Below are 57,462 nucleotides of genomic sequence, written 5' to 3' on the forward strand. Positions count from 1 at the left end.
GCTGACCCGGCGGCGTGTGTGCCGTTGTTCCGTGTCAGTGGAGGCGCATTATAGGGAGTTATTCCGACGTGACAAGAATAAAATACAAAAAACTTTTCGTTCGCTCACTTTTCAAACTTAACGCTTATTTATGTCGCGAATCGCCCGTTAAATGTGCGATTTCCCGCGCAAAACTGGCCACCTGCGACCAGTCGGTATAAACCACTTCTTTACGCGTATCGGTTTCACCCCCCGTCATCTTCATAATCAGGCGGATCATAAAGCGGTCATACCAGCGGTAGCGAGGGTAACGCAGCGCGCCGGCAAAGACGGCGCACAGGTCTGGCTGCCACGGCGAGCTGAGTAAAAACTTGCGCGTGTAGCTGTTGGTCTGCGGCGTACGCTTCTCAGCTTTACGTGCGACCAGGTTGACCGAGTAAAACGCACCAGGCAATTTGTTGAGCACCGCCGTGTGCTTTTTCACAAAGCGATCCAGCGCCGGATGGAAATGCCCGTAACGAATTGACGCGCCAATTACCACGCGATCGTACTCCTGCCAGGCAATCTGCTCCGCACGGTTCAGGTTCACCACATCAGAGTAAATACCCAGCTCTTTTAATTCCGATGCCAGATACGCGGCAATCTCGCGCGTTTGCCCGTCTCGCGTAGAGAAAAGAATCAATGTTTTCATCAACGGCTCCTTACTCGCGCCAGAATGTAGGGGTGAACAGCACCAGCAGCGTAAAGACCTCAAGACGACCAAACAGCATATTGGCGATGAGGATCCATTTCGCGACCGGGTTCATGCTGGCAAAGTTATCTGCCACAACGCCCAGGCCGGGCCCGAGGTTATTCAATGTTGCTACGACGGACGCAAAGGCGGAGAAATCATCCACCCCCGTCGCGATAATCGCCAGCATACTGACGATAAAGACCAACGCATACGCCGAGAAGAATCCCCACACCGCTTCGAGGATACGTTCCGGCAGCGCGCGGTTCCCGAGTTTGATGCTGTAAACCGCGTTCGGGTGGACCAGGCGCTTCAGCTCACGGTTCCCCTGCTTAAACAGCAGCAGAATACGAATTACCTTCAGGCCGCCGCCCGTAGAACCCGCACAGCCCCCGATAAATGCCGAGCATAAAAGCAGCACCGGCAGGAACAGCGGCCAGCGCGCGATGCTGTCCGTGGTAAACCCGGCGGTCGTCGCCATCGATACCACCTGGAAGAACGCCTGATTTAGCGTGGTCAGCGCGGAGTTGTAAACATCATGGAACCACAGCACCAGGGTACAGATGATCACCAGCGTAAGCTGGACGCCAATGAACATGCGGAACTCAGGGTCACGCCAGTACACTTTCAGGCTGCGCCCGCTCAGTAAAGAGAAGTGCAGGCCATAGTTACAGCCTGAAATCAGCAGGAAAATGGCAATAATGGTGTTAATCGTAGGGCTGTCGAAGTAGCCGACGCTGGCGTCGTGAGTGGAGAACCCACCGATCGCGATCGTCGCAAAGCTGTGTCCGATGGCGTCGAAAGCGGGCATCCCGGCGAACCATAGCGCCAGCGCACAGGCCACCGTCAGTAATACATAGATAAGCCAGAGGGTTTTCGCCGTCTCGGCAATACGCGGGCGCATTTTGTTATCTTTCAGCGGCCCGGGCATTTCGGCGCGATAAAGCTGCATGCCGCCAACGCCCAGAATAGGAAGAATAGCCACGGCCAGGACGATGATCCCCATCCCCCCGAACCACTGCAGCATCTGACGATAAAAGAGAATGGCGTGCGGGAGTGAATCCAGCCCCACCAGCGTCGTCGCCCCGGTGGTTGTTAAACCGGAGAAGGATTCAAAAAAGGCATCCGTGATGCTCAGGTTAGGCTGTTCAGAGAAGATGAAGGGCAGCGAACCGACGCTCCCCAGCACCGTCCAGAACAGAACCACAATCAGAAATCCTTCGCGAGATTTCAGCTCACCTTTCTGACGACGGTTTGGCCACCACAGCAGCGAGCCGATCGCCAGCGCGACAAAGAAGGTCTGGGTAAATGCCCGCCCCGCGCCGTCCCGGTAGATAAGCGCCACCAGTCCCGGGAGAATCATCGTCCCGGAAAAGAGTATGACCAGCAGTCCAACGATTCGGGTTATGGCACGAAAATGCATCTCTGCCGCTTCCTTTGGTATTCAAAAAAGTGAGGTGGGGATTATTCTTCAATCGGCAGCAATTGCAACGAACCACGACTAAAATCAGCCAGTTTTGCTGAAAAAGCAGCCAGCTCCGCCTGCGGAAGCGCCACGCGTAATTGCACCATTGCCTGATATTCACTGTGCGCGATGACGCCGTTAAACTGTTTGAGCAGCGTTTCAATGCCCGATAGCTGAGCGTAATCGCACAACAAAGTATATTCGGTGAGCGGCGTTTTGCGGGTAGTTGTGAGCATATTCAGTGCCTGCTGAACTCCGCCGCCATACGCTTTTACCAGCCCACCCGTGCCTAACAGGATGCCGCCGTAGTAGCGCACCACCACGGCGGTAATTTCACCCACGCCGCTGCCCATCAGCTGCGAAAGCATGGGTTTACCGGCCGTGCCCGCCGGTTCACCGTCGTCGGAAAACCCCAGCTGTTGCGAATCGTCTGGCGGTCCTGCCACCCACGCCACACAGTGGTGACGCGCGTCAGGATGCTCAGCCCGAACGGATTCGACAAACGCCTTTGCCGCCTCTACGCCGTCGGTATGCGCCAGCAGCGTAATAAAGCGGCTTTTCTTGATTTCCTCAACAAAGGTGACCGGTTCAGCCGGTATCAGCCAGCTTTCCATCAGGCCAGCTTCAGGTCTCGCGTCATATTCTCGATACCGTTTTCGTGAACCACCACGTTATCTTCGATGCGAATACCGCCAAACGGCTTCAGCGCATCAATTTTTTCCCAGTTGAAGTGTTTGCTGAACTGGCCTTCACGCCACGGCGCCAGCAGGGATTCGATAAAGTAGATCCCCGGTTCAATCGTCAACACCATACGCGGCTCCAGAATACGGGTGCAGCGCAGGTAAGGATATTTAGACGGTGCCGCTAGGTGCGTCCCGGTATCATCCTGCATAAAGCCCGCAACGTCGTGAACCTGCAGGCCCAGCGGGTGGCCGATACCGTGCGGCATGAATGGCCCGGTCAGATCGTTCTCGACCATCGCTTCTTCGCTCATGTCTTTCACAATCTGATGTTTACGCAGCAGTTTTGCGATGCGCTGATGGAACTGGATGTGGTAATCCACATAGCTGGTTCCGGCCTTCATGGTGGCAATCAGCGCCAGCTGTTCATCGTTCACGTCTTTAATCAGCTGCGCGAAATCGGTATCCGCATTCGCCGCCCAGGTACGGGTCAGGTCGGCCGCGTAACCGTTGTACTCGGCGCCTGCGTCAAGCAGGAAGCTGCGCATCTCCGACGGAACGTGGTGATCCAGTTTGGTGTAGTGAAGCACGGACGCGTGCTCATTCAGCGCGACGATATTGCTGTACGGCACGTCGGTATCACGGTGGCCTGTCGCGGTCAGATAGGCCTGGTTGATATCGAACTCGCTCATGCCGGACTGGAACGCTTCATGCGCCGCACGGTGACCGTTCACCGCCGTTTTTTGCGCTTCACGCATGCAGTAAAGTTCGTAGTCGGTTTTATACGCGCGGTAATAGTGCAGGTAATCCAGCACCCCTTTCGGATTGAGTTTGTCTGCCGGAATATCCAGACCCAGCGCGCGCTCCGGAACAGGGCCAATGTAGCCGATGTTGCCACGCGCCGCAGGCAGCTGGCTGCCAATGCCGTCCGCTTTCGGCAGTGCAATCACATCAATCTCTTCCGTCCAGAAAGAGGTCGGCAGCGGCTCTACGTTGTGCCAGTAATCGACCGGCAGGTAGAACCACAGTTTCGGCTTGTTCACGCCATCCACCAGCAGCCAGCAATTTGGAACCTGAGTCACCGGCACCCAGGCTTTAAACTGCGGGTTCACCTTAAACGGATAAGCGTGGTCATCCAGAAAGGTATTCATCAGCTCGCCGGAGTGGATCAGCAGCGCATCCAGCTTAAAGCGGGCCAGTACATCGCGGGTACGTTCCTGTAGGGTAACGATATGATTTTTATAAAGCGAAGCCAGTGAGTCCATCATTCTTCCTTTCGTTTTTTTGACCTCAAGTCATCGCATCTTAGCACACCTCACTCCGGCTGCGTGATTTCCACCGACCGTGATCAATGCAGCATTTTCTTAATGAGTAATTTGCATTTTATTAACATAAATCCCACACTCCGATTCATCTGGTATGACCAGATCCAATTGCTGGATTCAGGAGACTGACATGCTCTACAAAGGCGACACCCTGTACCTCAACTGGCTGGAAGATGGCATTGCCGAACTGGTGTTCGATGCTCCCGGCTCAGTGAACAAGCTTGATACCGCGACGGTGGCCAGTCTTGGCCAGGCGCTGGATGTTCTTGAAAAACAACCTGAATTAAAAGGGCTGCTGCTGCGTTCGAACAAAGCGGCCTTTATTGTCGGTGCCGATATCACCGAGTTTCTTTCGCTGTTCCTGGTCCCGGAAGAACAGCTGAGCCAGTGGCTGCACTTTGCCAACAGCGTCTTTAATCGTCTGGAAGATCTGCCTGTCCCGACCATTTCCGCCGTTAACGGCTACGCGCTGGGCGGCGGCTGCGAATGCGTACTCGCGACCGACTACCGTCTGGCAACGCCGGACCTGCGCATCGGCCTGCCGGAAACCAGGCTGGGCATCATGCCGGGCTTTGGCGGCTCCGTGCGTATGCCGCGCATGCTGGGTGCCGACAGCGCGCTGGAGATCATTGCCGCAGGTAAAGATGTCGGCGCAGAACAGGCGCAGAAAATCGGCCTGGTCGACGGCGTCGTGAAGCCAGAGAAACTGGTTGAAGGCGCACTCGCCATTCTGCGTCAGGCCATTAACGGCGATCTCGACTGGAAAGCCAAACGCCAGCCGAAGCTGGAACCGTTAAAACTCAGCAAGATTGAAGCCACCATGAGCTTCACCATCGCCAAAGGCATGGTGATGCAGACGGCGGGTAAACACTACCCGGCGCCGATCACGGCGGTGAAAACCATTGAAGCGGCTGCTCGTCTCGGACGCGATGAAGCGCTGAAGCTCGAAAATCAGAGCTTTGTCCCGCTGGCGCACACCAATGAAGCCCGCGCGCTGGTCGGTATCTTCCTCAACGATCAGTTCGTGAAGGGTAAAGCCAAACAGCTGACTAAAAACGTTGAGACGCCAAAACATGCGGCGGTACTTGGTGCGGGCATTATGGGTGGCGGCATCGCTTACCAGTCGGCCTGGAAAGGCGTGCCGGTAGTGATGAAAGACATCAGCGAGAAATCCCTGACGCTGGGCATGACCGAAGCGGCCAAGCTGCTGAATAAACAGCTGGAGCGCGGAAAAATTGACGGGCTGAAGCTTGCAGGCGTGATCTCCACCATTCAGCCTGTGCTGGAATACAGCGGTTTCGACCGTGTGGACGTGGTGGTCGAAGCCGTCGTCGAGAACCCGAAAGTCAAAAAAGCGGTGCTGGCAGAAACGGAAGATAAAGTTCGTCCTGAGACCGTGCTGGCCTCTAACACCTCCACCATTCCAATCAGCGAACTGGCGAGCGTGTTGAAGCGTCCGGAAAACTTCTGCGGGATGCACTTCTTCAACCCGGTACACCGTATGCCGCTGGTCGAAGTGATCCGCGGGGAAAAAACCTCTGACGAAACCATCGCTAAAGTGGTGGCATGGGCCAGCAAGATGGGCAAAACGCCGATCGTTGTTAACGACTGCCCGGGCTTCTTCGTCAACCGCGTGCTGTTCCCTTACTTCGCCGGTTTCAGCCAGCTGCTGCGCGACGGTGCAGACTTCCGCAAAATCGACAAAGTGATGGAAAAACAGTTCGGCTGGCCGATGGGCCCGGCGTATCTGCTGGACGTGGTCGGCATTGATACCGCTCACCACGCTCAGGCGGTGATGGCGGCAGGCTTCCCGCAGCGTATGCAGAAAGATTATCGCGACGCCATTGACGCTCTGTTCGACGCTAACCGCTTCGGCCAGAAAAACGGCCTGGGCTTCTGGCGCTATAAAGAAGACAGCAAAGGCAAACCGAAGAAAGAAGAAGATGCCGTGGTGGACGGCCTGCTGGCCGATGTAAGCCAGCCGAAACGCGACTTCACCGACGATGAGATCATCGCCCGCATGATGATCCCGATGATCAACGAAGTGGTGCGTTGCCTTGAAGAAGGCATCATCGCCAGCCCGGCAGAAGCCGATATGGCGCTGGTGTACGGCCTGGGCTTCCCTCCGTTCCACGGCGGCGCGTTCCGCTGGTTGGACACGCTCGGCAGCGCCCGCTATCTCGATATGGCTCAGCAGTATCAGCACCTCGGCCCGCTTTATGAGGTGCCGGAAGGGCTGCGTAACAAAGCGCGCCATAACGAACCCTACTATCCGGCAGTTGAGCCAGCCCGTCCGGTTGGCGAGCTGAAAACGGCTTAAGGAGTCACAATGGAAAAGGTTGTCATTGTTGATGCGATTCGCACCCCGATGGGCCGTTCAAAAGGCGGTGCATTCCGTAACGTGCGTGCGGAAGACCTCTCCGCGCATCTGATGCGTAGCCTGCTGGCGCGTAACCCGGCGCTGGATCCTGCTGCGCTGGACGATATCTACTGGGGCTGCGTGCAGCAGACTCTGGAGCAAGGTTTCAACATCGCCCGTAACGCGTCGCTGCTGGCGGAGATCCCGCATTCGGTTCCGGCCGTCACCGTCAACCGCCTGTGCGGTTCGTCAATGCAGGCGCTGCACGACGCGGCGCGGATGATCATGACCGGTGATGCGCAGGCCTGCCTGGTGGGCGGCGTTGAGCACATGGGGCACGTGCCGATGAGCCACGGGGTCGATTTTCATCCTGGCATGAGCCGTAACGTGGCGAAAGCCGCGGGGATGATGGGTCTGACCGCCGAGATGCTCTCTCGTCTGCACGGCATTAGCCGTGAAATGCAGGATGCCTTTGCCGCGCGCTCTCACGCTCGCGCATGGGCGGCGACGCAGTCCGGTGCCTTTAAGAATGAGATCATCCCGACCGGCGGCCACGACGCAGACGGCGTACTGAAGCAGTTCAGCTACGACGAAGTCATCCGCCCGGAAACCACCGTAGAAGCGCTTTCTACCCTGCGCCCTGCGTTTGATCCGGTCACCGGTACGGTAACGGCAGGTACTTCGTCGGCGCTGTCAGACGGTGCCGCCGCGATGCTGGTGATGAGCGAAAGTCGCGCCCGCGAGCTGGGCTTAACGCCTCGCGCACGGGTACGTTCGATGGCGGTCGTGGGCTGCGATCCTTCAATCATGGGCTACGGCCCGGTTCCGGCCTCGAAGCTGGCGCTGAAAAAAGCGGGATTAACCGCCAGCGACATCGACCTGTTTGAAATGAACGAAGCGTTCGCCGCGCAGATCCTGCCGTGCATTAAAGATCTGGGGCTGATGGAGCAGATCGACGAGAAGATTAACCTCAACGGCGGCGCGATCGCCCTCGGCCACCCGCTGGGCTGCTCCGGGGCGCGTATCAGCACGACGCTTATCAACCTGATGGAACGCAAAGATGCCCAGTTTGGTCTGGCAACGATGTGTATCGGGCTGGGTCAGGGTATCGCGACGGTGTTTGAGAGAGTGTAAATCAGGAAAAGTATCTCAAAGCCAATGGCGTCAGAACAAGGCGGCAAGCGAGCGAATCCCGATGAGCTTACTCAAGTAAGTGATTCGGGTGAACGAGCGCAGCCAACGCAGTTATGGCGTCATTGGCGAAGAGAGACAGTTTAGTTGCCGTTCTTCCCGCCTGTCAGGGGCGGGTTTTTTATTTAAATGAAGGCAAACGCATCGCCAAACAGGCGGTCTTCACGCGCGTCACGTTCGTTGCAGAACAGGTCGCGGGCAATTTTCGCCATCTCAAAACGGCCAGCGATATAGATATCGTGCCCTGCCAGCGTGCCGTGATCCTGCAGCACCGCCGTCAGCACCGTCCCGCTGCGACCACGCCAGCCCTCTTCCGGCTGCTCAACCACCGGCTCAATGCGCAGGTTAGGATGGGTTACGCTCAGCGCTTCCAGCTCAGACAGGTCGTACAGATGTTTCTCTTCGCGGCCACCCCAGTAAATGGTGATGTCACGGTCTGGATTACGCGCCAGGGCGGTCAACAGAATAGAGCGCACATAAGAGAAGCCCGTACCGCCAGCGATCAGGATCAGCGGACGGTCTTCGTCATCGCGCAGCCACGCATCGCCGTGCGGAATATCCACCACGATTTCACGTTCCTTCAGGATCCGATCCATCACCGCCATCGCATACAGGTTAAGCTCTGACGCACCAATATGAAGCTCAATAAATTCCTGCTCCGCTGGCGTTGAGGCCATAGAGAAAGGACGCTTATCACGCTCATCCATCACAACCATCAGGTACTGACCCGCGCGGAAAGAGAATGGCGCTTCTGGCACTAAACGGACGCGATATACGGTGTCGGTGATGGCATCTACCGAGGTCACTTTACAGCTTAAGGTTGTCATTCGCTCTCTCTGTCGGGAAGTCTATAGGGCTTAACGGTCAGCTCAGGGTTTACCGTTATTCATTATGGCCAGCTCGTCCCAGATCGCGTCAATTCGCGCGGTCACTGCAGGATCTTTTTTGATCGGGCGACCCCATTCACGGTCGGTTTCGCCAGGCCATTTATTTGTGGCATCCAGTCCCATCTTTGAGCCAAGGCCGGAAACCGGCGAGGCAAAATCCAGGTAATCTATCGGCGTATTTTCGACTAACACCGTATCGCGCGCCGGGTCCATTCGCGTGGTAATGGCCCAGATTACGTCATTCCAGTCGCGGGCGTTAACGTCATCATCGCAGACAATAACAAATTTGGTATACATAAACTGGCGCAGGAAAGACCATACGCCCATCATCACGCGTTTAGCGTGACCAGGATACTGCTTCTTCATCGTGACCACCGCCATGCGATACGAGCATCCTTCAGGCGGCAGATAAAAATCAACAATTTCCGGGAACTGCTTTTGCAGGATCGGCACAAACACTTCATTCAGCGCCACGCCCAGCACCGCCGGTTCATCCGGTGGACGTCCGGTATACGTGGAGTGATAAATCGCATCTTCACGCTGCGTAATGTGCGTCACGGTAAACACCGGGAAGTTATCCACTTCGTTGTAATAGCCGGTGTGGTCGCCGTAAGGGCCTTCTGGCGCCATTTCACCCTGCTCGAGGTAACCTTCCAGCACAATTTCCGCACTGGCAGGAACTTCGAGATCGTTAGAGATACACTTCACGACTTCGGTTTTCGTTCCGCGCAGCAGGCCTGCAAATGCATATTCAGAGAGCGTATCCGGCACCGGCGTGACGGCTCCCAGAATGGTGGCCGGATCGGCGCCTAAGGCGACAGACACCGGGAAACGCTCCCCCGGATGTGCAGCGCACCACTCCTGGAAATCCAGCGCGCCGCCGCGATGCGACAGCCAGCGCATGATGAGTTTATTCTTGCCAATCAACTGCTGGCGGTAAATACCGAGGTTTTGCCGCTCTTTGTGCGGGCCGCGTGTAACGGTCAGCCCCCAGGTGATCAGCGGAGCGGCATCTTCAGGCCAGCACTGCATGATAGGGATTTTAGTCAGATCTACCGCATCGCCTTCGAGCACTTTCTGCTGGCAAGGCGCGCCGCGCAGGCGTTTGGTGGGCATGTTCAGCACCTGCTTAAACTGCGGCAGCTTGTCGAACAGATCGCGGAAGCCTTTCGGTGGCTCCGGCTCTTTCAGAAACGCCAGCAGTTTACCGACTTCACGCAGCGCAGAGACGTCTTCCTGCCCCATTCCCAGTGCAACACGACGCGGTGTACCAAACAGGTTGCACAGCACCGGCATGGAGTAACCTTTCGGATTTTCAAACAGTAATGCGGGGCCACCGGCACGCAGGGTGCGGTCAGCAATTTCTGTCATCTCCAGATAAGGATCGACAGGAAGTGTAATACGTTTGAGTTCACCCTGCTTTTCCAGCAGCGTCAGGAAGTCGCGGAGATCGTGGTATTTCATGCAGTTAATCATGGCCTCTCTGTAAGCGCTTCATTATACGGCGTAAGCCTGCTTGATGCTGTAATTTTGTTAAATAAGCGTGAACTTATGCGTTCTGTTCCATTTTCCCCCATTATAATCAACTTAGCGATCCCGCCAGGGTTTTGATATGCTTGCGCCCCGAACTAAGGGAAAGAGTGATTATGCAGGCCTGGTATTTACTGTATTGCAAACGCGGGCAACTTCAGCGCGCGCAGGAACATCTTGAACGTCAGTCTGTAAATTGCCTGACACCCGTGATCACGCTTGAAAAAATGCAGCGCGGGAAGCGCACAACCGTCAGTGAGCCGTTGTTCCCGAACTACCTGTTTGTGGAGTTCGACCCGGAAGTCATCCACACCACCACCATCAGCGCAACGCGCGGCGTCAGCCACTTCGTTCGTTTTGGTGCCCACCCGGCAACGGTTCCGTCGACGGTCATTCATCAGCTGTCAATTTATCAACAACCTGAAGGGATCACCGACCCCGAAACCCCTTACAGCGGCGATAGCGTCGTGATTACCGAAGGCGCTTTCGAAGGCCTGCAGGCGATTTTTGCCGAGCCGGACGGGGAAGCGCGCTCTATGCTGTTGCTCAATCTGCTGAACAAGCAGGTGCTGCAGAGCGTTAAAAACACCGACTTCCGCAAGCTTTAAACGTTTATCCCGAACAGATTACGCACGTTGTCATCCGTCTGCGCCGAAAGCCAGTGCGGATCCTCTCCGCGCCACTTCGCGACGCTCTCAACAATGTGCCCCAGATACGCGGGCTCATTTCGCCGCGATGCCGGTTTGGGTTTCATGTCGCGCGGTAGCAGATAAGGCGCATCGGTTTCGAGGAGCAGCCGGTCAGCCGGGATTACCGGCAATAGCTCACGAAGTTCAAGCCCGCGACGCTCATCGCACACCCAGCCGGTAATACCCAGATAAAGCCCTCGCGCCAGGCAATCCAGCGCTTCCTGCCGTGAACCGGTGAAACAGTGCAATACCGCGCCGGGTAGTTTCTCCAGCCACGGATCCAGAAGAGCCAGGAAACGCTCATGCGCGTCGCGGCAGTGCATAAATACGGGCATTCCAAGCTCTGCCGCCAGCGCAAGCTGGGCAGTAAACGCCTTTTCCTGCTCTTCAGGCGTGGAAAAGTTACGGTTGAAATCGAGACCGCATTCGCCGATCGCCACAACGTCTGGCGTCTTCGCCAGCCTGTACAGGATGTCGCCACTTTCCGCGGTCCACTGGCTGCTGTCGTGAGGATGCACGCCAGCAGTAGACCAACAGCGATCGTAGCGTTGCGCCAGCTGCTGCGCCTGCTCGCTCTCATGCAGGTTGGTGCCCGTCAGCAGCAGTCCTTTCACCCCGGCGGCAAAAGCACGCGCAACCACCTCATCACGATCTTTCGCAAACTGCGAGCTGGTCAGGTTGAGTCCGATATCAAACATGCAAATCCCCATATAACAACCGCCCTGACGGGCGGCTGGTTTTACTCTTCAGTGGTCTTGTCGGACGTATCGTCTTCGTCATCCGCTCGACGTCCTTTACCCACGTAGAAACGCGAGAAGAAAACGCCGACCTCAAACAGACAGTACATCGGTATGGCCAGCAGCGTCTGCGAGAACACATCCGGCGGTGTCAGCAGCATGCCAACAACAAATGCGCCCACAAGGATATACGGACGCTTCTTACGCAGGTCATCCGGGGTCGTTACTCCTACCCAGCAGAGCAGCACAATGGCCACCGGCACTTCGAATGCCACGCCAAACGCCATAAACAGCGCCATCACAAAGCTGAGGTAGCTGGCGATATCCGTCGACACCTGGACCCCTTCCGGCGCAGTATGCGTCAGGAAGCCGAAGGCCAGCGGGAAGACAACGAAATAGGCAAACGCCATGCCGATATAGAACAGCAGCGAGCTGGACACCAGCAGCGGGATAACCAGCTTGCGTTCATGCTTATACAGCGCGGGCGCCACAAACGCCCACACCTGATAAAGAATGACCGGTGCAGAAGCAATCAACGACACCCAGAAGGTCAGCTTGATGGGGGTAAAGAACGGCGAAGCAACGTCTGTTGCAATCATCGTTGCGCCCAGCGGCATCTGCTTGATCAGCGGTGCAGAGACCACCTGATAGATATCGTTGGCAAAATAGACCAGGCACAGGAATATGAGTAAAACCGCAATAATGCAGTTTAACAGGCGCTTACGCAGCTCAATGAGGTGCGTAATCAGCGGTTGAGTATCATCTACTGCCATGTTTACGCTTTATCACTCGACGAGGGGGATGATTCGGAAACGGACGCAGCGGGCTTCACTTCCGCCGTTTTTGCTACCGGCTCTTCCGGCTGCGCCTGTTTTTTCACTTCGGTTTCCTGAGGCGTCTGTTCTGGCGCGGCAGCCTGATGTTCAGCGCTGGCAGGTGTTACGCCCTCGCGCTGCTCCTCGCTGCCCTTCACCACCGGGTTATGGATGGTGTTCGCTTCATCGCTCGCTTTTTCAGGATCGTTAACGCTATAGGAGCGCTTCATCGATTCCGCCGCTTCGCGCAGCTCATCCATTGACGCTTTCAGTTCCGGCGTCAGGTTATCCATGCTCGCCTTCTCGACCTTTTTCAGGCTTTCCTGAAATTCCTGCAGCTTAAGCTCCTGCGCCAGTTCATTCTGAACGGTCGATGCCAGCGATCTCAGCGCACGAACCCAGCCCGCAACGGTTTTCACTGCCACCGGCAGACGCTGCGGCCCCAGCACAATCAGGCCAATCACAAAGACCAGCAGGAGCTCACTAAAACCAATGTCGAACACGACTTACACCTGCTCTTTATCGTGGCGTTTAGCGTCTTCCTTTTTGGCTTCTTCTTGCTTGTCGGCGATGGATTTAGCAGTAAAGTCAGCGTCCTGGCTGGTTTTATCCTGCTTGCTCTCATCATCGCTCATCGCTTTCTTGAAGCCTTTGATAGACGCGCCCAGATCGGAACCAATAGAACCGAGCTTTTTGGTGCCAAACAGCAGCACGACGATGACGGCAATGATCAACAATTGCCAGATACTGATACCACCCATACATGTTCCTCAGGGATAGATGATTAAAGAGTCAGGTCGCATTATACGTATGCAACCCGTCGATAGCGACGCACGCTCAGTGCGTTTTTCGCCAGCCTGCTAGCCAGACTACCACTCCGCCAGCCATCAGCCAGGCGGGCATCATCTGCCAGTCCGGACGGTTGATCAGCAGCAGCGTACCGCTCAGCAGCAGCGTTGCGCCAATCCCAAAGAGATAGCGTGACTGCCCCTGGCGAACGCGGCTGGACTGAAGTTCGCGGGCGATTTTATCCATGCTGTGCTGAAGGTTCTTGCTCTGACGCAAACTGTCATAAACCAGTTCAGGAATTTCAGGCATTTTTTCTATCCAGAACGGGCCTTTCTCTTTCAGCGAGCGCACCAGCGCCGGAATGCCTACCTGATCCTTAATCCAGGATTCAAGGAAAGGTTTCGCGGTCTTCCACAAGTCTAACTGAGGATAGAGCTGTCGGCCTACACCCTCAACGTAAAGTAATGTTTTCTGGAGTAAAACTAGCTGTGGCTGAACTTCCATATTAAAGCGGCGAGCCGTGTTGAACAGGTTTAACAGCACATGCCCGAAGGAAATTTCCGCCAGCGGTTTTTCAAAAATAGGTTCACAAACGGTCCGGATCGCGAACTCGAACTCTTCGACGTTGGTGTCCGGCGGCACCCAGCCGGAATCGACGTGCAGCTCGGCCACCTTACGGTAGTCGCGGTTGAAGAACGCGATGAAGTTCTCAGCCAGATACCGTTTATCTTCCTTGTTCAGCGACCCCACAATCCCGCAGTCGATACCGATATACTTCGGATCCTCAGGATGCTCGTAGCTTACGAAGATATTGCCCGGATGCATGTCCGCATGGAAAAAGCTGTCGCGGAACACCTGGGTAAAGAAGACCTGTACGCCACGTTCAGCCAGGAGCTTCATGTTCGTTCCCTGTTTCTCCAGGGCCACCACATCCGAAACCGGAATACCGTAGATACGCTCCATCACCATCATATTCTGGCTGCAGTAGTCAGAATAGACTTCAGGTACATAGAGCATCGGGCTGTTTTCAAAGTTGCGACGCAGCTGAATGGCGTTTGCCGATTCGCGCAGCAGGTTAAGCTCATCAATCAGCGTTTTTTCATATTCCCGCACCACTTCCAGTGGACGAAGGCGACGCCCGTCCGGCAGCAAGCGTGGCACCCAGCGCGCCAGCCGATAAATCAGCTTCATGTCCGCTTTGATGACTGGCAGGATGTCCGGACGAATGACTTTAATAACGACTTCTTTGCCGTTTTCTTTCAGACGCGCGGTGTGCACCTGCGCGATAGAGGCCGATGCCAGTGGCTTAATATCGAAATCGTCAAACCAGGTCTCGACGGGGACATTTCCCATCGCCTCTTCAATTTGCTTTTTCGCGCGCGCGCCGTCAAACGGTGCAACGCGATCCTGCAGCATCGCGAGCTCATCGGCAATCAGAGGCGGGAAGAGATCGCGGCGAGTCGACAGCATCTGCCCGAATTTAATCCAAACCGGGCCGAGCTCCTGCAGCGCCAGGCGCAGACGCTCACCCAGCGGTTGACCTTTATGGCGATTGGGCATCCAGAAGAGCATCCGCCGCCAGATACGAAGCGGCAGCGTGATACGCATTTTGGGGATAAGCTCGTCGAGCCCGTAGCTCAAAAAGGTGCGAATAATAAAATAGAGGCGCCGAATTTCACCAGGCGTCATTTGCCCTCCAGTTTTTCCAGCCGTTTGGTTAACGCATCAACTGCACGTTCAACAGCAGCGGTCTCTTCCGCAAACCATGCAACTTCCAGTGGCCCGGGCGCCATTCGCCACTCCTCAGTCAGCACTTCCGCCGCATAGCGTTGCTGGCGCTGAAGGCTTTTACGCACAAAGGAGGCGCCACCATGAAGGACTTTCCCGATACCTTCGGCGGCAATGTCGCCGATAAAAGGCGCGAGCAGCTCCGCCGGATCGAACTCCGCCAGATCGGTGAGCGCAACGAAGTTCTGCACGACCTGAATGTCGCCCTCCACTTCCAGCTCACCGCTGCGGATAAGCGCCGTTAACTGCTGGCGATCACGCAGTTTTGGCAGCACGCTCATGTGCGTGATGACCGAGCAGTCGGCCTCACCTTCCCACGCCCCCAGAACGTCAAGCTGACGTTCGCTGAATACCAGCACAAGCGGCGTCGATAACTCTTTTAAAACAATGCGTAATACCTTCCCGTTAAGCCGCTGACGTGCAGCTTTCAGCGCCGGGGCGCGATACAGAAAAGCGTTCAGTACATTCTCGACGCCTGCGGAGACTAAGGGTTTAAAGGGCACGGGACACCTCCACTCAGAATTTGTAACCGCGATGCAGCGCGACGACACCGGCCGTCAGGTTGAAATATTCAACGTTCTCAAATTCCGCGTCCTGCATCATGGCTTTTAATGTGTCCTGATCCGGGTGCATACGGATAGACTCCGCCAGATAGCGGTAGCTTTCAGCGTCGTTAGCCACCAGCTCACCAATACGCGGCAGCACGTGGAAGGAATAGGCGTCGTAGGCTTTGCTCAGCGGCTCAATGATCGGTTTAGAGAACTCGAGCACCAGCAGACGTCCACCCGGCTTCAGCACGCGGTACATAGAGCGCAGCGCTTTTTCTTTATCGGTCACGTTACGCAGACCGAAAGAGATCGTGATGCAGTCAAAGGTATTGTCCGGGAATGGCAGCGCTTCGGCGTTTGCCTGCACATACTCCACATTCCCCACCACGCCGATGTTACGCAGCTTTTCGCGTCCCATTTTCAGCATGGAGTCATTAATATCGGCGAGAACTACGCGACCGGTTTCGCCCACCAGACGGGAGAATTTGGCGGTTAAATCGCCCGTGCCGCCGGCTAAATCCAGCACCGTTTGTCCACGACGTACGCCGCTGCAGTCAATGGTGAAGCGCTTCCACAAGCGATGAATGCCGAACGACATCAGGTCATTCATCACATCGTACTTCGCCGCCACGGAATGAAATACGTGGGCCACCATGTCAGCTTTCTGCGCTTTGGCGACAGTCTGAAAGCCAAAGTGCGTTGTGTCTTGTGAATCGTCAGCCATCTCAGAGCCTGCTTATCAGTAAAATGTTCGTGAAGTGTAACAGATTGGGCGCGTTTGCCCTACGTTTCAACCACCGTGAATGAAACGCGCAGGAGTCTCGTCTGGTGACAAATCCGCCGCTAACGTGGTGTCTTCACTGTTTGTCTTTTGTTCGTTCGCACCTTCTCGCAGGCGAAATTCGTCGTCCTGGGCGGTGGCCTGTTCGACCAATTCCGGATTAATCTCGCGTTTAACCTCAACCCCCAGGCTGCGGAATGATTCAGCCTGTGCCAGCAGATTGCCGCGTCCGGAGGCGAGTTTTTTCATCGCCTGGCGGTAGTTATCCTGCGCACGATCCAGGCTCTGCCCGACTGAAGACATGTCGTCCACGAAGAGGCGCATTTTGTCGTACAGCTTGCTGGCACGATCGGCAATCTGCTGCGCGTTGCGGCTCTGGTGCTCATAGCGCCACAGGTTCGCAATGGTGCGTAACGCCACCAGCAGCGTGGTGGGGCTGACCAGCATAATGTTATTTTTGAGCGCTTCGGTGATAAGTTCAGGCTGTCTGTCGAGTGCCAGCAGGAACGCGGGTTCTACCGGGATGAACATCAGAACATAGTCCAGCGAGCGCAAACCCGGCAGCTGCTGGTAGTCTTTTCTGCCAAGCAGGCGAATATGATTACGTACGGAGGCAATGTGCTCCTGCAGCGCAGACTCGCGGGTGTAGTCATCGTCCGCATTAAAGTAGCGTTCATACGCCACCAGCGTCATTTTGGCGTCAATCACCACATCTTTACCCTGCGGCAGCCGCACGATGACATCCGGCTGCATACGCGAGCGGGCATCGTTTTCGATACTCACCTGCGTTTCGTACTCGTATCCTTCGCGCAGACCAGAGGCCTCAAGCACGCGGGTCAGCACCACTTCTCCCCAGTTGCCCTGGGTTTTGTTATCCCCTTTCAGCGCGCGGGTCAGGTTGACCGCTTCCTGCGCCATTTGCGCATTCAGCTGCTGAAGATTGCGAATCTCATGCGCCAGCGTGTGTCGCTCGCGGGCTTCCTGACCAAAGCTGTCCTGCACCTGACGGCGAAAACCGTCCAGCTGTTCGCGCAGCGGCGTCAGCAGGCTGTTCAGGCTCTGGCGGTTCTGTTCGTCAACGCGGCGGTTGCTGTGCTCAAAAATTCGGTTGGCGAGGTTCTCAAACTGTTCGCTGAGGCGCTGCTCGCTGTTGATCATCTGGCGGATTTTGTCTTCCGCATGCAGCTGGGTGGATTCAAGGCGGGTAGTGACTTCGCGGAGATCGGCCTCCAGCGAGGTGTTAATGTCTCGCAGGTTACGCAGCTCGTTGTTGAGCAGTTCGCACTCGTCGCGCCAGTGTTCGCTCAAAGCAAGCTGCTGTTTTGTCGCGCTTAAATCGGCGACCATCTCTTCTCGCTCGGCCAGCTGGTCGGCCTTCTGCTGTGCATGCTGGTAGCTGGAAATTAGCCAGCCAACCCCTAAGCCCACCAGCGCAATCACCGCGTAAATCAGGATTGAGATATCCACAATGCCCCCTGCATCAACGTATTACCCGCACAAAATAGAATTGTGCTGTATAAACGTCCAGTTTGAAAGGGTTTTCCTGCGAGGCGCTACGCAAAAAATAAAGGCCGAACGCGTCGGCCTTTGATTTCAGAAGAGAGGATTAGATCAGGCGACGCGCTGCTTCCACCACGATTTTCACTGCATGACTTTCGGTCTGCTTCATGGTTTCGGCGTTCGGGATCTCCTGCTGGGTGCGGTTGACGATCACGCCCGCCACCATACCGGCACGCAGACCCTGGCTTGCGCACATGGTCAGCAGCGTTGCGGATTCCATTTCGTAGTTCATCACGCCCATGGACTGCCACTCTTCCATTGAGCCTTTGAAACGGCTAACCACGCGGCCTGAGAAGGTGTCGTAACGCTCCTGGCCCGGGTAGAAGGTGTCGGAAGAGGCGGTGACGCCCACGTGGGTGGTTGCGCCCACGGATTTCGCGGCTTCAACCAGCGCGGTGGTGCATTCGAAATCAGCCACTGCCGGGAATTCCATCGGTGCAAAGTGCAGGCTTGCGCCGTCCAGACGAACGGACGCGGTCGTGACCAGCACGTCGCCGACGTTGATGTGCGGCTGGATAGCGCCGGTGGTGCCGATACGCAGGAAAGTACGGATGCCCAGCTGTGCCAGCTCTTCAACAGCAATAGACGTAGACGGACCACCGATACCGGTAGAGCACACGATCACCGCTTTGCCATCCAGCTCTGCGCGCCAGGTGGTGAACTCACGATGGGCAGCCAGCTTGACCGGCTTATCCATCAGCGCGGCGATCTTTTCCACACGCTCAGGATCGCCAGGGACGATAGCGAGCGTAGCCCCTTGTAAATCGTTTTTGGTGAGGCCGAGATGAAAAACATCAGACTTAGACATAGGTGACTCCTCTGTGGGTCGGTTAGTCAGAAGAAGTAAAACGGTACTTTACAGAAGCAGTAAGCATATTTTCGTGACACACCTCACCATGAATGAAAATTATTACATTGAATTTCCATAAAAAAGTGATTCACATCACATTAACAAGTTATAACGCCAGGTGCTGCACAAAAGATAGACCGTTTAAGGCACTGTGAGTTGTTAACCTGGTGTCTATATTTACCTTTGCGCTAACTCATTGGTACGGAGAATGCCATGACTGAAAAAACCGGTTTTGCACCTGCTGCGGCCCCACATGCTTCAACCATCGTGTCGACGCCAGAAGCGGCAATTACCGCGGGCGAGACCTCCATTCCCTCGCAGGGGGAGAATATGCCTGCTTATCACGCACGGCCAAAATCAGCAGACGGTCCGCTGCCCATCGTGATTGTGATTCAGGAGATATTTGGTGTTCACGAACACATTCGCGACCTCTGCCGCCGACTGGCGCTGGAAGGGTATCTGGCCGTTGCGCCAGAGCTCTACTTCCGTCAGGGCGATCCGAACGACTACAGCGATATTCCAACACTGCTCAGCAACCTGGTGAGCAAAGTCCCGGACGCGCAGGTGCTGGCCGATCTCGACCACGTCGCCAGCTGGGCGGCGCGCAACGGCGGCGATCCGCATCGTCTGCTGGTCACGGGTTTCTGCTGGGGTGGACGCATTAGCTGGCTGTATGCCGCGCATAACCCGCAGCTCAAAGCCGCTGTCGCCTGGTACGGCAAACTGGTGGGTGAGAAAACGCTGAATTCACCGAAACATCCCGTCGATATCGCCACGGAGCTAAACGCCCCCGTGTTAGGGCTTTACGGCGGTCAGGACACCGGTATTTCTCTGGATTCGGTAGAGACCATGCGCCATGCGCTCCGTGCGGCCAATGCGAAGGCAGAGATCGTGGTGTATCCGGATGCCGGGCACGCGTTTAACGCCGATTATCGTCCGAGCTATCACGCAGAATCAGCCAAAGATGGCTGGCAAAGAATGCTGGCGTGGTTTAGCCAGTACGGCGGTAAGAAAGCGTAATAAAAAAAGCCCGGTGGCGGCTATGCCTTACCGGGCCTACGCATCATCAAGCCTGACGCAAGTTTTGCGCCGCCTTCACCATGTTCGCCAGCGCCGCGCGCGTCTCCGGCCAGCCGCGGGTTTTCAGTCCGCAGTCCGGGTTCACCCACAGGCGCTCTGCCGGAATGCGCTGGGCCGCTTTTTTCAGCAGGGCTTCAATCCACTCCACGCTCGGCACGTTCGGGGAGTGAATGTCGTACACGCCCGGCCCGATTTCATTCGGGTAGTCGAACTCTTCAAACGACTCCAGCAGCTCCATGTCTGAACGCGAGGTCTCGATGGTGATCACGTCGGCATCCAGCGCGGCAATCGAATCCATGATGTCGTTGAATTCGCAGTAACACATGTGGGTGTGGATCTGGGTGTCGTCCTTCGCCACCGCGGCGTTGATGCGGAACGCCTCCACGCCCCACTGCAGGTAGGCATCCCAGTCGCTGCGGCGCAGCGGCAAGCCTTCGCGCAGGGCCGGTTCGTCAATCTGAATAATGCCAATGCCTGCCGCTTCCAGATCCGCCACCTCATCACGCAGCGCCAGGGCGATCTGTTTGGCAATGGTTTCACGAGTCACGTCTTCACGCGGGAACGACCAGCAGAGAATGGTCACCGGACCGGTGAGCATCCCTTTTACCGGCTTGTCGGTCAGGGACTGGGCATACTTCGCCCACTCCACGGTGATCGCTTCCGGGCGGCTGACGTCACCGATAACCACCGGCGGCTTCACGCAGCGTGAGCCGTAGCTCTGCACCCAGCCGTTCTGGGTAAAGACAAAGCCGTCCAGGTGCTCACCGAAGTATTCCACCATGTCGTTACGCTCGGCCTCGCCGTGCACCAGCACGTCCAGCCCCAGGCGTTCCTGCTCGATAATCGCCTGCTTGATGTGTTCCGCGATGCCGGTGCGGTAGTGATTCGCATCCAGATTGCCCTTTTTAAAGTCCAGGCGCAGGCCGCGGATCTCCGTAGTTTGCGGGAAAGAACCGATCGTCGTTGTTGGCCACGCGGGCAGATTGAAGCGGGCGCGCTGCGCTTCGGCGCGCACCTCGTACGGGCTCTGCCGCTGGCTGTCCCGGGCGGTGATGGCCGCCAGGCGTTTTTCCACCGCCGGGTTGTGCACGCGCGCCGAGTGACGGCGCGCCTGGGTCGGCGCGCTCCATTCGGTAATCGCCGCCGTGTCGCCGCTGTTCAGCGCGTCGCGCAGCAGCGTCAGCTCTTCACATTTTTGCAGGGCGAAAGCAAACCAGCTTTTCACCTCGGCATCCAGACGGGTCTCTACGCTCAGATCGATCGGGCTGTGCAGCAGCGAACAGGACGAGGCCACCCACAGCTCACGTTTGCCGACGATGTCTTTGATTTGCGCGTATTTCTCGGTGAGATCGGCGCGCCAGACGTTACGGCCGTTGATCAGCCCGGCAGAGAGCAGCCAGTCCGCTGGCAAACGCTTGTGCAGCTCCGCCACATCATCTTTACCGTGTACGAGGTCAACGTGCAGGCCCTGGACCGGCAGCGCGGTAATGGTCTTCAGGTTCGGCGTCACGCCTTCAAAATAGGTCGTCAGCAGGAGTTTTACCTGACCGGTGAGCGCGTCATACGCCGGTTTGAAGGCATCGAGCCAATCCTGCGGCAGCTCAAGCACCAGCGCCGGTTCGTCGATTTGCACCCACTGAATGCCGCGTTTGCCCAGCTCACTCAGTACCTGTTTGTAGACCGGCAGAATATCCTTCAGCAGGCTGAGTCGGTCAAACGGCTCGCCCTTTACTTTGCCCAGCCACAGGTACGTTACCGGCCCGAGCAGCACCGGCTTCACCTGGTGGCCCAGCGCCAGCGCTTCATCCACTTCGTCCAGAAGCTGCGTCCAGGCCAGCCTGAACTGCTGACCTTTGACGAACTCCGGCACCATATAGTGATAGTTGGTGTTAAACCACTTGGTCATTTCCGCCGCTGCCGCTGGCTCACCCGTCGGCGCGCGGCCACGGCCGATGCGGAACAGGGTATCGATATCTACCGATCCATCTTTGTTCTGATGACGAGCCGGCACGTTGCCAAGCAGCAGGCTGGTCGTCAGAACATGGTCGTACCAGGCGAAATCGCCCACCGGCAGCAGGTCAATGCCCGCCTGTTTTTGCTGATCCCAGTGGCGGGCGCGCAGCTCGCGTCCTGCCGCCAGCAGTTCTTCACGGGTGGCATTACCCGCCCAGTAGCTTTCTTGCGCTTTTTTCAGCTCGCGACGCAGGCCGACGCGAGGGAAACCGAGAGTGTGATTGCGGATTGTCATGGTGTGCCCCTTGTGAAATTCGTTATTTAGACGTCCAGATGTTTACACTTCTATAATTGGCAGGTACTGTATATTCCTCAAGCGCAATATGTTCATGGCGAAGTGAAGGACTTTCATGATCGAGATTAAACACCTGAAAACGCTACAAGCGTTGCGGAACTGCGGTTCGCTCGCGGCGGCTGCGGCCACGCTGCACCAGACCCAGTCCGCCCTTTCTCACCAGTTCAGCGATCTGGAACAACGCCTCGGCTTCCGTCTTTTTGTGCGTAAGAGCCAGCCGCTACGCTTTACGCCGCAGGGTGAAATTCTTCTTCAGCTGGCGAATCAGGTACTGCCGCAAATCGCGAGCGCGCTGCAGGCGTGTAACGAACCGCAGCAGACCAAACTGCGCATCGCCATTGAGTGCCACAGCTGTATTCAGTGGCTGACCCCCGCGCTTGAAAACTTCCGCCAGAAGTGGCCGCAGGTGGAGATGGACTTCAAATCCGGTGTGACCTTTGACCCGCAGCCGTCGCTGCAGCAGGGCGAGCTGGATCTGGTCATGACCTCTGACATCCTGCCGCGCAGCGGCCTGCACTATTCGCCGATGTTTGATTATGAAGTGCGCCTGGTGCTGGCGCCGGACCACCCGCTGGCCGCCAAAACGCGCGTCACGCCGGAAGACCTGGCGACAGAAACGCTGCTGATTTATCCGGTGCAGCGCAGCCGCCTGGATATCTGGCGCCACTTCCTGCAGCCGGCAGGCATTAGCCCGCAGCTGAAAAGCGTGGATAACACCCTGCTGCTGATTCAGATGGTGGCGGCCAGAATGGGTATCGCGGCGCTGCCGCACTGGGTGGTGGAGAGTTTTGAACGCCAGGGTCTGGTGCAGACCAAAACCCTGGGTGAAGGACTGTGGAGCCGACTGTACGCCGCCGTGCGCGATGGCGAGCAGCGTCAGCCGATTACGGAGGCGTTTATTCGCTCAGCGCGGAACCACGCGTGCGACCATCTTCCGTTTGTGCGGAGCGCGGAGCGACCCATCGGCGATGGACCCACAGCGAAGCCAGGATCACCGCTCCCCCAATAAGGAAGCTCGGCCAGTGCGGCTGTTGCTGCCAGATGGCGAGATTGACCAGCAGCCCTGCCGGGACATGCACGTTGTTCATGATCCCCAGCGTACCGGCGTCTACCTGCGTAGCGCCGTAGTTCCACATGAAGTACCCCAGCCCTGACGCCACTACGCCCAGCCAGACCAGAACGCCCCACTGCACGGCGGTGGTCGGCAGCTTTTGCGGATTACCGAGCATAAACCACGCCGCCACCGCGACAATCGCGGCGCCCATATAGAACCAGGCAAACGCGTTATGCTGCGGCATCGGGCGGGTTTCCATCAGGCGTTTGTAGCCCACCATGCCGATGGCGAAGCTGATGTTGGCAAGCTGGACGAACATCAGCCCGGTCCAGAAGTGATCGCTGACTTTGTCATAGCGAATAATCGCCGCGCCGATCACCGCCAGCGCGGCGCTCAGCAGGTATCCCCAGCGCAGACGGCGTCTGCTGAGCAGGTCATAAATCAGCGTGATATAGAGCGGCGTCAGCACGGTAAAGAGCAGGAATTCAGAGACGGACAGGTAGACGTAGGCCCGGAAGCTGAACAAATACATGATGCCGAGCTGCATCGCTCCCACCAGCATATACAGCACAATCGTTTTCAGCGATTGCCCGCGCGCGCGCAGAAACGGCAGGAACACCAGCGCCGCCAGCCCCACGCGCATCAGCACCGAGAAGTAGCTGTCGACCGAACCGGCAAGGTATTCGCCAATCAGGCTAAAGGAGAAGGCCCACAGGATAGTGGTGATAATGAGTAGCGCCACAATGCTTGTCTCTCAGAAAGAAGGAGAGGCATTGTAGCGAACTCTTTAGTTGACAACTGAGCAATAAACAACCGAATGAAGATTATTCAAGGAACAGTTTGCGCAGATACTTCGGTACCGCGTTGTCAGCGTTAGAACCAATCACTTCCAGCTCAGGGTGCAGATCCTTCAGACGCTGGTGCGCGTTCTGCATGATGCAGCCCTTGCCCGCCATCGAAAGCATCTCGGCGTCGTTCATGCCGTCACCGAAGGCGATACAGTCTTTCAGCCCGAAGCCCAGACGTTTCGCAACCGCTTCCAGCGCGTGACCTTTAGAGACGCCTCCCGCCATTACTTCCAGACAGGTCAGGGTTGAGAAGCTCACGTTGACGCGATCGCCCCAGCGGGCGTTGATCGCCTGTTCCAGCGGGAGCAGCTCTTCGTGGCTGTCACAGGTGAAGAACACCTTGCTGATCCCTTCCGGCTCCAGCAGGCCAGGTTCGTAAAGGGAGTAGTTGAATACCGCTTCCTTGAAGAAACGCATTTCGTCCGGGCGGTGGCGGTTCATAAACCAGTCGTCGTCGCGGTAAACATTAGTGACGATAGCCGGGTTGTTATGCACCACGCCAAACAGATCGGCGGCAATATCGCGATCCAGGTTGTGGGTAAAGATCAGGTTGCCGTCGGTATCATGCACGCGCGCACCGTTGGAGGTGATCATGTACGATTTGATCTCAAGATTATCGCGGATCTGCCCCACGTCCACGTGGTGGCGGCCGGTGGCGAACACAAAGTTCACGCCACGGGCAGTCAGGAGTTTTAAGGTCTCTTTCGCGTAAGGCGACAGGGTGTGGTCGGGGGAAAGCAGCGTGCCATCTAAATCAGATGCAACAACCTGGTACATAGGGATTTCAACCTCTGGTGGAAAACAAGAATCAATTATGCCTGTTGAAAAATTCAACAATGGCGTTAAGCGCGACTGAGCGCATAGCGTCCTTTTCAAAAAGGATCTCATGGAACGCGCCGTTAATGACCAGCGGTTTACCCCCTTCACAAGGGTGACCGGCTGCAGCGCGCAGTTCACAATAGCGGTCATGCATGCGGTTATCCACCACACGCTCTTCTTCCGCCTGGATCAGAAGCGTCGGCGTGTCATCATCGCCTACGCCCGCCAGCACCTGCTCACCGGCCAGAATCCCCTCCCGCACCCAGTGCCAGGTCGGGCCGCCGACGCGCAAGCGCGGTTCATCGGCATAAAAGCGCAGGTTGCGGCGATAACGCTGCCGGCTGTGGGTTAAGACGTTGATGGCGAACGGCAGCGCGCGCCAGCGTCCTGTGCCAATGGCATAACCTTCACGAATGCGCTGATGGCCCTCAGCCCAGTCAAGAAGATGGCGCACCATCCAGTCAGGAAAACGGATGACGATACCGTACATCGGCGCGGTGAGCGCAATGGCGTCGCACTGGTGCGCGTAACGCTGCAAAAACAGCGTCGAAATGGCGCCGCCCATGGAGTGCGCAAGAATATACCGCTTGCGCCAGGGGCCAGGCTGAACGTCCTGCTGCCAGAACGCGGCAAAATCATCGACGTAATCGCTGAAGCGATCGACGTGCCCACGGTGCGTGTCCGGCAGCATACGTCCGGACAGCCCCTGTCCACGATGGTCGATGATCAGGACATCGAACCCCATATGGACCAGGTCATAGGCCAGCTCGGCGTATTTAACGTAACTTTCAATACGCCCAGGGCAGACCACAATCACCCGGTCATTTTTTTCATTTCGGAAACGAACGAAACGCACCGGGACGCCCCCGATGCCCGTAAACTCATCTTCCTCACGCTGCCGCCAGAAATCGGTCAGCGGCCCCATAGAGAAAGCAGCAAAAGCGTTTTCTCGTGTTTCCCAGTCCTTTTTCTGCTGAAACATTGGGTTTCCACTCACGTAATCCAGGGAATATCGTTTTTTTCGTCACCGGTCACAAAATGACTCAATAATAGCGTATTGTGGCATAAAAATAGACGGTTCGGGAGTTTCAAATGACCTTCGAATGGTGGTTCGCCTACCTGCTGACATCCATTATCCTCAGCCTTTCTCCGGGTTCGGGTGCTATTAACACCATGACCACCTCCATCAACCACGGCTACCGCGGTGCGGCAGCGTCGATTGCCGGTTTGCAGACCGGGCTGGGCATTCATATTGTGCTGGTCGGGATCGGTCTGGGGACCCTGTTCTCCCGCTCCGTGCTGGCCTTTGAGGTGCTGAAATGGGCCGGGGCAGCGTATCTGATTTGGCTCGGCATCCAGCAGTGGCGCGCGGCAGGCTCCATCAACCTGAATACGCTGGCTCAGACGCAAAACCGCGGCCATCTGTTTAAGCGTGCGGTGTTCGTCAACCTGACCAACCCGAAGAGCATCGTTTTCCTCGCCGCGCTGTTCCCGCAGTTTATCGTTCCGCATCAGCCGCAGGTGATGCAGTACGTGGTGCTCGGCGCGACCACCATTATCGTCGACATCATCGTGATGATTGGTTACGCGACGCTGGCGCAGCGAATTGCGGCATGGATTAAAGGGCCTAAGCAGATGAAGGCCCTGAATAAAGTCTTTGGTTCGCTGTTTATGCTGGTTGGCGCGCTGCTTGCGTCAGCGCGTCACGCTTAGCGAGAAATGATGAGATGAATGCCGAAGCCGGCGAACAGCGCGCCGGCGAAGCCGTCAATCCACTTCGCGATACGCTGGTAGCCGCGGCGCATCGCCGGTAAGGCGAACAGGCTGGCCACGATGGTAAACCAGGCAAAGGTTTCAACGACGATCAGCAGGAAGATGCCCCAGCGTGCGCCCGCGCCGACGCTATCGCCGACAAACAGCGAGAACACCGAGCCGAAATAGATAATCGCTTTTGGGTTCGCCAGATTGGTCAGCAGCCCTTTTACAAAGCTGCGGCCGCCCGTAGCCAGCTCCACCTTCGGCTCTTGCGGTTTTTTCTCTTCTTTCTTCAGCGCCCCGCGCAGCATCTGGTAGCCCATCCAGCACAGGTACAGCCCGCCGCCGACCATAATGATGTTATGCAGCCAGGCCATCTTCGCCAGGATAAGGTTCAGACCGAGCAGCGCAACGGCCGCCCAGACCATAACGCCCATGGTGATACCGAGCACGCCCATCATCGCCTCTTTGCGGGAGCGGCTGACGGCCGTTTGTGATACGAAGAAAAAATCCGGGCCGGGGCTCATCAGCGCAACGATGTGCACCAACGCCACGGTGAGAAATAGCATTAACATAATTAGCTCGCGGGGAAATAATTTAGTGAGTCATCATCCTGGCACTTTTTCGCCCGGCTGACTACTCCTCATCATCACCGTCGGCGTGAGAGCGGATGAGCGCCATAAACTCTTTACCGAAGCGCTCCAGCTTGCGCGTTCCCACGCCGTTGACGCTGAGCATTTCGCTGGCGCTGAGCGGCATCTGCTCGGCCATCTCGATCAGCGTCGCGTCGTTAAACACCACGTAAGGCGGGATGTTTTCTTCGTCGGCGATGGCCTTACGCAGCTTGCGCAGTTTGGCGAACAGCTTGCGGTCGTAGTTGCCGCCGTAGGATTTCTGCATCACGCGTGGCTTCAGGGCGATGACGCGCGGCACGGCGAGCTTGAGTTCAACGTCACCGCGCAGGACCGGACGCGCCGCCTCAGTCAGCTGCAGGGCGGAGTGCTGGGCAATGTTCTGCGTGGCGAAGCCGAGGTGGATCAGCTGACGAATGATACTCACCCAGTGTTCGTGGCTCTGCTCCTTGCCAATACCGTAGACAGGCAGCTTGTCGTGGCCCATATCGCGGATACGCTGGTTATTGGCGCCGCGCAGCACCTCCACCACGTAGCCCATCCCGAAGCGTTGATTCACACGGTAAATGGTCGAGAGCGCTTTACGCGCGTCCATCAGGCCATCGTACTGTTTCGGCGGATCGAGGCAGATATCGCAGTTGCCGCACGGCTCCTGGCGCCCTTCACCAAAGTAGTTGAGCAGAACCAGACGACGGCAGGTTTGCGCTTCGGCAAACGCGCCCATCGCGTTGAGCTTGTGGCGCTCGATATCCTGCAGCTGTCCCTGCGGCTTCTCTTCCAGACAGCGGCGCAGCCACGCCATATCGGCCGGATCGTAAAACAGCATCGCTTCCGCAGGCAGACCGTCACGCCCGGCGCGGCCGGTTTCCTGATAGTAGGATTCGATATTGCGCGGGATGTCAAAGTGCACCACAAAGCGCACGTTTGGCTTGTTGATGCCCATCCCAAACGCCACCGTTGCGACCACGATCTGCAGGTCATCGCGCTGGAATTTCTCCTGCACGTCGGCGCGGATGTGGTTCTCTAATCCGGCGTGATAGGCGGCGGCGCTAAAGCCGCGGTTTTGCAGACGCGCGGCGGTGTCTTCCACCTTCGCACGGCTGTTACAGTAGATGATGCCGGACTTGCCGCGCTGCTCCTGGACGTAGCGCAGGAGCTGATCCAGCGGCTTGAATTTTTCCATCAGCATATAGCGGATGTTAGGGCGGTCGAAGCTGCTGACCTGAATATAGGGGTCGTTCAGCCCGAGCAGACGAACGATGTCCAGACGGGTGGTGTCATCCGCCGTGGCGGTAAGCGCCATAAACGGCAGCTCGGGGAAGCGCTGACGCAGCTGGCCGAGAGCGGCGTATTCCGGGCGGAAATCGTGTCCCCACTGGGAAATACAGTGCGCTTCATCCACCGCCAGCAGGACCGGGTTCCAGTGCGCCAGGTGATCGAGGAAGTTATCCAGCATCAGGCGTTCCGGCGCGATATACAGCAGGCGGATCTGCCCGGTACGACAACCGGCCATCACCTCTTGCTGCTGCTCCCGGGTTTGGGTCGAGTTGAGACAGGCCGCCGCCACGCCGTTGGCGAGCAGCTGGTCAACCTGGTCTTTCATCAGAGAAATAAGGGGGGATACCACGACCGTCAGGCCGTTAAGCACCAGCGCGGGCACCTGATAACAAAGGGACTTGCCGCCACCGGTCGGCATCACCACCAGGCAATCACGACCTTCCAGCACCGTTTCAATGATGGTTTCCTGGCCGGGGCGGAACTGCTGGTAGCCAAAGGTTTCATGCAAAACCTGTTTAGCCAGCGACTCCTGATTCAATACTTCCGCCTGCGCCACGTTAACCCCATATGCCAGAAATGAAACAGGCGCTATTTTCAGCGCCTGAGAGAGAAACTTCAACGTTTAACGCAAAAACATTCGAACAGCCTAGAGAATATCGTTCAGCATCACGCCCACGCCGATGCGGGTCTGGTTGAAGTTGTAATCGATAAGCGACTCGCCGTAACCGCTGTACACCTGCGTATAGATACGGACATGCTTCGTCATTGGATAGCTTAAGCCCACTTCCGCACCGCCGTAGCCGGTGTTCCAGTTGTACTGGCCTTTGGCGCTGAGCACGGCATCACCCAACTGATAGCCGACTTTGAGCTGGTAGTAGCCCATATATTTGGTGATATCCGGGTTGTCATCGGTTTCGCCCACCACATACCACGGCTTCACTTCCACCATCCAGTTACCGTTCTGCGCCATCAGACGCGTATAGGCACGGTTCCAGCTGCGCGAGGTAGGATCAGAGCGACCGTTGGAATCGTGGTTAAAGCCCACTTCGACGTCACGCAGCGTCCAGCCCGCAAACTCATAATCCGTTGCAAAACCGAGGAACAGCTGCGGCTCATAGTTGGTTTCACGGAACGGCGAGGACTCTCCGCTGTTAGAGAGCTGCCACCAGGATTTCTGGGTGTAAGACGCCCCGAGCACCGAGTTCGGCCCCAGAATACCGCGCCAGAACGGGAACGCGAGGCTGAGCTGGAACTTCACCTCATCTTTACGCGCATTATCAGACCAGTTATAGGAGCTTATCGCCTCTTTGTTGAGATCGCTGGTCTGGGTATAAATCACATAGTTGGTGTCATACGGATAGAGCGTGAACGGATTGTCATGCTCCTGAAGAAGGTTCGCGATAATGCTACCGTGAACGGCAGGTTTATCATGCACCTCTTTGATCGTCGCTTCCTGCGCATATGCTGTGAGGGGCAGCGCAACCGCCGCCAGTAACCAGGCCAGATACGTCCGCATCGGTGGTGTTCTCCTGCAAAAGAGTAAAATTAGCTGAATAGTTATGTGGCGAACATTCTACAGACTTCTGCGACAACTGCTGCATCCTCGTTTCTGAAAGTGGAATTCCTTGTTGCCGAGGCATAAAATCAACATTTCGTTAACAATAAGGATGTGATGCCTCATGTCAGCCATGCTTACCGCCGAAGAAGTGTTAAAACTCGTGGGCGAGATTTTTGTTTACCATATGCCGTTTAACCGCGCGCTGGGACTGGAGCTGGAGCGTTACGAGAAAGATTTTGCCCAGCTGAGCTTTAACAACCAGCCGATGATGGTGGGTAACTGGGCGCAAAGTATTTTGCACGGCGGCGTGATTGCCTCCGCGCTGGACGTGGCGGCAGGTCTGGTCTGCGTGGGCAGCACGCTGACTCGCCATGACACCATCAACGAAGACGAACTCCGCCAGCGTCTGGCGCGCATGGGCACCATTGATTTGCGCGTCGACTATCTTCGCCCGGGGCGCGGAAATCGCTTTACCTGTACCAGCAGCCTACTGCGCGCGGGAAATAAAGTTGCCGTGGCACGCGTTGAATTACACAACGAAGAGCAGGTGTATATCGCCAGCGCAACCGCCACTTATATGGTGGGTTGAGGCGGCAAAATCGGGTAAAATTAATTCACTTTTTTGTAACGGATTTTCCCGATGGATGCTAAACAGACGCGGCAGGGCGTTTTACTCGCCCTTGCCGCTTATTTTATTTGGGGTATCGCCCCGGCGTATTTCAAGCTTATCGCCTACGTTCCGGCCGATGAGATCCTGACTCACCGTGTTATCTGGTCATTCTTCTTTATGATTGCACTGATGAGCCTCAGCCGTCAGTGGTCGGGTGTCAAAACGCTGCTGCAAACCCCGAAAAAGATTTTCCTGCTGGCGCTCTCCGCGGTGCTGATTGGCGGCAACTGGCTGCTGTTTATCTGGGCGGTGAATAACCATCACATGCTCGAAGCGAGCCTGGGGTACTTCATTAACCCGCTGGTGAATATCGTGCTGGGGATGATTTTCCTCGGTGAGCGCTTCCGCCGGATGCAGTGGGTGGCGGTGATTCTGGCCTTCTGCGGCGTACTGGTGCAGCTCTGGACCTTCGGCTCGCTGCCGATTATTGCCCTCGGCCTGGCGTTCAGCTTTGCGTTCTACGGCCTGGTGCGTAAGAAGATTGCGGTGGAAGCGCAGACGGGGATGCTGTTTGAAACCCTGTGGCTGCTGCCCGTGGCGGCGATTTATCTCTTCGGCATCGCCGACAGCGCCACCAGCCATATGGGCAGCAACCCGTGGTCGCTGAACCTGATGCTGATGGCGGCGGGCGTGGTGACCACCATTCCACTGCTGTGCTTCACCGGTGCCGCGACGCGTCTGCGTCTCTCCACGCTGGGCTTCTTCCAGTACATTGGCCCGACGCTGATGTTCCTGCTGGCGGTGGTGTTTTACGGCGAAGTGCCGGGGGCGGATAAGATGGTGACGTTTGCCTTTATCTGGGTGGCACTGGCAATCTTTGTTGCAGATGCGATTTATACCCAGCGCAGGGTGCGCAAAGGGTTGTGATGTTGCCCTCACCCTAACCCTCTCCCACAGGGAGAGGGAATTCGATCGTAGGGCGGGTAAGCGCAGCGCCACCCGCCAGATTTTTACAGCCAGTTACGACGCTTAAAGTACAGATACGGTGCCAGCCCCGCGAGGATCATGAAGATAATCGCCCCCGGGTAGCCAAAGCTCCACTTCAGCTCCGGCATAAACTCAAAGTTCATCCCGTAGCTGGACGCCACCAGCGTCGGCGGCAGGAACACCACGGACACCACCGAGAAGATCTTGATGATGCGGTTCTGCTCGATGTTGATAAAGCCCATCGCCGCCTGCATCAGGAAGTTCACCTTCTGAAACAGGGATTCGTTGTGCGGCAGCAGGGATTCGATATCGCGTAAGATCTCACGCGCCTGCTCCAGCTGACCGCCCGGCAGACGCGCCTTGCGCACCAGGAAGTTCAGCGCGCGCTGCGTATCCATCAGACACAAGCGCACCTTCCAGCCGATATCTTCCAGCTCCGCCAGCGTGGAGAGCGCTTCGTCGTACTCATCGCCCTGATGGCCTTCCATGATCACGCGGCTCAGCTTTTCCAGATCGCTGTAGATGTTTTCAATTTCGTCCGCCAGCTGTTCAATTTTGGTCTCGAACAGATCGAGCAGCAGCTCGTAAGCGTTACCGTCCACCATTGCCTGGCTGCGGGCGCGCATGCGGTAGAGACGGAATGCCGGCAGCTCGCGCTCGCGCAGGGTAAACAGACGGCCGTCGCGAATGGTAAACGCCACGGTGGAGTTACCCGCGTGGTCTTCCGCATCTTCAAAGAAGAAGAAGGAGTGAATATGCAGACCGTCTTCGTCTTCAAAAAAACGCGCGGATGCTTCGATGTCTTCCAGTTCCGGGCGGGTTGCCAGGCTTTGCCCCAGTTCAGATTGTACGCGAAGGCGTTCATCGTCGTCCGGCTCGACCAGATCCACCCATACGGCATCAATGAGGGGCTGTGACTCTTCGGCTTCAAGCCGAGTCAGTCGGTTATTTTCGAGTTGAAATGCGCTCAACATGACCGGGACTCCCAATGCAAAAAATATCGGACAGTTCGGTGGGCACACAGAAACAAATTGGGTTTCAGACCATTAAACAGCCTGACTCAGCGCGACGGGAATAATGCAGGTCGCTGACAACCACTAAGGCCATCAGCAAGAGGAGATAGCCTTAGGAGTTGTTCCTGGATGACAGGGAATTGAGCCAGTATCTACTGGGTGTGTCCAAGGCGAATGTCCTCTTAGCGTAATCGTGCGCGCATGTTACGCCAGCTATAACTGTGGCGTCAACACGCAACGGAACGCGGAAGGGCATTAATTGATCTTCGCTGTATAAGGCTAGCAGATTATTACAAAATAATGATATTTTTCTGAATGTTAGACTGTTTCCAGCTTCGCATAGGCCGCCACCAGCCATTTGATCCCCTGCCCCTGGAACGCCACCTGCAGGCGGCTGTGCTCGCCGCTGCCTTCCAGATTCACAATAGTGCCTTCGCCAAACTTCGAATGGCGCACGCGCTGGCCCAGCTTGTAGCCGGTGTCGGTTTCCGCAATCGGCGAGCCCATGCGCTGATGGCTGACCGGACGGCTGATGCTCGCCCGCAGACGCACCTCTTCCACGCACTCCTCCGGCAGTTCGCCGATAAAGCGCGACGGACGGTGATAAACCTCTTTGCCGTACAGACGGCGGGTTTCGGCGTAGGTTAGCGTCAGCTTTTGCATCGCGCGCGTCACGCCCACGTAGGCCAGACGACGCTCCTCTTCCAGACGTCCGCCTTCATCCAGCGACATCTGGCTCGGGAACATCCCCTCTTCCATCCCGACAATAAACACCTGCGGGAACTCCAGACCTTTGGCGGAGTGCAGGGTCATCAGCTGAACCGCATCCTGCCAGGTGTCCGCCTGCCCTTCACCCGCTTCCAGCGCGGCGTGGGAGAGGAACGCCTGCAGCGGCATCAGATCTTCGTCTTCTTCGTTGTAGCTGAACTGGCGCGTTGCCGTGACCAGTTCCTCTAAGTTCTCAATACGGGTCTGGCCCTTCTCGCCTTTCTCCTGCTCGTACATGGTTCGCAGGCCGGAGTCTTTAATCACCCGGTCGGTCTGCACGTGCAGCGGCATGTCGGCGGTTTCCTGCGCCAGAGCGTCAATCAGCTCAAGGAAGCGCTGTAATGCGCTGGCGGCACGTCCGGCGAGCGCTTTTTCCTGCAGCAGCTCGCGGCACGCCTGCCACAGCGTCAGCTGGCGATCGCGCGAGGCCTGACGCACAACGTCCAGCGTGCGGTCGCCAATCCCGCGGGTCGGCGTATTGACCACGCGTTCAAACGCCGCGTCGTCGTTGCGGTTCGCAATGAGGCGCAGATACGACAGCGCATCTTTGATTTCCTGGCGCTCGAAGAAGCGCATGCCGCCATAAATGCGGTACGGCATGCTCACCTGCAGCAGCGCCTCTTCCAGCACGCGCGACTGGGCGTTGCTGCGGTAGAGAATGGCGCACTGCTCCAGCGCGCCGCCGTTGTCCTGCCAGGTTTTGATGCGGTTCACCACGAAGCGGGCTTCGTCGAGCTCGTTGAAGGCGCAGTAAATCGAAATCGGTTCGCCGTCGACGCCATCGGTCCACAGCTTTTTACCCAGACGCCCGTTGTTGTTCTCAATGAGGGCGTTGGCCGCGCTCAGGATGTTGCTGGTTGAACGGTAGTTCTGCTCCAGACGGATGGTTTCCGCGCCGGGGAAATCGTTGAGGAAGCGCTGGATATTCTCCACCTGCGCCCCGCGCCAGCCGTAGATCGACTGGTCATCGTCGCCCACGATCATCACCTTGCCGGTATCACCGGCCAGCAGGCGGATCCACGCGTACTGGATGTTGTTGGTATCCTGGAATTCGTCCACCAGGATATTGGTGAAGCGTTCGCGGTAGTGCTGCAGGATGTGCGGCTTGTTGAGCCACAGCTCGTGGGCGCGCAGCAGCAGCTCGGCGAAATCCACCAGGCCGGCGCGATCGCACGCTTCCTGATAGGCCTTGTAGACGTTCTGCCAGGTCTGCTCGACCGGGTTGCCGAAGCTCTGAATGTGGTGCGGGCGCAGCCCCTCGTCCTTCTGGCCGTTGATGTACCACATCGCCTGACGCGGCGGCCACTGCTTCTCGTCGAGGTTCATCGCCTTGATCAGGCGCTTCAGCAAGCGGAGCTGGTCTTCGCTGTCGAGGATCTGGAAATCCTGCGGCAGGTTGGCGTCCATATGGTGCGCGCGCAGCAGGCGGTGCGCCAGGCCGTGGAAGGTGCCAACCCACATGCCGCCCTGGCTGGTGCCCATCAGCTGAGCGATACGGTGGCGCATCTCTGCTGCCGCCTTGTTGGTGAACGTCACCGCCATGATGGAGTACGGGGAGCAGTTCTCCACGCTCTGCAGCCAGGCGATACGGTGAACCAGCACGCGCGTCTTACCACTGCCCGCCCCAGCCAGCACCAGCATGTTGGTGCGTGAGGCGGCAACCGCATCACGCTGTTTGTCATTAAGGCTGTCGAGCAGGTAAGAAACGTCCATTGGCACCGTCACATAGTATTCAGGAACACAGCGAAGCGCCCGGTGGCGCTTCGCTTACCGGGCCTACAACTGCAAACCCCTGGTAATTTATACAATATTACTGGTGATTATATCAGCGTCGTGAGGGATGCCAACCGTGAAATTTCCACGTGCGGCAGAAGACGGCTGTCGGTTGCGGTCATCAGCTCCGCATTTTCCGGCTTGATCCAGCAGGCCTGCATCCCGCAGCGAATAGCACCGGCCACGTCCGTGGTCAGGTCATCCCCCACATGCAGAATGTTACCCAGCGGCAGGTTAAGCTTAGCCGCCGCCAGATGGTACATATCATTAAATGGCTTCGCTCGCCCGTGCGGGCCCGCGCGCAGCACAAACTCAAAGTAATCGCTGAGACCAAACAGCTCGGGCTGGGCATTGCCGTTGGTGATGGCCACCAGCGGCCACTTTTCGGCAAGCTTCGCCAGCGTGTCGTGGGTCTCCTGCGGCACGTCGATACGACTGCGCCATTTGGCAAAGTTTTCCATGGCCGCTTCGGCCCCGATGGCCGCGTCCTGCGCGCTCAGGCCGGCATTAAGCATCGCCTGCTCAACCGCACGACGACGCCATTCGGTCACGTCGTGGTAAATGTCCGGCTCGGTTTCCCGCAGGGACTGACGGAGCTTCTGAAAGTCCTTGTTCTGTATCGCTTTCAGCGCGGGATGGTAGTTCTGCACAAACGCCAGCGACTCCTGCTCGGTACGCAGGATCACCTCGCGGTTGTCATAAAGGGTGTCATCAAGGTCAAACGTCAGAGCTGAGATCTGACCGAGTGGGCGGTAAAAACGCATTATTTCCCCCGTTTGGCGCGTGGATGCGCCGCGTCATACACCGAGGCAAGGTGTTGGAAGTCTAAGTGGGTATAAATTTGTGTGGTCGACAGGTTCGCGTGGCCAAGCAGTTCCTGCACGCCGCGCAGATCGCCGCTCGACTCAAGCATGTGTGTCGCAAAGGAGTGGCGCAGCTTGTGCGGGTGAACGTGGCTGTTCAGCCCCTGCTTAATGCCCCACTCCGCAAAGCGCTTCTGGACGTTACGTGCCGAGATCCGTTTGCCGAGCTTCGACAGGAACAGCGCATCCTCTTCGCTGCCAAACAGCCCGCGCAGGTCAAGCCAGTGCTCAATCCAGGAAACCGCATTGCGGCCAATCGGCAGGCGGCGCTCTTTGCTGCCCTTGCCCATCACCCACACTTCACCGGATTCCAGATCGAGGTGTTTGATATCAAGATTAACCAGCTCGGACAGACGCAGCCCGGCACCGTACATCACCTCCAGCATCGCGCGGTCGCGCACGGCGAGCGGATCGTTAAGGTCGATATCCAGCAGGCGGTTTACGTCGTCGACGTCGATATTTTTAGGCAGATGGCGCGGCGCTTTCGGCGTGGCGATCCCCTTTGCCGGGTTGGCTTTTAAGCCCCCCTGGCTAACCAGCCAGTCGAAGAAACTGCGCAGCGCTGAGAGCCTGAGCGCCAGGCTCGCCGGGCTGAGATTTTTTTTACGGCTACGCACGACGAACCCGCGTACCGTCGCAGCGTCACATTGTTGCCAGCTTTTCAGGCCGATGTCGTCGGCGATCTGCATGATGGCATCAAGCTGACGCTGGTAGTTGAGCAGGGTAATGGGGCTAAGCTGACGCTCCACGCCCAGATAGCGCAGAAAGCGCGAGACGTCAGTGGCGAGCAGTCCGTCCATCATACGCGCTCAATCCAGCGCTCCAGCAGCTCGGGCAGCATCAGGGCGATCTCCTGCAGCAGGTGCGTGGCTTGCCCCTGCTCATAGTGATGCGCATCGCGGCTGGTAAATAACATGACTCCCAGATCGCCATCGCGCCCCATCAGCGACATCGCCACCGAGCCAATCGCTTTGGCTTCCGGTAACACCACCAGCAGCTCAGGCCCGTTCAGCGGCCCCAGATAGTGGTGCTCATGGCCCAGACGCTGAATGCGCAGCGGTTCAAACGCCTGACGGCTGAGCGCCAGATGGGTGAACCCCGACGGTGCGCCAATGCGCCAGCGGTCAGGGAAAAGCCGAATCGTTGCGCCCGCCAGCCCCAGCTCGCGAGCCCAGCGGTGGAAGCGGCTGAGGAACTCGTCAAGACTGTGCGCGGACGCCAGACGCGCCTGCAGGTGTAGCAGACGATAGAACAGGCTTTCGTTGGTGCTGGCCTGCTCCATCAGCAGCGTCATATTCTCTTCAAGCTGATTGATGTGGTTGCGCGAGCGCGCCATGTGCCATTCGACCAGCGACACGGTTCCGCGAACCGGATGCGGCACGCGCATCTCTTCGACGACGCGTGCATTGCGAATAAAAAACTCAGGATTGCGCAGCAGATAATCAACAACAGCTCTGTCGTCCAGTTCCGTCACTGTTTCCTGCAGTTCTTCCCCTGGTTGTTTCATAGATGGATAAACCCGTCATAGACATGTGCCGCCGGGCCAGTCATATACAGTGGATGACCCGGTCCTTTCCAGGCGATATCAAGCCGACCGCCCGGTAACTCCACGCGAACCTCTTCTGCCAGTAACCCCTGGGAGATGCCCACGGCCACCGCAGCACAGGCACCGCTTCCGCAGGCCTGCGTCTCGCCCGCGCCGCGCTCGTAAACCCGCAGGCGAATGTGCTCGCGCTTCACCACCTGCATAAAGCCGATGTTCGCGCGCTCCGGAAAACGTTCATGGCTTTCCAGCACCGGGCCGAGCGTTTCAACCGCGGCGGTTTCCACATCATCAACCTGAATCACGCAGTGTGGGTTACCCATTGAGACGACGCCGCACAATACTGTCTGCTCGGCCGCACGCATAATATAGGTCTTTTCCGCTTTGTTTGCGCGAAACGGCACGACGGAGGGCTCGAAGTTAGGCTCGCCCATGTTCACGCGCACCAGCTCATCATCGGTGACGCTGAGCACCATGCGGCCATTGGCCGTGCTGACGCGAATATCACGCTTGTTGGTCAGCCCTTTCAGGCGGACAAAGCGGGCAAAACAGCGCGCGCCGTTGCCGCACTGGTTAACTTCGCTGCCGTCCGCGTTAAAAATACGGTAGTGGAAATCGAGGTCGGGATCGTACGGTGGCTCGACCACCAGCAGCTGATCGAACCCCACGCCCAGATGCCGATCCGCCAGGCGACGGATCAGTTCCGGGGAGAAAAACACATTCTGCGTTACCGCGTCGACGACCATAAAATCGTTGCCAAGGCCATGCATTTTAGAGAACTGCATCATTTGCTCCATTGCGCGGGTACAGAACGTTGTCGTCAGAGATTAACCTGAGTCGGGCCACCGTTGTCGCCACGATCGTTAGTATTTGGCGTGGTAGACTCAATGCCGCTTTGCACGGGTTTCGTCGGCGGCGGCGCGGTTTTATCCGCAGGTGGGAAGTACAGTGGTCCCTTCAGTCCGCAGCCAGTCAGGCTAAACAGCGTGATGAGAACGGCAAGCGTTCGGAAAGCGTTTTTCATTATAAAGTTGCCCGTAAGTTCAAATCTGTTTCTATCATCGCAGGAGAAGACACAAAAGCAAGAGTTTGCCGCTTTCCTGCAACGGGAATTATTTAGGGTTATACTGCCGGCATCACGAAAAACAGGAACAAAACCATGAACGACAGTGAATTCCATCGCCTTGCCGACAACCTGTGGATGACCATCGAAGAGCGTCTTGACGACTGGGATGGCGACAGCGATATCGATTGTGAAATCAACGGCGGCATTCTGACCCTGAGCTTCGAAAATGGCAGCAAAATTATTATTAACCGCCAGGAGCCGCTTCACCAGGTGTGGCTGGCCGCGAAACAGGGCGGCTATCATTTCGATCTGAAGGACGGGGAATGGGTTTGCGACCGTAGCGGCGTACCGTTCTGGGATCTGCTGGAACAGGCGGCGACCGCGCAGGCGGGTGAGGCTGTGAGTTTCAGGTAGTTTTGTTGCCGGGTGGCGCTGCGCTTACCCGGCCTACGGGTTCGAGCTGTTGTAGGCCCGGTAAGGCGTAACCGCCACCGGGCGAGCGAAAAGGCTCAGGAGAAATACTGCTGCAACAGCGGCGCGGTGTCCTGATTGGCAGGCGCGGCAGGCGTTACGGCCTGGGTACGGAACGGGATCACCTGCGTACGTCCGTCGACGTTCACAATCTGGTAGAACTGCGGCAGGTTAAAGTTGATAAAGCTTGAGCCGTAGGTGAAACGGTCATGCGAAGAGGAGTAGAAGCGGCTGACGTCGCGCACCAGCTCCTCTTTACTGCCTTCACAGTGGTGATACACCTCGGCGCGGTTGGTTTCATCCAGAATGTAGATGTTGAACCCGGCATCGTCGCCCGACTCTTCAAAGAAGAACTGAATAATCCCTTCGCTGGCGAATCCGTCCACCACCTGCGGCAGCTTAACGTGGTTGGTTTCCACCTGCACAGACAGGCCATGCAGCTTGTTGTGTGAAATCGCGCCGTAGAACTCGATGGCGTTTTCCAGCTTCTGTACCGACACGTTCAGACGTTCGAAGAACAGGCCCCAGGTCTGACCGGAGACGCGCAGCGCTTTAAAGCGTCCGGTTTCCTGACGGGTGCTGGACAGACGCAGTTCGATACACTCAGAAACCAGCTGCTGCACGCGGGTACGAATTAAACCGCGCAGGTGCTGGCTGTAGCAGAACACCTCAACGCTGTCCGGCGGTGCGGCATCCTGGTGCATCTTGCCGAGAATCGTTTTCAGCGCTTCGATCATCGCCTGCTCGCCGTTGAAATGCAGGGTACGCACTTCGTTCCACGAGTTGCGGTACAGCAGATCGACGCTGCCCACCAGGCAGTTTTGCTGCTCGCCAAAGCTGAAGACGTCCAGCTTGCGGAAGTCAAAGTGAACCACCTGATTGCGGAAGGCCGCCGTCGGGTCGTATTCCAGGTTGACGATAATCGCCAGATGGCGAATTTCGCACGGGCTGTAGAGCGCTTTCGGCGTTGGGGCAGGCAGACGCAGCGGGAAGTGGTGCGACACATCCGCGACCATCTCCTGCAGCTTAGCGAGATCTACCACCTCGTTACCTTTGATAAACAGGCGCGTGCGCGAGGTCAGCAGGCCGTTAAACCAGGCCCAGGCCACCAGCTTGTTCAGGTAGCGGTTATACTCCAGCGGCTGATGGCTGATGATTGAGTCCATGCTTGGCGCACGGTTATACAGATACCACCCGGTGCGGTTTGCGCGGCCCGGCGGCACGTAGATAAAGGTCAGATTCGGTTCTGACAGGTCTGGCGAAATCTGCGGGTTAACCAGGGTGACTTTGCCCGGCAGCGCTTCAAACGCGGCGTACAGCTTGCGGGTCAATACCCCGATGTCCTGCGGGCTGGCGGAAACGCTGAGGTTGTTACGGCGCGCAAAGCGGATCAGGTTACGGTAGCTTTGCATCATCGCATCGAGCAGTTCGTTGTGCGCTTCACGCACCTGATCGATTTTCCAGTTGGCCCGGTTGTCGAGCATCGACAGACGCGCTTCGTCCCATCCCCACTCTTTCACTAACTGACTGACCACTTCACGGCGCCAGCCCACGCAGGCGCGCTCGCGGCTCAATTTCTCACAGACTTTGAGATAGAAACATCGACGCACCAGGTCAAGACGCGTGGTGTCATCAATAGCTTTCAGGTATTCGGTCACGCGCTCCAGCATCATGCAGTAGGCGTCCAGCCCGAAGGAGACGATCTCCCCGTCGTGCAGACGCTGCTTGATATCTTTCGCCAGCAGGCGCGGCGTAGGGTATTCCCAGGAATAGGCTTCCAGCAGCAGCGTTTTCAGCACCGCTTTGTACGGTGAGTCGATACTCTTATAGAGCTGCCAGAGGCTTGCGCCAAAGTATTCTTCGGCTGACAGAGAGCTGAGGCCGCCGAGGTCCAGCCATTCGTTTGGCGTCAGTACACCCTGCGCGTAAAGCGACATGACGTAGTCATCGTAATGCTCTTCTTCTTCGCACGGGACCATATTCCACAGAATACGCTTCCCGGCCAGACGCACGGCAGTACGGTAAAATTCATCCAGCAGTAAGATGTGCTGAGTCGAGCCGCAGTCCTCACCACCCAGACTGCCGCTTTCGTTATGGCGGAAACGGTTTTCATCAATCAGGAAGAAGCTTACTTCCACGCCGAGCGAGGCCGCCCAGCTCTCCAGCAGGCTGCACTTGCGTTGCAGCAGCTGACGCTCGTCGTTATCGAGCCAGGACTGATGGCAGACCCAGATGTCCAGGTCCGAAGAACAGCTTTGCCCTACCGATGAGGTGCTCCCCATAGAGTAAACGCCGGTAATCGGCAGTTCACCTTTTGGAGACTCCTGTGGCGGCATGCCGCGGTAGAGTTCCAGCTCGTTCAGGTAATGCTGTTGGGTTTCATCAGGCGTGAAAAGGCAAATGCCCTGGGGAACGTTACCGTCAAGGTAGCCAGGCATCAGCGGATGGTGATAGTGCAATAATGTCGGCAGCAGACTGTATACCTGCTGGAAAGCAGGGCCCATGGCAGCAAGCGCGCGATCCACACGCAGTTGATTAATGGCATCCAGTCTCTGTTTCAGAGTCTCAATATAGAGGTACAAGACGTATCGCCTGATGTTTCCGGGTGTCGCAAGCTATTCAAAACACGAATAACAGCGGACCCGCAGTATTTCAAAAAGATAACCGTTACCCTTTTTCGCCCTTATCATTTTTGGCGGTAGCGACGAAAAAATGGTCTAAAACGTGATCAATTTAACACCTTGCCGGTTGACCGTAAAGAAAGATGCGCTACATACAAGTGTAGCACCGTTCTGTACGTGTAAATTCCTGAATACGGCTATGGCTGACGAATACGCCGCCTTGTCCCTCTCACGCTTCATCAACCGTAAAACTGCCATCCCAGAGTCAACAATGTTAGGATGGTTAGCGATTGATAATGACGGTAACAAGCATGTTAGACAATGTTTTGAGAATTGCCACACGCCAAAGCCCCCTCGCGCTCTGGCAGGCACATTATGTGAAGCAGCGCCTTGAAGCCTGCCACAGTGGATTGCGCGTCGAGCTGGTGCCGATGGTCACGCGCGGTGACGTGATCCTCGACACGCCCCTGGCGAAAGTGGGCGGCAAAGGCCTGTTTGTCAAAGAGCTGGAACTGGCATTGCTTGAGAACCGCGCCGATATCGCCGTACATTCAATGAAAGACGTGCCCGTCGAGTTCCCGGAAGGGCTGGGGCTGGTGACCATCTGCGAGCGCGAAGATCCGCGCGATGCGTTTGTCTCTAACCACTATGACTCCCTCGACGCGCTGCCGGAGGGTAGCGTGGTTGGCACGTCCAGTTTACGCCGTCAGTGTCAGCTGGCAGAGCGCCGTCCTGACCTGATCATTCGCTCGCTGCGCGGTAACGTCGGCACGCGTCTGGGCAAGCTGGATAACGGCGATTACGATGCCATTATCCTCGCCGTTGCCGGCCTCAAGCGTCTGGGGCTGGAGTCGCGCATTCGCGTGGCGTTGCCGCCAGAGCTGTCGCTTCCGGCCGTGGGCCAGGGTGCCGTCGGCATCGAGTGCCGTCTGGACGATGCGCGTACCCGCGAACTGCTCGCACCGCTGAACCATGACGAGACCGCTATCCGCGTAAAAGCCGAGCGTGCGATGAATACCCGCCTCGAAGGAGGATGTCAGGTACCGATTGGCAGCTATGCTGAATTAACAGAAGGTGAGCTGTGGCTGCGCGCGCTGGTGGGCGCTCCGGACGGTTCCCAGATGGTACGCGGCGAACGTCGCGGTAAAGCGCAAGATGCCGAGCAGCTTGGCGTGTCGCTGGCGGAAGAGCTGCTGGATAACGGCGCCCGCGAGATTCTGGCTGACGTTTATAATGGAGAGCCCCCTGCATGAGTATTCTTGTCACCCGCCCTTCTCCCGCAGGAGAGCAGTTAGTGAGCCGTCTGCGCACACTGGGGCAGGTGGCCTGGAGTTTTCCGCTCATTGAATTCTCCCCCGGTCGGGAGCTCTCCGCGCTCGCCGACCAGATGAATACCCTTCAGGAAGGCGACCTGCTGTTTGCGCTGTCGCAACATGCCGTGGAATTTGCCCACGCGCAGCTGCAACAGCAGGGTTTAGCCTGGCCACTTGCCCCCCGCTATTTCGCGATTGGCCGCACAACGGCACTGGCGCTGCATACCGTAAGTAGCGCGGACGTTCGTTACCCGTTAGATCGGGAAATCAGCGAAGTCTTGCTACAATTACCTGAATTACAAACTATTGCCGGAAAACGTGCGCTCATTTTGCGCGGCAACGGTGGTCGCGAGCTGCTGGGCGAAACGCTGCGTGAACGCGGTGCAGACGTGACGTTCGTTGAGTGCTATCAGCGCTGTGCAAAACACTACGATGGCGCGGAAGAGGCGATGCGCTGGCACGCGCGCGGCATTAATACGCTGGTGGTCACCAGCGGTGAAATGTTACAACAGCTTTGGTCGCTGATACCGCTTTGGTATCGCGAAAACTGGTTACTCCGCTGTCGGCTTCTGGTCGTCAGTGAGCGTCTGGCGAACCAGGCCCGGGAACTGGGCTGGCAGGATATTCGGATCGCTGATAACGCCGACAACGATGCGCTGCTGCGCGCATTACAATAACTCTCAAATGGGAAGCCATAATGACGGAACACGACAAATCCTCCGCCGTGGTTGAAGAGACCAGGGAGACTGTGGAGACGACGCCACAGCCAGAGACGACTGAGAAAACCGCTGAGAAGAAAAACGGCAGCAACAAAACGAGCCTCGCGCTGAGCGCGATTGCCATTGCCATTGCGCTGGCAGCAGGGGTTGGCCTGTACGGCCTGGTGAAGCAACAGGGTGCTAACCAGACGTCCACCAGCGATGCGCTGGTGAATCAGCTCACTGCCCTGCAAAAAGCGCAGGAGACGCAGAAAACCGAGCTGGAAACGGTGATTAAGCAGCAGGCCGCCGCGCTTGCCGAGGCGAACAGCAAACAGGAAGAGCTGGCTAAACAGCTGGGCGACGTGCAGCAGAAAGTCGCCACGATTTCCGGTACCGATGCCAAAACCTGGCTGCTCTCGCAGGCTGACTTCCTGGTGAAGCTCGCCGGACGTAAGCTCTGGAGCGATCAGGACGTCACCACTGCCGCCGCGCTGCTGAAAAGCGCCGATGCGAGCCTGGCAGACATGAACGACCCGAGCCTTATCACCGCGCGACGCGCGATCACCGAGGACATCGCCAGCCTCTCCGCCGTCTCGCAGGTGGATTACGACGGCATTATCCTCAAGGTGAACCAGCTGTCGAATCAGATTGATAACCTGCAGCTGGCGGATAACAACGACGACGATTCCCCGATGGATTCCGACGGTACCGAGCTTTCCAGCTCCCTGAGCGAATGGCGCATAAACCTGCAGAAAAGCTGGCAGAACTTTATGGACAGCTTCATCACTATCCGCCGTCGCGACGAAACCGCCGTGCCGCTGCTGGCGCCGAACCAGGATATCTATCTGCGCGAGAACATTCGTTCCCGCCTGCTGGTGGCGGCTCAGGCCGTGCCGCGTCATCAGGAAGAGACATACAAACAGGCGCTGGATAACGTCTCGACGTGGGTACGCGCCTACTACAACACCGATGATGCGACGACCACCGCCTTCCTCGAAGACATTGATAAGCTGAGCCAGCAGAACATCACCATGAACGTGCCGGATAAGCTGGCCAGCCAGCCGATTCTGGAGAAACTGATGCAGACGCGCGTACGTAACCTGCTGGCGCAGCCGGGCGTGCCGGCAGAGCCGTCGGGCGGAGCGGCACCTGCCCCGGCTCCGGCGCCTGAAAGCGCACCACAAGGAGAGTAATGATGCTAAAAGTTCTCTTACTCTTCATCCTGCTGATCGCCGGGATCGTGCTGGGACCTATGCTTGCGGGTCATCAGGGTTACGTCCTGATCCAGACGGATAACTACAACATTGAAACCAGCGTAACCGGCCTGACGATCATTCTGATCCTCGGCGTGGTGGTGCTGTTTGCGATCGAGTGGATCCTGCGCCGTATTTTCCGCACCGGTGCCCACACGCGCGGCTGGTTCGTTGGTCGTAAACGCCGCCGCGCCCGCAAGCAGACCGAACAGGCGCTGCTTAAGCTTGCCGAGGGTGACTATCAGCAGGTTGAAAAGCTGATGTCGAAAAACGCCGACCATGCCGAACAGCCGGTGGTGAATTATCTGCTCGCTGCCGAAGCGGCGCAGCAGCGCGGTGACGAAGCCCGCGCCAATCAGCATCTGGAGCGGGCGGCAGAGCTGGCCCACGGCGACCCGATTCCTGTAGAAATCACGCGCGTTCGCCTGCAGCTGGCGCGCAATGAAAATCACGCGGCGCGTCACGGTATCGATCGCCTGCTGGAAGTTGCGCCACGTCATCCGGAAGTGCTGCGTCTTGCCGAGCAGGCGTATATTCGTACCGGCGCCTGGGGCTCGCTGCTGGACATCATTCCGTCGATGGCGAAGGCCGAGGTGGGCGACGATGAACATCGTGATGAGCTTCAGCGTCTGGCATGGATTGGCCTGATGGATCAGGCGCGCGCCGACCTGGGCAGCGACGGTCTGAAAACGTGGTGGAAGAATCAGAGCCGTAAGACGCGCCAGCAGGTTCCTCTGCAGGTCGCCATGGCGGAACATCTTATTGAATGTGACGATCATGACACGGCTCAGGAGATCCTCCTCGATGGCCTGAAGCGCCAGTATGACGATCGTCTGGTGATGGTGATCCCGCGTCTGAAAACCAATAATCCTGAGCAAATCGAAAAAGTGCTGCGTCAGCAGATTAAAACCGTCGGTGACCGCCCGCTGCTGTGGAGCACGCTCGGTCAGTCGCTGATGAAGCACGGAGAATGGCAGGAGGCGAGCCTCGCCTTCCGCGCGGCGCTGAAGCAGCGTCCGGACGCGTTTGATTACGCGTGGCTTGCCGATACGCTGGACAAGCAGCACAAGCCGGAAGAGGCAGCCGCCATGCGGCGTGACGGATTGCTGCTAACGCTGCAAAATAACGGTACGCAGCAGTAAATAAAAAGGAGGCCTGATGGCCTCCTTTTTTTATCGCCTTTCTCCTGCTACATTCTTTACACCCACATCCGCAAACGAACCCGCCAATGTAACGATGTCTTTTCATTAACCTTTTTTCACACACGCGCACATTTTGCAGCGTGGACTAAATCGTTTTTGAAAGGAAATCTCCATGAACTCGCTTTTGTATGCGCTTATTCAAGCGCTGCGTTGCCACCTCTGGCTGCGCCTGCTTGCCTGTGCTTTTATCTTTTCTTCGCTGGGGAATGGTCTAACCCAGGTCGTGGTCTTCGGTTTGCTGCTGGCGTGGTCAGCCCCGCCCGCTCTGCTCACACTCGCTTTTCTTTTCGCTACGGTACCAGGGTTCATCGGCAGTATCTTCGGCGAAAAGCTATGCTCACGCTTTTCGCCGATATCCCTGCTGATACTGACCGAGGGGCTGGGCCTGCTCGCCCTGCTCTTTCCCCTGCTTGGTGTGGGTTACCACAGCGTTGCCGCATTGCTCGCCGTGCAATCCACCGAAGCCCTGCTCAGCGGGATGAGCTGGCCCGCGCTGACATTGCTCTTTAAGCGCGGTCTCAGCGAAGCGGAGCTGCCCGCTGCAACCTGTCTGGAAAATGTGATTTTTGCTTCTCAGGTGTTGTTAGGGACCGGCCTGGGCGTGGTGCTGTTTCAGAAGACATCCGTGTTTACCCTGCTGGCTATTGATGCCGCCAGCTTTCTCGGGTCAGTGGTACTGCTATGGCTGGCTGGGCGCCGGTTTTCTCCGGCACCACATCCCACCGCTATGGAAAGGGGAGTTTCTGCAACATTACGCTGGCAGGCGTTGACCGTTCGGCAAAAACGCAGCCTGCTCATCCTGCCGGCGCTGGCTGCCGTCGGCTCACCGGCGATGGCGCTTCTTCCGGCACTGGCCCAGCAGCTTAGTCCTCAGGATGCGGCGGGCCTTGCTTTGCCTCTGCTTTTCGCGAGGAGTCTGGGGCAGCTTTGTGGCCCCCTGCTGCTAAAAAAAGAGAGCCTGACGCGCATTGCGGCCCACACGCCGCGAATAATCGTTTGCCTGAGCATCTTTCTGGCCGCTTATGGCATGCTGCCTTTTTTGTCCGGGTGGACGATATGCGCGCTGGGGATGATCTTTATCGCGCATCTGGCCTCGAATGTTCTCTTCGCAGCGGGCACGTTTGGGGTACTCAGTAGTTTTCCTCTCACGCAAACCGCTTCGGCCAGCGGTAAAGCCTGGCGCTGGCAAACGCTCAGCGCCTCTCTTTTCACCGGCATTGCAGCGGCGGTAGCTTCAGGGTTTGGCTCCGTACAGGCGCTCTATGCTGTCTCTGTATCGGCCCTGCTGATGGTTGCCCTGATCATGCGCCTGTATCGGGAATAAGGCATAAAAAAACGCCTGCTATAAAAGCAGGCGTTAAAACAGGTCTGTAAGACAACATATTTGGTGCTTCACTCAACGTTGTGTCCATGGTGTCTGATGAGGCCGAAGCGACATCTGTCAGTGGACGATAAGCACCGTAAATGGCTCTGCGTCATTCCTGAGTTTATGAGGCACTAAGGCGAACATAAGAGATGGAATGAGCATCTACACGCATATTATTGCACGTAACGTGCCAACATGACACCCAGAACTTTTACATGACGCAACATTTTAAGATAAAAGGAAATTATGCTGCCTGGCGCCGTCTTAGGCTCTACAACGTATCGGGAAAAGGCGGGAATATGTCGCCAGGAGGAGACAGCAAAACCCATAAATAGTTATTTATTTAATTTTCAATGAGTTGCATGTCGCTGGATTGCGACAAAGAAAAAGGGCGCTGTCGGGGCATGACTACAGGAATGCGAGCTCGCAGAAAACAAAAAACCCCGCCGAAGCGGGGTTCAAAATTGGTCGGCGAGAGAGGATTCGAACCTCCGACCCACTGGTCCCAAACCAGTTGCGCTACCAAGCTGCGCTACTCGCCGATGTACTGCTTTTTGAATTTTTAGTTCAATTCATTTAAAAAGTCGTGGTGCGAGGGGGGGGACTCGAACCCCCACATCCAAAGGACACTAACACCTGAAGCTAGCGCGTCTACCAATTCCGCCACCTTCGCAATTCACAACTCTTTCAAATAATGGGGTGGCTAATGGGATTCGAACCCACGACAACTGGAATCACAATCCAGGGCTCTACCAACTGAGCTATAGCCACCACTGTATTCTTTCACGCGGTACTGACTACTTCTCAGACCACCGCAGCTCTAGCGCCGGGACTAAAATGGCGCGCCCGACAGGATTCGAACCTGAGACCTCTGCCTCCGGAGGGCAGCGCTCTATCCAGCTGAGCTACGGGCGCTTAGCGCCGTTGCGGGGCTGGATATTACGTACCTCCGTCCCCGCTGTCTAGTGCTTTTTTGAAAAAAATGCGCGTTTGGTTATGGTTTGCACATTTTGCCGCTTATTCCTCCACTTTCTGCGTGGTGCCGCGGCGACCCAGGCCAAAAAGCTTATATGCAGCCGTTACAGCCGCCAGGAAGATCATCCCGACAAACAGCGACATGCGGGTATCTTCATTAAAGTACATGCCGATTAATACGCAAATCAGGAACGCCATCGTCAAATAGTTCGCATAGGGGAACAGAATTGAGCGGAACGGATGGCTTTCAATCGCTTTTTTATGCGCATGACGGAAACGCAGCTGGCTGATGAGGATAACAAACCACGGCACCATGCCCGGCAGTACGCTGGCGCTGTAGACGTAAACGAACACGCGCTGCGGGTTAGGAATGATGTAATTCAGGCAAGAGCCAATCAGCAGGATTACAATGGAGACCGCCACACCCGCCACCGGTACGCCGGCACGTGAGACTTTATTCATCGCCGCAGGCAGCTGGTTATTCTTCGAAAGCGCATAGAGCATACGCCCGCAGCTGTACATCCCGCTGTTACAGCCTGACAGCGCTGCCGTCAGGACCACAAAGTTGATGATACCCGCCGCCGCCGTGATACCAATTTTGGCGAAGGTTAAAACAAACGGGCTACCCGTCGTGCCAATTTCGTTCCACGGGAAGATGGTCACGATGACGAAGATCGCGCCCACATAGAAAATCAGGATACGCCACAGCACTTTGCCCACCGCGCTACGCAGCGTGACCTGCGGGTTTTTCGCTTCACCGGCGGTAATACCGATCAGCTCCACGCCCTGATACGAGGCCACAACGATACACAGCGCCGTCAGGAAGCCCTTCCAGCCGCCGGCGAAGAAGCCGCCGTTTTCGGTCAGGTTGCCAAAGCCGATAGCGTGCCCACCGTTGCCAAAGCCGAAGAAAATCACGCCCAGGCCGACGACAATCATCACGATAATCGTGGTGACTTTGATCATTGCGAACCAGAACTCAATTTCACCGTAAAGGCGCACGGCGGCCAGGTTTGCCAGCGCCACCAGCCCCACGGCAATGAGCGCGGGTATCCACTGGACCATGTCCGGGAACCAGAACTGGACGTAGACCCCTATCGCGGTGATCTCGGAGATGCCCACCGCCATCCACATAAACCAGTATGACCAGGCCGTCAGGTAGCCGAAGAAGGGGCTCATATAGCGATGCGCGTAAACGGCGAAAGAGCCGGTTACCGGCTCCAGGAAGAGCATTTCGCCCATGGAACGCATAATGAAGAAAACAAACAGCCCGGCGATAATATACGCCAGTAATACGGAAGGGCCTGCCCATTTGAGCGTGCTTGCGGAGCCCATAAACAGGCCCACGCCGATAGTGCCGCCCAGCGCTATCAGTTCAATATGACGAGCTTCCAGTCCACGCTGTAGCTCCGGTTGTTTCTCTGCCATAGATCCTCGATTGTGTTTGCTGTTTCCCGGCTTAATACCGGGTATTGTTTTTTAGGGGTACTAAAATACGGAGCGAATGGTTTCCTAAAATCTGCCAAATGGCAAACGATGCATTAAAAAAATAAATGCATTGCACAGATTATCAGCAGTTTTGCAGGCGAGTTGCAGCGCGAATAGCATATCGCGCTACATTTTGATTACATTTTCCCGGTGTAATGCCAGGCGAGGTAGCGAAGCAGACGGATCTGTCGTTTAATGCGCGTCGGTTGCGATAGCAGGCGGTACAGCCACTCCAGCCCCAGATTTTGCCAGACCTTTGGCGCACGCTTAACGTGGCCGGTAAAGACGTCGTACGTGCCGCCGACGCCCATGTAGAGGGCATCAGGACAGACCAGACGGCAGTCGCGCATCAGGATCTCCTGGCGCGGGGAGCCCATCGCCACGGTGACAATTTTCGCACCGCTGTCACGAACGCGCTCAAACAGAGCCTGCCGATCTTCCGGTTTGAAGTAACCATCCTGGCTGCCGACAATATTAACATTCCATTGACGACGCAGTTTCTCCTCCGTCTGGGCCAGTATCTCCGGCTTTCCGCCAATCAGGAACACGGGCGTACCCTGCGCACCTGCCCGGGCCATAAGCTGCTCCCAGAGATCGGCCCCCGCCACGCGGGATACATTAGCGTCAGGATACTTTTTACGGATAGAGCGGACCACGCTGATCCCGTCCGCGTATTTAAATTCAGCCGCTTCAATCAGGCTTTTGACTTCCGCATTATCCTCAACCGCCAGCATTTTTTCCGCGTTGATGGCCACCAGCGTACCGGATTTCATCTGGCTGTCGGCGAACAGAAAGTCCAGCGCGTGCTGCATGTCGCGCCAGCCAATAAGCTGCAGGCCACGTAGCGCGTAGCGCGGTGCAGAAATTTTATCAGTCATTACTATCCTTACTCAGACTTGCGACAGCGTTGTGCTGCCCTGCCGCTCGCGCTTGTGCACGAGCCCTGCGCTGTCAAACAGCCAGTACAGCAGTTTGGCCAGCAACAGGCAGAGGCCGAAAACGACCATGAAGAACACCACGCGCGAAACGAACGAGTCCAGCCCTTCGCGCGCCAGAACGATCATATTGAAAATGGCACCAAAGCAGAAACTGTGCAAAATGGCGGCTTTATAGCGGTTGGTCTCTTCGTTGCCGCGCAGGTAAAGCCAGTCGAACCACTTGATAATCAGCCCCACGGCAACCGCCCCGGGCAGAATGAACCACGCCCCCCCCATCACCACCAGGGAACCAATCAGCGTTGGCGAGATTGCCAGACCGGAATGGTTGTTCAGCACTTCCCAGGTAAAGTAATTCGCCGTGTTAAGCACCACGCCGGGCCGGTCCGGCCATAGCCAGGAAGGGATAAAGACGTAGAAGTCGCGAACAATCGGCGCCAGCCCCTGGAAATCAATCTTGTCGTAGTTTTGCAGCAGCAATGCCAGGTTTTCCCACGGCGAGAAGGTATCGCGCGTCAGGTAGAGGAACGTGTAAAACGCCTCATCGCCCGCCACGTTCATCCCGTAGCGCTTCAGCGCCAGCCAGAACATCCCGACAATGCCAAACACGCCTGCCGCAACCAGCATCCACAGCGAGATCCAGCCGCGGATGATGCCGATAAACAGGAATATGGCGAAGGCGATGATGATGTTCGCGCGCGTGCCGCCCACAATCATGTAGGTCAGAATGCCAAACGCGACGGTGCTGACCAGAAAGAACAGCCACGCTTTGCTGTCCTGACGCAGGAAAAAGACCACCAGCATCGCCGGGATGAAGAAATAGAAGAAACGCTTAAGCGCCACGCCCGAGACTTCGGCCGAAAAAATCTGGCTGTAGGAGTGGAGCTTAAACAGCAGAAAGCCGTTATGCATGAAGAAGATACCGACGCTGACCAGGGCGATGGTCATCAGCATCACCCACGTCAGGTGGGTTTCCACCCGATTCATGGTAAAAAGCGGCCGACGCGGGACTGCAGCCTGCGCTGAACGCAGACGCGTTTTATAGGTGACGTAGTAGACGGCATAGAAGCAGGTCGCCGCCAGAAGCGCCTGGAGCAGGATTTCCGGCGGTGCGACGCTCACGTCAAAACGGAAGACCAGAATGCTGGTCAGCGGGAAGCCGAAAAAGAAGGTCAGCAGAAACAGTAACGAGAAGAATACGTTAAAGTTGAACCGCACCCGGCGGAATTCAAACCAGGTAAGCGTGGCGATAAACAGGGCGCTCAGAAGCCAGACAACCAGTAAGCCGCTGAATTGCAACTGACTCATGCTTTGTCTCCTGAAGCGATACGCAGCGCGCGATGCCACGGCGTGAGGTAATTCGGGCTGAAAAAATCGATGCTATTTTTATCCACCAGCGTGAGCTGGCGTTGGGCTTCCCGTACCACCTCGACATTCAGCGTGTCTGAGGTAAACAGCACCGGAATATGCTGCTCGGCCATGTCCTGCCAGAACGGGTTGTCGCGGTTGAGCACGCACGGTACACCCGCCTGAATCAGCAGACACAGCGTGCCGATTCCCTGCTGTCGGGCGAAGATGAAATAGCCAAGATCGCATTTTCTTAGCAGCGCAAGATACTCATCAAATTCCAGCTTATCGCTGAGGATGTGCAGATTTTCTGCACTAAACAGCGCAAGTCCCTGCTGGCGAACCTCAGCAATATAGGCGTCGTTGTTGGCGGGATAGCCCATCGGCACCACCACGTTCACCGTGTCGCCAAACTGCTGATGCACCGCCCTGAGCGCTGCGACGTGTTCGTTACTGCGATCGCCGGAATTCCCCACCAGGATCGTTAGCTTGCCTTCACGCACCGCGTCATTCGCCATGGCGTTCAGCGCCGGATCCATGCGGGTTGGGAAATAGAGTAATTCTCCGCGCACGTTCGGGTGCTGTTTAGCAAAATAGTTGAGATCGCCTCGGGTGGCAAACACGCAGCCCACGCGCCCCTGCGCCATGCGGCGCAGCGGATAGAAAAGACGGAATTTCCAGCCGCGGGAGACTTCGTAGAGATCGGCTCCCCAGATATGCCAGCTGCACTGGGAGGGTTTAATCCCCCCGCTGAGCAGTGCCAGCCACAGGCCGGTATTGAACTGCCCGTGGAAAAAGAAACGTTGCTTACGATCCGCCTTGGCTCTGGCAACGACCGCCTTCGCCAGCGCGGCCTTATCCGGCCAGAAGCGAATCGTCAGCGCCGGAAACGCCTCGCTCAGGCCCTTATCCTGACCTGCAACCATAAACTCACGCGCATCAGGATTACCCGATGCCAGCTCGTCGTTGAAGAACCGCAAAACGGTCTGGTTATGGTGTGGGATATCCGATCCCAGGATGTGAATCAGTGCAGTCATGCGCGTTTACGCCACAATAAAAATACGCCGCAACAGGCGGCGAAATAAACGATATAGGTTGCCATGTAGGCCTGAGCCGCCCCCAGCGCACCGTGCGCGGGTATCAGCCAGTGTGAAAATGCTGTCAGTAACGCAAACTGGCTAATTTCCGCCAGGATATACATCCGCAGGGACGCTTTTGCAATCACCAGATAGCCAAAAACGTAAGCACCCACTTTCAGTACATCACCCACCAGCTGCCAGGCAAAGAGATCGCGCATGGCGGTGAACTTCGCCGAGAACAGCAGCCAGATGGCGACATCGCGCAGTAGCCAGACGGTAAAGCTGGCCGCCGCGACGGCTGGCAGCACAAAGCGCAGCGATCGGAAAATCTCACGGGTAATATCCTGTCTGGACGTCAGACGCGATAAGGTTGGCAGCAGGTAAACGCTAAAGGAAGCCGTAATAAACTGGAGATAGGCGTCGGAAATACTGCTTACGCCCTGCCAGATCCCCACCTCATCCCAGCTATAATGTGCCGCCAGCAGGTTTCGCATCATCACGTAGGCCACCGGCAGCGTGACGGAGGTGATGAGCGCCATCAGGGTAAATTTACCCAGCTGGCTGGCAAGCATCGTGTCCCATTGCGGTTTCAGGTAGCTCAGAGGGATGACGCCCCGACGCATCAGCATAAATGCCGCAGGCACAACAACCAGTGCCGGGACCAGCGCCAGCCCCAGCAGTGCGCCTTCATAGCCGCCCAGGCGATAGCAAAAGTAATAGGCAATCACGCCGATGACGCTGCCCAGGATTAAGGCAAGCGCGTTCCCGGCGGCATCACGAAAACCTTTCATCAGCGCCAGCAGCAGGTTAGCCCAGGCAATACCCATCTGAACCAACGCGACCAGACGCACCAGCCCCTGATAATGGGTATGACCGAACAATCCCTGACTGATGGGCGCCGCCGCCAGCAGAAAGACAATCGCCATCAGGGTCGAAAAACCCGTGACCATCGCCGAAGAGGTACCCACCACTCTGCGCAGCTGAGCCGCATCATCGTGATACTGCGCAACGTATTTGGTGACGCCGTTGAAGATACCGGCACCGGCCAGCACGCCAAGGACGGTGACAAGCTGGCGGAAATTACCCGCCAGCCCCACACCAGAGGGGCCAAATGAGACGGCCAACAGCTTGACGACCAGCAGCCCGGCGCCAATTTTTACAAGCGTGGACGCGGCGGTCCACACCGATGCTTTTGCCAGAGACATATCAGCCGAAATAACTCAGAAGGGTATTAATTACCGTACGCTGGTTAACAGGCGCGAGGTTGTAGAACAGTGGCAGGCGAAGCAAACGCTCACTTTCTTTGGTGGTGTAACGATCTTCACCCGCGAACGTGCCAAACGCTTCGCCGGCCGGGCTGGAGTGCAGCGGGATGTAGTGGAACACCGCCATAATTTCGGCCTCTTTCAGCCAGGCGATGAGCTCGCTGCGGTCGTCGTTATCGCGCAGCTTGATGTAGAACATATGCGCGTTGTGGACGCAATCTGCCGGGATGGTCGGCAGCTCAATACGCCCGGCTTTGGCCAGAGGCTCAAGCGCATCGTAATACGTTTGCCACAGGGAAAGACGCTGAAGGTTGATACGTTCCGCCGCTTCCAGCTGCGCCCACAGATACGCCGCCTGCAGATCCGCCATCAGATAGCTGGAGCCGATATCGCGCCAGGTGTATTTATCTACCTGTCCCCGGAAGAACTGGCTGCGGTTGGTGCCTTTTTCGCGGATCACTTCCGCACGCTCCACGAGAGCCCGGTCGTTAATCAGCGTCGCGCCACCTTCTCCACCCGCCGTGTAGTTTTTGGTTTCGTGGAAGCTAAAGCAGCCAATGTGGCCGATCGTGCCCAGCGCGCGTCCCTTGTAGGTGGACATCACGCCCTGCGCGGCATCTTCCACCACGAACAGATTATGTTTTTTGGCGATGGCCATGATGGTGTCCATTTCACAGGCCACGCCCGCGTAGTGAACCGGCACGATCGCGCGCGTTTTGTCGGTGATCGCCGCTTCAATCAGCGTCTCATCAATGTTCATGGTATCCGGACGGATATCCACAAAGACGATTTTCGCTCCGCGCAGGACAAAGGCGTTTGCGGTGGAAACGAAGGTATAGCTCGGCATAATCACTTCATCACCGGGCTGGATATCCAGCAGCAGCGCCGCCATTTCCAGCGATGCCGTACAGGATGGGGTCAGCAGCACTTTGGCGCTGCGAAAACGCTGTTCCATCCACTGCTGACAGCGACGGGTAAAACCGCCGTCACCGCAGAGTTTGCCGCTGCCCATGGCAGACTGCATATAGTCGAGTTCAGTTCCGACAACGGGTGGTGCGTTAAATGGAATCATCTTGTCACCTGTATAACCAGTAGGCGGTGGCGTCGATGTTGGCACCACTCGCAATATAACGTTTAAGCGCGGCGGTGTTGCCCAGTTGGGTCGCGACCCGCAGCGTCACAAGCTGTTGCTGCTGCGCCCAGTGCAGCGCCGCCTGCATGAGTTTCTCACCCATGCCGCGCCCGGCTAATAAGCCGATACGCGCCTCGCGCTCGTTGAGCTTACGCAGCGAGACGAACCCCTGGATTTGACCGTCCCCTGCTCGAAAAACCAGGCAGACGTGGTCAAAGGTGCCTTTGACCGCATTTTCTATCCACTGGGCATAGAAACGTCCGCTATCGTCAGGCGCATACCAGGGCGCACGAAAGCGGCTCTGAGCAAATGCCTGGGCCGCCATCTGACGCAGCGCGGGGATGTCCTGCTCTGTTGCAATTTCCGCGCCGGACGCATCGTGCCGGGTAAGGGTAATGGAAAGGTCTACCTCACCTTCAACCAGCTGAAAGCCGTGTTGCTGCAGCGCATCAAGCAGATCGGCACGCTCCGTCGGGATCTTAGCCTGCACCCGTTGCCAGGCGATAAAATCCGGTTCAGCCAGCACCGGCGCGTCATCGCGCAGACGCACGATGGCCGACGGCAGGCCGAAAAAGGCACTCTCCCACTGCAGGGACTCGAGCACCCCATTCAGGCTGTTCAACGCCAGACACCTTTGGTATCCACAATATACTGCTGACGAACGGCATCGCCGGACGTCGCTTTAAACTCTTTATGATCTACCAGCAGCACCAGCACATCCGCCGTCGCCAGCGCGTCGTCCAGCGCCGTCAGCGTGCAGTGCCCCGCCAGTTTTGCCGGTAATTCATGGATATTCGGCTCAACCACCAGCGTTTCACCCTTGTGCCATTCGGCAATCATCTCGGCAATTTCCATCGCCGGGCTTTCACGCAGATCGTCAATATTGGGTTTGAATGCCAGACCAAAGCAGGCAATTTTCAGCTCGCTGGCGCGCTTGCCGCTCTCTGCCAGACAATCCGCTACCGTCGCTTTAACCTGATTGAGCACCCAGTGAGGCTTGCTGTCGTTCACTTCACGCGCGGTGCGAATCAGACGCGCCTGCGCCGGATTTTGCGCCACGATAAACCACGGGTCGACGGCGATACAGTGTCCGCCCACGCCCGGACCTGGCTGGAGAATGTTCACGCGCGGATGGCGATTCGCCAGACTAATCAGTTCCCAGACGTTAATCCCCTGATCGGCACAGATCAGCGACAGTTCGTTCGCAAAGGCGATATTGACGTCGCGGAAGCTGTTTTCCGTCAGCTTGCACATCTCGGCGGTGCGGGAGTTGGTCACCACGCATTCACCTTCCAGGAAAATCTTGTACAGCGCGCTGGCACGTTCGGAACAGACGGGCGTCATACCGCCAATGACGCGGTCGTTTTTAATCAGTTCGACCATCACCTGACCCGGTAACACGCGCTCCGGACAGTAAGCGATGTTGATATCCGCCTGTTCACCCGCCTGCTGCGGGAAGCTTAAATCAGGGCGCGCGTCGGCCAGCCACTGTGCCATCTGCTCGGTAGCGCCGACCGGAGAGGTCGATTCCAGGATCACCAGCGCCCCTTTCTTCAGCACAGGCGCGATGGATTTTGCCGCCGCCTCGACGAATGCCATGTCGGGCTCGTGGTCACCTTTAAACGGGGTAGGGACGGCAATCAGGTAGGCATCCGC

At 57.0% G+C, this 57,462-nt stretch carries 53 protein-coding genes and 4 tRNA genes (1 of these 57 only partly in view); 14 read left to right on the top strand and 43 right to left on the bottom strand.

Going from position 1 to position 57,462, the window contains the following annotated elements; genetic code table 11:
• Positions 1-124 precede the first annotated feature (124 nt).
• The 4 genes from hemG to pepQ are packed head-to-tail and all read right to left on the bottom strand — an operon-like array spanning position 125 to position 4,119.
• Positions 125-670, bottom strand: a complete 546-nt coding sequence (gene hemG, locus AC27FC_RS22085) for a menaquinone-dependent protoporphyrinogen IX dehydrogenase (RefSeq protein WP_029739672.1) — start codon at positions 668-670, stop codon at positions 125-127.
• Between the two features lie 10 nt (positions 671-680).
• Complete coding sequence (gene trkH, locus AC27FC_RS22090) at positions 681-2,132, bottom strand: Trk system potassium transporter TrkH (protein WP_023309600.1); 1,452 nt, start codon at positions 2,130-2,132, stop codon at positions 681-683.
• Between the two features lie 41 nt (positions 2,133-2,173).
• Positions 2,174-2,788, bottom strand: a complete 615-nt coding sequence (locus AC27FC_RS22095) for an IMPACT family protein (RefSeq protein WP_033146883.1) — start codon at positions 2,786-2,788, stop codon at positions 2,174-2,176.
• Positions 2,788-4,119, bottom strand: a complete 1,332-nt coding sequence (gene pepQ / locus AC27FC_RS22100; protein ID WP_032662849.1) for a Xaa-Pro dipeptidase — start codon at positions 4,117-4,119, stop codon at positions 2,788-2,790. The genes AC27FC_RS22095 and pepQ overlap by 1 nt, the downstream gene beginning before the upstream one ends.
• Positions 4,120-4,309: 190 nt before the next feature.
• On the opposite strand from pepQ, the gene fadB reads away from it, so the two are divergent.
• Both fadB and fadA read left to right on the top strand, forming a co-directional pair.
• On the top strand, positions 4,310-6,499 hold the full coding sequence (gene fadB / locus AC27FC_RS22105) for a fatty acid oxidation complex subunit alpha FadB (protein WP_033146885.1): 2,190 nt from the start codon (positions 4,310-4,312) through the stop codon (positions 6,497-6,499).
• A 9-nt stretch (positions 6,500-6,508) separates the two neighbouring features.
• The gene (gene fadA, locus AC27FC_RS22110) at positions 6,509-7,672 is read left to right on the top strand and encodes an acetyl-CoA C-acyltransferase FadA (protein ID WP_008501515.1); all 1,164 of its coding nucleotides are present in this window, start codon (positions 6,509-6,511) and stop codon (positions 7,670-7,672) included.
• Between the two features lie 182 nt (positions 7,673-7,854).
• Here the strand turns inward: fadA and fre are convergent, their stop codons facing one another.
• Together fre and ubiD are read right to left on the bottom strand one after the other, a co-directional pair.
• Entirely contained in the window at positions 7,855-8,556 is a 702-nt protein-coding gene (gene fre / locus AC27FC_RS22115; protein ID WP_008501516.1) for an NAD(P)H-flavin reductase, read from the bottom strand.
• Between the two features lie 42 nt (positions 8,557-8,598).
• Positions 8,599-10,089: a 4-hydroxy-3-polyprenylbenzoate decarboxylase gene (gene ubiD / locus AC27FC_RS22120; protein WP_161496003.1), complete on the bottom strand. Its 1,491-nt coding sequence runs from the start codon at positions 10,087-10,089 to the stop codon at positions 8,599-8,601.
• A gap of 173 nt (positions 10,090-10,262) precedes the next feature.
• Between ubiD and rfaH the strand changes: the two genes are divergently transcribed.
• Positions 10,263-10,754 carry a transcription/translation regulatory transformer protein RfaH gene (gene rfaH / locus AC27FC_RS22125; protein ID WP_033146887.1) on the top strand — a complete coding sequence of 164 codons (492 nt, stop codon included), beginning with the start codon at positions 10,263-10,265 and terminating at the stop codon, positions 10,752-10,754.
• Here the strand turns inward: rfaH and tatD are convergent.
• The 9 genes from tatD to udp all read right to left on the bottom strand — a co-directional run bounded on the left by tatD (position 10,751) and on the right by udp (position 18,661).
• Positions 10,751-11,533 (bottom strand): 3'-5' ssDNA/RNA exonuclease TatD, encoded by a 783-nt coding sequence (gene tatD / locus AC27FC_RS22130; protein ID WP_033146888.1) that lies wholly within the window; start codon positions 11,531-11,533, stop codon positions 10,751-10,753. The two genes, rfaH and tatD, sit on opposite strands and share 4 nt — an antisense overlap.
• Positions 11,534-11,574: 41 nt before the next feature.
• Complete coding sequence (gene tatC / locus AC27FC_RS22135; protein WP_023309607.1) at positions 11,575-12,345, bottom strand: Sec-independent protein translocase subunit TatC; 771 nt, start codon at positions 12,343-12,345, stop codon at positions 11,575-11,577.
• Positions 12,346-12,347: 2 nt separating this feature from the next.
• Positions 12,348-12,890 (bottom strand): Sec-independent protein translocase protein TatB, encoded by a 543-nt coding sequence (gene tatB / locus AC27FC_RS22140; protein WP_047059130.1) that lies wholly within the window; start codon positions 12,888-12,890, stop codon positions 12,348-12,350.
• A gap of 3 nt (positions 12,891-12,893) precedes the next feature.
• Positions 12,894-13,148 carry a Sec-independent protein translocase subunit TatA gene (tatA, locus tag AC27FC_RS22145; RefSeq protein ID WP_024908000.1) on the bottom strand — a complete coding sequence of 85 codons (255 nt, stop codon included), beginning with the start codon at positions 13,146-13,148 and terminating at the stop codon, positions 12,894-12,896.
• Positions 13,149-13,224: 76 nt separating this feature from the next.
• The gene (gene ubiB / locus AC27FC_RS22150; RefSeq protein WP_094935548.1) at positions 13,225-14,865 is read right to left on the bottom strand and encodes a ubiquinone biosynthesis regulatory protein kinase UbiB; all 1,641 of its coding nucleotides are present in this window, start codon (positions 14,863-14,865) and stop codon (positions 13,225-13,227) included.
• Positions 14,862-15,467 (bottom strand): ubiquinone biosynthesis protein UbiJ, encoded by a 606-nt coding sequence (gene ubiJ / locus AC27FC_RS22155; RefSeq protein ID WP_094935547.1) that lies wholly within the window; start codon positions 15,465-15,467, stop codon positions 14,862-14,864. Before ubiJ ends, ubiB begins: the two co-directional genes overlap by 4 nt.
• Positions 15,468-15,480: 13 nt before the next feature.
• A complete protein-coding gene (gene ubiE / locus AC27FC_RS22160; protein ID WP_023309612.1) occupies positions 15,481-16,236 on the bottom strand; it encodes a bifunctional demethylmenaquinone methyltransferase/2-methoxy-6-polyprenyl-1,4-benzoquinol methylase UbiE in 756 nt (251 codons plus the stop codon).
• 66 nt (positions 16,237-16,302) lie between these two features.
• Positions 16,303-17,760: a DNA recombination protein RmuC gene (rmuC, locus tag AC27FC_RS22165; protein WP_196355216.1), complete on the bottom strand. Its 1,458-nt coding sequence runs from the start codon at positions 17,758-17,760 to the stop codon at positions 16,303-16,305.
• A gap of 139 nt (positions 17,761-17,899) precedes the next feature.
• Positions 17,900-18,661 (bottom strand): uridine phosphorylase, encoded by a 762-nt coding sequence (gene udp, locus AC27FC_RS22170; RefSeq protein ID WP_003860792.1) that lies wholly within the window; start codon positions 18,659-18,661, stop codon positions 17,900-17,902.
• 255 nt (positions 18,662-18,916) lie between these two features.
• Between udp and AC27FC_RS22175 the strand changes: the two genes are divergently transcribed.
• Positions 18,917-19,723 carry a dienelactone hydrolase family protein gene (locus tag AC27FC_RS22175; protein ID WP_023333795.1) on the top strand — a complete coding sequence of 269 codons (807 nt, stop codon included), beginning with the start codon at positions 18,917-18,919 and terminating at the stop codon, positions 19,721-19,723.
• Positions 19,724-19,769: 46 nt separating this feature from the next.
• Here the strand turns inward: AC27FC_RS22175 and metE are convergent, their stop codons facing one another.
• Positions 19,770-22,031, bottom strand: coding sequence for a 5-methyltetrahydropteroyltriglutamate--homocysteine S-methyltransferase (gene metE, locus AC27FC_RS22180; RefSeq protein WP_033146892.1), 2,262 nt, complete (start codon positions 22,029-22,031; stop codon positions 19,770-19,772).
• 115 nt (positions 22,032-22,146) lie between these two features.
• Here metE and metR point away from each other — a divergent pair, with 115 nt between their 5' ends.
• Positions 22,147-23,100, top strand: coding sequence for an HTH-type transcriptional regulator MetR (metR, locus tag AC27FC_RS22185; RefSeq protein WP_033146893.1), 954 nt, complete (start codon positions 22,147-22,149; stop codon positions 23,098-23,100).
• On the opposite strand, the gene AC27FC_RS22190 is transcribed toward metR, so the two are convergent.
• From AC27FC_RS22190 to pldB, 3 genes are all read right to left on the bottom strand, one after another.
• Entirely contained in the window at positions 22,988-23,887 is a 900-nt protein-coding gene (locus tag AC27FC_RS22190) for a carboxylate/amino acid/amine transporter (RefSeq protein WP_033146894.1), read from the bottom strand. The genes metR and AC27FC_RS22190 overlap by 113 nt on opposite strands.
• Before the next feature lie 82 nt (positions 23,888-23,969).
• Positions 23,970-24,770: a sugar/pyridoxal phosphate phosphatase YigL gene (gene yigL, locus AC27FC_RS22195; RefSeq protein ID WP_029741831.1), complete on the bottom strand. Its 801-nt coding sequence runs from the start codon at positions 24,768-24,770 to the stop codon at positions 23,970-23,972.
• A 31-nt stretch (positions 24,771-24,801) separates the two neighbouring features.
• Positions 24,802-25,794: a lysophospholipase L2 gene (gene pldB, locus AC27FC_RS22200; RefSeq protein ID WP_033146896.1), complete on the bottom strand. Its 993-nt coding sequence runs from the start codon at positions 25,792-25,794 to the stop codon at positions 24,802-24,804.
• Positions 25,795-25,904: 110 nt separating this feature from the next.
• Here pldB and rhtB point away from each other — a divergent pair, with 110 nt between their 5' ends.
• Entirely contained in the window at positions 25,905-26,525 is a 621-nt protein-coding gene (gene rhtB, locus AC27FC_RS22205) for a homoserine/homoserine lactone efflux protein (protein WP_008501533.1), read from the top strand.
• Here the strand turns inward: rhtB and rhtC are convergent.
• The 3 genes from rhtC to pldA all read right to left on the bottom strand — a co-directional run bounded on the left by rhtC (position 26,522) and on the right by pldA (position 29,993).
• Positions 26,522-27,142, bottom strand: a complete 621-nt coding sequence (rhtC, locus tag AC27FC_RS22210; protein ID WP_025757538.1) for a threonine export protein RhtC — start codon at positions 27,140-27,142, stop codon at positions 26,522-26,524. The two genes, rhtB and rhtC, sit on opposite strands and share 4 nt — an antisense overlap.
• Before the next feature lie 61 nt (positions 27,143-27,203).
• The gene (gene recQ, locus AC27FC_RS22215) at positions 27,204-29,033 is read right to left on the bottom strand and encodes an ATP-dependent DNA helicase RecQ (protein WP_029741834.1); all 1,830 of its coding nucleotides are present in this window, start codon (positions 29,031-29,033) and stop codon (positions 27,204-27,206) included.
• Positions 29,034-29,123: 90 nt separating this feature from the next.
• Positions 29,124-29,993: a phospholipase A gene (gene pldA, locus AC27FC_RS22220; RefSeq protein ID WP_087822933.1), complete on the bottom strand. Its 870-nt coding sequence runs from the start codon at positions 29,991-29,993 to the stop codon at positions 29,124-29,126.
• A gap of 163 nt (positions 29,994-30,156) precedes the next feature.
• Here pldA and yigI point away from each other — a divergent pair, with 163 nt between their 5' ends.
• Both yigI and rarD read left to right on the top strand, forming a co-directional pair.
• A complete protein-coding gene (gene yigI, locus AC27FC_RS22225; protein WP_008501538.1) occupies positions 30,157-30,624 on the top strand; it encodes an acyl-CoA thioesterase YigI in 468 nt (155 codons plus the stop codon).
• A gap of 51 nt (positions 30,625-30,675) precedes the next feature.
• Entirely contained in the window at positions 30,676-31,572 is an 897-nt protein-coding gene (gene rarD, locus AC27FC_RS22230; protein WP_023309622.1) for an EamA family transporter RarD, read from the top strand.
• A gap of 83 nt (positions 31,573-31,655) precedes the next feature.
• Here the strand turns inward: rarD and corA are convergent, their stop codons facing one another.
• The 8 genes from corA to lptM all read right to left on the bottom strand — a co-directional run bounded on the left by corA (position 31,656) and on the right by lptM (position 38,616).
• A complete protein-coding gene (gene corA, locus AC27FC_RS22235) occupies positions 31,656-32,606 on the bottom strand; it encodes a magnesium/cobalt transporter CorA (protein WP_008501540.1) in 951 nt (316 codons plus the stop codon).
• A 151-nt stretch (positions 32,607-32,757) separates the two neighbouring features.
• Positions 32,758-32,814, bottom strand: coding sequence for a YsgD/CorL family protein (gene ysgD, locus AC27FC_RS22240; protein WP_212743980.1), 57 nt, complete (start codon positions 32,812-32,814; stop codon positions 32,758-32,760).
• Between the two features lie 149 nt (positions 32,815-32,963).
• Positions 32,964-35,126, bottom strand: coding sequence for a DNA helicase II (gene uvrD, locus AC27FC_RS22245; protein ID WP_033146899.1), 2,163 nt, complete (start codon positions 35,124-35,126; stop codon positions 32,964-32,966).
• 107 nt (positions 35,127-35,233) lie between these two features.
• Complete coding sequence (gene yigB / locus AC27FC_RS22250; protein ID WP_048976901.1) at positions 35,234-35,950, bottom strand: 5-amino-6-(5-phospho-D-ribitylamino)uracil phosphatase YigB; 717 nt, start codon at positions 35,948-35,950, stop codon at positions 35,234-35,236.
• Complete coding sequence (gene xerC, locus AC27FC_RS22255; protein ID WP_064673086.1) at positions 35,950-36,852, bottom strand: tyrosine recombinase XerC; 903 nt, start codon at positions 36,850-36,852, stop codon at positions 35,950-35,952. Before xerC ends, yigB begins: the two co-directional genes overlap by 1 nt.
• Positions 36,849-37,556 carry a DUF484 domain-containing protein gene (locus AC27FC_RS22260; protein WP_023309626.1) on the bottom strand — a complete coding sequence of 236 codons (708 nt, stop codon included), beginning with the start codon at positions 37,554-37,556 and terminating at the stop codon, positions 36,849-36,851. The genes xerC and AC27FC_RS22260 overlap by 4 nt, the downstream gene beginning before the upstream one ends.
• Entirely contained in the window at positions 37,553-38,377 is an 825-nt protein-coding gene (gene dapF / locus AC27FC_RS22265; RefSeq protein ID WP_008501545.1) for a diaminopimelate epimerase, read from the bottom strand. Before dapF ends, AC27FC_RS22260 begins: the two co-directional genes overlap by 4 nt.
• 35 nt (positions 38,378-38,412) lie before the next feature.
• Positions 38,413-38,616, bottom strand: a complete 204-nt coding sequence (gene lptM, locus AC27FC_RS22270; RefSeq protein ID WP_014885650.1) for an LPS translocon maturation chaperone LptM — start codon at positions 38,614-38,616, stop codon at positions 38,413-38,415.
• Positions 38,617-38,751: 135 nt separating this feature from the next.
• On the opposite strand from lptM, the gene cyaY reads away from it, so the two are divergent.
• Positions 38,752-39,072 (top strand): iron donor protein CyaY, encoded by a 321-nt coding sequence (gene cyaY / locus AC27FC_RS22275; RefSeq protein ID WP_023333807.1) that lies wholly within the window; start codon positions 38,752-38,754, stop codon positions 39,070-39,072.
• 95 nt (positions 39,073-39,167) lie between these two features.
• On the opposite strand, the gene cyaA is transcribed toward cyaY, so the two are convergent.
• The gene (cyaA, locus tag AC27FC_RS22280) at positions 39,168-41,711 is read right to left on the bottom strand and encodes a class I adenylate cyclase (RefSeq protein WP_023309629.1); all 2,544 of its coding nucleotides are present in this window, start codon (positions 41,709-41,711) and stop codon (positions 39,168-39,170) included.
• A 350-nt stretch (positions 41,712-42,061) separates the two neighbouring features.
• Between cyaA and hemC the strand changes: the two genes are divergently transcribed.
• The 5 genes from hemC (at position 42,062) to AC27FC_RS22305 (ending at position 47,543) form a co-directional block, all read left to right on the top strand.
• Positions 42,062-43,003 carry a hydroxymethylbilane synthase gene (gene hemC, locus AC27FC_RS22285; RefSeq protein ID WP_033146903.1) on the top strand — a complete coding sequence of 314 codons (942 nt, stop codon included), beginning with the start codon at positions 42,062-42,064 and terminating at the stop codon, positions 43,001-43,003.
• A complete protein-coding gene (hemD, locus tag AC27FC_RS22290; RefSeq protein WP_033146904.1) occupies positions 43,000-43,740 on the top strand; it encodes a uroporphyrinogen-III synthase in 741 nt (246 codons plus the stop codon). Before hemC ends, hemD begins: the two co-directional genes overlap by 4 nt.
• Before the next feature lie 20 nt (positions 43,741-43,760).
• Positions 43,761-44,957 carry a uroporphyrinogen-III C-methyltransferase gene (hemX, locus tag AC27FC_RS22295; RefSeq protein ID WP_045357194.1) on the top strand — a complete coding sequence of 399 codons (1,197 nt, stop codon included), beginning with the start codon at positions 43,761-43,763 and terminating at the stop codon, positions 44,955-44,957.
• Between the two features lie 2 nt (positions 44,958-44,959).
• A complete protein-coding gene (gene hemY, locus AC27FC_RS22300; RefSeq protein WP_008501551.1) occupies positions 44,960-46,159 on the top strand; it encodes a protoheme IX biogenesis protein HemY in 1,200 nt (399 codons plus the stop codon).
• A 172-nt stretch (positions 46,160-46,331) separates the two neighbouring features.
• A complete protein-coding gene (locus AC27FC_RS22305; protein WP_196355217.1) occupies positions 46,332-47,543 on the top strand; it encodes an MFS transporter in 1,212 nt (403 codons plus the stop codon).
• A 507-nt stretch (positions 47,544-48,050) separates the two neighbouring features.
• On the opposite strand, the gene AC27FC_RS22310 is transcribed toward AC27FC_RS22305, so the two are convergent.
• The 12 genes from AC27FC_RS22310 to wecC all read right to left on the bottom strand — a co-directional run.
• Positions 48,051-48,127, bottom strand: a tRNA-Pro gene (locus tag AC27FC_RS22310).
• A 45-nt stretch (positions 48,128-48,172) separates the two neighbouring features.
• Positions 48,173-48,258, bottom strand: a tRNA-Leu gene (locus tag AC27FC_RS22315).
• 22 nt (positions 48,259-48,280) lie between these two features.
• Positions 48,281-48,356 (bottom strand) — tRNA-His (locus AC27FC_RS22320).
• 67 nt (positions 48,357-48,423) lie between these two features.
• Positions 48,424-48,500: transfer RNA gene (locus tag AC27FC_RS22325), tRNA-Arg, on the bottom strand.
• A gap of 102 nt (positions 48,501-48,602) precedes the next feature.
• Positions 48,603-49,988, bottom strand: coding sequence for a bifunctional threonine/serine APC transporter ThrP (thrP, locus tag AC27FC_RS22330; protein WP_232960355.1), 1,386 nt, complete (start codon positions 49,986-49,988; stop codon positions 48,603-48,605).
• A gap of 197 nt (positions 49,989-50,185) precedes the next feature.
• Positions 50,186-50,926 (bottom strand): lipopolysaccharide N-acetylmannosaminouronosyltransferase, encoded by a 741-nt coding sequence (wecG, locus tag AC27FC_RS22335; RefSeq protein WP_196355219.1) that lies wholly within the window; start codon positions 50,924-50,926, stop codon positions 50,186-50,188.
• Between the two features lie 12 nt (positions 50,927-50,938).
• Entirely contained in the window at positions 50,939-52,291 is a 1,353-nt protein-coding gene (gene wzyE / locus AC27FC_RS22340) for an ECA oligosaccharide polymerase (RefSeq protein WP_033146908.1), read from the bottom strand.
• Positions 52,288-53,367 carry a TDP-N-acetylfucosamine:lipid II N-acetylfucosaminyltransferase gene (locus AC27FC_RS22345; protein WP_196355220.1) on the bottom strand — a complete coding sequence of 360 codons (1,080 nt, stop codon included), beginning with the start codon at positions 53,365-53,367 and terminating at the stop codon, positions 52,288-52,290. Before AC27FC_RS22345 ends, wzyE begins: the two co-directional genes overlap by 4 nt.
• Complete coding sequence (gene wzxE, locus AC27FC_RS22350) at positions 53,364-54,614, bottom strand: lipid III flippase WzxE (RefSeq protein ID WP_045888450.1); 1,251 nt, start codon at positions 54,612-54,614, stop codon at positions 53,364-53,366. Before wzxE ends, AC27FC_RS22345 begins: the two co-directional genes overlap by 4 nt.
• A 1-nt stretch (position 54,615) precedes the next feature.
• Entirely contained in the window at positions 54,616-55,746 is a 1,131-nt protein-coding gene (gene rffA, locus AC27FC_RS22355; RefSeq protein WP_023309640.1) for a dTDP-4-amino-4,6-dideoxygalactose transaminase, read from the bottom strand.
• Positions 55,747-55,750: 4 nt separating this feature from the next.
• A complete protein-coding gene (gene rffC / locus AC27FC_RS22360) occupies positions 55,751-56,428 on the bottom strand; it encodes a dTDP-4-amino-4,6-dideoxy-D-galactose acyltransferase (protein ID WP_033146911.1) in 678 nt (225 codons plus the stop codon).
• Positions 56,425-57,462 carry the 3' portion of a UDP-N-acetyl-D-mannosamine dehydrogenase gene (gene wecC / locus AC27FC_RS22365; protein ID WP_033146912.1) on the bottom strand. Its footprint extends 225 nt past the window's final position, so the window shows 1,038 of its 1,263 coding nt (coding positions 226-1,263); its start codon lies off the right edge, out of view; its stop codon occupies positions 56,425-56,427. The genes rffC and wecC overlap by 4 nt, the downstream gene beginning before the upstream one ends.

It is taken from the genome of Enterobacter sp. C3_dUdeg (genome assembly GCF_057536195.1).

Excerpts from the sequence above, each read along its gene's own strand:
- AC27FC_RS22345 (WP_196355220.1), bottom strand. The coding sequence starts at position 53,367 with ATGACTGCACTGATTCACATCCTGGGATCGGATATCCCACACCATAAC.
- yigL (WP_029741831.1), bottom strand. The coding sequence starts at position 24,770 with ATGTACCAGGTTGTTGCATCTGATTTAGATGGCACGCTGCTTTCCCCC.
- cyaY (WP_023333807.1), top strand. The coding sequence starts at position 38,752 with ATGAACGACAGTGAATTCCATCGCCTTGCCGACAACCTGTGGATGACC.
- corA (WP_008501540.1), bottom strand. The coding sequence starts at position 32,606 with ATGTTGAGCGCATTTCAACTCGAAAATAACCGACTGACTCGGCTTGAA.
- AC27FC_RS22095 (WP_033146883.1), bottom strand. The coding sequence starts at position 2,788 with ATGGAAAGCTGGCTGATACCGGCTGAACCGGTCACCTTTGTTGAGGAA.
- hemY (WP_008501551.1), top strand. The coding sequence starts at position 44,960 with ATGCTAAAAGTTCTCTTACTCTTCATCCTGCTGATCGCCGGGATCGTG.
- pepQ (WP_032662849.1), bottom strand. The coding sequence starts at position 4,119 with ATGGACTCACTGGCTTCGCTTTATAAAAATCATATCGTTACCCTACAG.
- wzyE (WP_033146908.1), bottom strand. The coding sequence starts at position 52,291 with ATGAGTCAGTTGCAATTCAGCGGCTTACTGGTTGTCTGGCTTCTGAGC.
- metE (WP_033146892.1), bottom strand. The coding sequence starts at position 22,031 with ATGACAATCCGCAATCACACTCTCGGTTTCCCTCGCGTCGGCCTGCGT.
- AC27FC_RS22260 (WP_023309626.1), bottom strand. The coding sequence starts at position 37,556 with ATGAAACAACCAGGGGAAGAACTGCAGGAAACAGTGACGGAACTGGAC.
- tatC (WP_023309607.1), bottom strand. The coding sequence starts at position 12,345 with ATGGCAGTAGATGATACTCAACCGCTGATTACGCACCTCATTGAGCTG.
- rhtC (WP_025757538.1), bottom strand. The coding sequence starts at position 27,142 with ATGTTAATGCTATTTCTCACCGTGGCGTTGGTGCACATCGTTGCGCTG.
- rhtB (WP_008501533.1), top strand. The coding sequence starts at position 25,905 with ATGACCTTCGAATGGTGGTTCGCCTACCTGCTGACATCCATTATCCTC.
- uvrD (WP_033146899.1), bottom strand. The coding sequence starts at position 35,126 with ATGGACGTTTCTTACCTGCTCGACAGCCTTAATGACAAACAGCGTGAT.
- rfaH (WP_033146887.1), top strand. The coding sequence starts at position 10,263 with ATGCAGGCCTGGTATTTACTGTATTGCAAACGCGGGCAACTTCAGCGC.
- pldB (WP_033146896.1), bottom strand. The coding sequence starts at position 25,794 with ATGTTTCAGCAGAAAAAGGACTGGGAAACACGAGAAAACGCTTTTGCT.
- hemD (WP_033146904.1), top strand. The coding sequence starts at position 43,000 with ATGAGTATTCTTGTCACCCGCCCTTCTCCCGCAGGAGAGCAGTTAGTG.
- thrP (WP_232960355.1), bottom strand. The coding sequence starts at position 49,988 with ATGGCAGAGAAACAACCGGAGCTACAGCGTGGACTGGAAGCTCGTCAT.
- rffA (WP_023309640.1), bottom strand. The coding sequence starts at position 55,746 with ATGATTCCATTTAACGCACCACCCGTTGTCGGAACTGAACTCGACTAT.
- rarD (WP_023309622.1), top strand. The coding sequence starts at position 30,676 with ATGGATGCTAAACAGACGCGGCAGGGCGTTTTACTCGCCCTTGCCGCT.
- ubiB (WP_094935548.1), bottom strand. The coding sequence starts at position 14,865 with ATGACGCCTGGTGAAATTCGGCGCCTCTATTTTATTATTCGCACCTTT.
- pldA (WP_087822933.1), bottom strand. The coding sequence starts at position 29,993 with ATGCGGACGTATCTGGCCTGGTTACTGGCGGCGGTTGCGCTGCCCCTC.
- AC27FC_RS22305 (WP_196355217.1), top strand. The coding sequence starts at position 46,332 with ATGAACTCGCTTTTGTATGCGCTTATTCAAGCGCTGCGTTGCCACCTC.
- fre (WP_008501516.1), bottom strand. The coding sequence starts at position 8,556 with ATGACAACCTTAAGCTGTAAAGTGACCTCGGTAGATGCCATCACCGAC.
- dapF (WP_008501545.1), bottom strand. The coding sequence starts at position 38,377 with ATGCAGTTCTCTAAAATGCATGGCCTTGGCAACGATTTTATGGTCGTC.
- udp (WP_003860792.1), bottom strand. The coding sequence starts at position 18,661 with ATGTCTAAGTCTGATGTTTTTCATCTCGGCCTCACCAAAAACGATTTA.
- xerC (WP_064673086.1), bottom strand. The coding sequence starts at position 36,852 with ATGATGGACGGACTGCTCGCCACTGACGTCTCGCGCTTTCTGCGCTAT.
- wzxE (WP_045888450.1), bottom strand. The coding sequence starts at position 54,614 with ATGTCTCTGGCAAAAGCATCGGTGTGGACCGCCGCGTCCACGCTTGTA.
- fadB (WP_033146885.1), top strand. The coding sequence starts at position 4,310 with ATGCTCTACAAAGGCGACACCCTGTACCTCAACTGGCTGGAAGATGGC.
- hemX (WP_045357194.1), top strand. The coding sequence starts at position 43,761 with ATGACGGAACACGACAAATCCTCCGCCGTGGTTGAAGAGACCAGGGAG.
- hemC (WP_033146903.1), top strand. The coding sequence starts at position 42,062 with ATGTTAGACAATGTTTTGAGAATTGCCACACGCCAAAGCCCCCTCGCG.
- tatA (WP_024908000.1), bottom strand. The coding sequence starts at position 13,148 with ATGGGTGGTATCAGTATCTGGCAATTGTTGATCATTGCCGTCATCGTC.
- yigI (WP_008501538.1), top strand. The coding sequence starts at position 30,157 with ATGTCAGCCATGCTTACCGCCGAAGAAGTGTTAAAACTCGTGGGCGAG.
- hemG (WP_029739672.1), bottom strand. The coding sequence starts at position 670 with ATGAAAACATTGATTCTTTTCTCTACGCGAGACGGGCAAACGCGCGAG.
- yigB (WP_048976901.1), bottom strand. The coding sequence starts at position 35,950 with ATGCGTTTTTACCGCCCACTCGGTCAGATCTCAGCTCTGACGTTTGAC.
- AC27FC_RS22175 (WP_023333795.1), top strand. The coding sequence starts at position 18,917 with ATGACTGAAAAAACCGGTTTTGCACCTGCTGCGGCCCCACATGCTTCA.
- metR (WP_033146893.1), top strand. The coding sequence starts at position 22,147 with ATGATCGAGATTAAACACCTGAAAACGCTACAAGCGTTGCGGAACTGC.
- fadA (WP_008501515.1), top strand. The coding sequence starts at position 6,509 with ATGGAAAAGGTTGTCATTGTTGATGCGATTCGCACCCCGATGGGCCGT.
- tatD (WP_033146888.1), bottom strand. The coding sequence starts at position 11,533 with ATGTTTGATATCGGACTCAACCTGACCAGCTCGCAGTTTGCGAAAGAT.
- wecG (WP_196355219.1), bottom strand. The coding sequence starts at position 50,926 with ATGACTGATAAAATTTCTGCACCGCGCTACGCGCTACGTGGCCTGCAG.
- ubiE (WP_023309612.1), bottom strand. The coding sequence starts at position 16,236 with ATGGCTGACGATTCACAAGACACAACGCACTTTGGCTTTCAGACTGTC.
- trkH (WP_023309600.1), bottom strand. The coding sequence starts at position 2,132 with ATGCATTTTCGTGCCATAACCCGAATCGTTGGACTGCTGGTCATACTC.
- lptM (WP_014885650.1), bottom strand. The coding sequence starts at position 38,616 with ATGAAAAACGCTTTCCGAACGCTTGCCGTTCTCATCACGCTGTTTAGC.